The 54,707-nt window shown below is 74.9% G+C and carries 60 protein-coding genes and 2 pseudogenes (1 of these 62 cut by a window edge); 11 read left to right on the top strand and 51 right to left on the bottom strand.

The genetic code is table 11. From position 1 onward, the window contains the following. Positions 1 to 305: 305 nt before the first annotated feature. The 8 genes from dapB to GCU56_RS06795 form a co-directional block, all read right to left on the bottom strand. Positions 306 to 1,112, bottom strand: coding sequence for a 4-hydroxy-tetrahydrodipicolinate reductase (dapB, locus tag GCU56_RS06830; RefSeq protein WP_163480731.1), 807 nt, complete (start codon positions 1,110 to 1,112; stop codon positions 306 to 308). Positions 1,113 to 1,160: 48 nt separating this feature from the next. Further along, entirely contained in the window at positions 1,161 to 1,520 is a 360-nt protein-coding gene (locus tag GCU56_RS06825; protein ID WP_163480730.1) for a VanZ family protein, read from the bottom strand. Beyond that, a complete protein-coding gene (locus GCU56_RS06820; protein WP_163480729.1) occupies positions 1,520 to 2,860 on the bottom strand; it encodes an insulinase family protein in 1,341 nt (446 codons plus the stop codon). Before GCU56_RS06820 ends, GCU56_RS06825 begins: the two co-directional genes overlap by 1 nt. Before the next feature lie 41 nt (positions 2,861 to 2,901). Then, complete coding sequence (locus GCU56_RS06815) at positions 2,902 to 5,184, bottom strand: polyribonucleotide nucleotidyltransferase (RefSeq protein WP_163480728.1); 2,283 nt, start codon at positions 5,182 to 5,184, stop codon at positions 2,902 to 2,904. 245 nt (positions 5,185 to 5,429) lie between these two features. Continuing rightward, positions 5,430 to 5,699 carry a 30S ribosomal protein S15 gene (gene rpsO / locus GCU56_RS06810; protein ID WP_163480727.1) on the bottom strand — a complete coding sequence of 90 codons (270 nt, stop codon included), beginning with the start codon at positions 5,697 to 5,699 and terminating at the stop codon, positions 5,430 to 5,432. A gap of 217 nt (positions 5,700 to 5,916) precedes the next feature. Then, entirely contained in the window at positions 5,917 to 6,915 is a 999-nt protein-coding gene (locus tag GCU56_RS06805; protein ID WP_163480726.1) for a bifunctional riboflavin kinase/FAD synthetase, read from the bottom strand. 5 nt (positions 6,916 to 6,920) lie between these two features. After that, complete coding sequence (locus tag GCU56_RS06800) at positions 6,921 to 8,060, bottom strand: branched-chain amino acid aminotransferase (RefSeq protein ID WP_204331500.1); 1,140 nt, start codon at positions 8,058 to 8,060, stop codon at positions 6,921 to 6,923. A 114-nt stretch (positions 8,061 to 8,174) separates the two neighbouring features. Then, complete coding sequence (locus tag GCU56_RS06795; RefSeq protein ID WP_163480725.1) at positions 8,175 to 8,513, bottom strand: antibiotic biosynthesis monooxygenase family protein; 339 nt, start codon at positions 8,511 to 8,513, stop codon at positions 8,175 to 8,177. 50 nt (positions 8,514 to 8,563) lie between these two features. On the opposite strand from GCU56_RS06795, the gene larB reads away from it, so the two are divergent. Then, on the top strand, positions 8,564 to 9,247 hold the full coding sequence (gene larB / locus GCU56_RS06790; protein WP_163480724.1) for a nickel pincer cofactor biosynthesis protein LarB: 684 nt from the start codon (positions 8,564 to 8,566) through the stop codon (positions 9,245 to 9,247). 11 nt (positions 9,248 to 9,258) lie between these two features. On the opposite strand, the gene larE is transcribed toward larB, so the two are convergent. From larE to rimP, 12 genes and pseudogenes are all read right to left on the bottom strand, one after another. Next, complete coding sequence (gene larE / locus GCU56_RS06785; RefSeq protein WP_163480723.1) at positions 9,259 to 10,089, bottom strand: ATP-dependent sacrificial sulfur transferase LarE; 831 nt, start codon at positions 10,087 to 10,089, stop codon at positions 9,259 to 9,261. A 20-nt stretch (positions 10,090 to 10,109) separates the two neighbouring features. Continuing rightward, positions 10,110 to 11,027 carry a tRNA pseudouridine(55) synthase TruB gene (gene truB / locus GCU56_RS06780; protein WP_163480722.1) on the bottom strand — a complete coding sequence of 306 codons (918 nt, stop codon included), beginning with the start codon at positions 11,025 to 11,027 and terminating at the stop codon, positions 10,110 to 10,112. Continuing rightward, complete coding sequence (locus GCU56_RS06775; RefSeq protein ID WP_163480721.1) at positions 11,024 to 12,307, bottom strand: MATE family efflux transporter; 1,284 nt, start codon at positions 12,305 to 12,307, stop codon at positions 11,024 to 11,026. The genes truB and GCU56_RS06775 overlap by 4 nt, the downstream gene beginning before the upstream one ends. A 121-nt stretch (positions 12,308 to 12,428) precedes the next feature. Beyond that, a complete protein-coding gene (locus GCU56_RS06770; RefSeq protein ID WP_163480720.1) occupies positions 12,429 to 13,466 on the bottom strand; it encodes a DHH family phosphoesterase in 1,038 nt (345 codons plus the stop codon). Further along, the gene (locus tag GCU56_RS06765; RefSeq protein ID WP_163480719.1) at positions 13,463 to 13,708 is read right to left on the bottom strand and encodes a hypothetical protein; all 246 of its coding nucleotides are present in this window, start codon (positions 13,706 to 13,708) and stop codon (positions 13,463 to 13,465) included. Before GCU56_RS06765 ends, GCU56_RS06770 begins: the two co-directional genes overlap by 4 nt. A 73-nt stretch (positions 13,709 to 13,781) precedes the next feature. Beyond that, positions 13,782 to 14,288, bottom strand: a complete 507-nt coding sequence (gene rbfA / locus GCU56_RS06760; RefSeq protein WP_163480718.1) for a 30S ribosome-binding factor RbfA — start codon at positions 14,286 to 14,288, stop codon at positions 13,782 to 13,784. 112 nt (positions 14,289 to 14,400) lie between these two features. Further along, on the bottom strand, positions 14,401 to 14,700 hold the full coding sequence (locus tag GCU56_RS06755) for a DUF503 domain-containing protein (RefSeq protein ID WP_345771688.1): 300 nt from the start codon (positions 14,698 to 14,700) through the stop codon (positions 14,401 to 14,403). Positions 14,701 to 14,800: 100 nt separating this feature from the next. Then, positions 14,801 to 16,636, bottom strand: a complete 1,836-nt coding sequence (gene infB / locus GCU56_RS23810; RefSeq protein WP_239521821.1) for a translation initiation factor IF-2 — start codon at positions 16,634 to 16,636, stop codon at positions 14,801 to 14,803. Between the two features lie 1,065 nt (positions 16,637 to 17,701). Continuing rightward, positions 17,702 to 17,845 (bottom strand): annotated as a pseudogene (locus GCU56_RS23805) (translation initiation factor IF-2 N-terminal domain-containing protein); the annotation flags it as partial. Between the two features lie 95 nt (positions 17,846 to 17,940). Beyond that, positions 17,941 to 18,288, bottom strand: a complete 348-nt coding sequence (locus GCU56_RS25065) for a DUF448 domain-containing protein (RefSeq protein ID WP_163480780.1) — start codon at positions 18,286 to 18,288, stop codon at positions 17,941 to 17,943. A 41-nt stretch (positions 18,289 to 18,329) separates the two neighbouring features. Further along, entirely contained in the window at positions 18,330 to 19,475 is a 1,146-nt protein-coding gene (nusA, locus tag GCU56_RS06740; RefSeq protein WP_163480716.1) for a transcription termination factor NusA, read from the bottom strand. Further along, positions 19,472 to 20,059, bottom strand: coding sequence for a ribosome maturation factor RimP (gene rimP, locus GCU56_RS06735; RefSeq protein ID WP_345771687.1), 588 nt, complete (start codon positions 20,057 to 20,059; stop codon positions 19,472 to 19,474). Before rimP ends, nusA begins: the two co-directional genes overlap by 4 nt. Before the next feature lie 219 nt (positions 20,060 to 20,278). Here rimP and GCU56_RS06730 point away from each other — a divergent pair, with 219 nt between their 5' ends. The 4 genes from GCU56_RS06730 to GCU56_RS06715 all read left to right on the top strand — a co-directional run bounded on the left by GCU56_RS06730 (position 20,279) and on the right by GCU56_RS06715 (position 22,911). Further along, positions 20,279 to 20,770, top strand: a complete 492-nt coding sequence (locus GCU56_RS06730; protein WP_163480714.1) for a hypothetical protein — start codon at positions 20,279 to 20,281, stop codon at positions 20,768 to 20,770. A gap of 24 nt (positions 20,771 to 20,794) precedes the next feature. Further along, entirely contained in the window at positions 20,795 to 21,256 is a 462-nt protein-coding gene (locus tag GCU56_RS06725) for a ferritin-like domain-containing protein (RefSeq protein ID WP_345771686.1), read from the top strand. A 105-nt stretch (positions 21,257 to 21,361) separates the two neighbouring features. After that, complete coding sequence (locus GCU56_RS06720) at positions 21,362 to 22,078, top strand: hemerythrin domain-containing protein (protein ID WP_163480713.1); 717 nt, start codon at positions 21,362 to 21,364, stop codon at positions 22,076 to 22,078. Positions 22,079 to 22,185: 107 nt separating this feature from the next. After that, on the top strand, positions 22,186 to 22,911 hold the full coding sequence (locus tag GCU56_RS06715) for a hemerythrin domain-containing protein (RefSeq protein WP_163480712.1): 726 nt from the start codon (positions 22,186 to 22,188) through the stop codon (positions 22,909 to 22,911). A gap of 25 nt (positions 22,912 to 22,936) precedes the next feature. Here the strand turns inward: GCU56_RS06715 and GCU56_RS06710 are convergent, their stop codons facing one another. From GCU56_RS06710 to dxr, 5 genes are all read right to left on the bottom strand, one after another. Continuing rightward, a complete protein-coding gene (locus GCU56_RS06710) occupies positions 22,937 to 24,835 on the bottom strand; it encodes a penicillin-binding transpeptidase domain-containing protein (RefSeq protein WP_345771685.1) in 1,899 nt (632 codons plus the stop codon). 119 nt (positions 24,836 to 24,954) lie between these two features. After that, a complete protein-coding gene (locus tag GCU56_RS06705; RefSeq protein ID WP_163480711.1) occupies positions 24,955 to 25,806 on the bottom strand; it encodes a GNAT family N-acetyltransferase in 852 nt (283 codons plus the stop codon). A gap of 7 nt (positions 25,807 to 25,813) precedes the next feature. Continuing rightward, positions 25,814 to 26,974, bottom strand: coding sequence for a flavodoxin-dependent (E)-4-hydroxy-3-methylbut-2-enyl-diphosphate synthase (gene ispG, locus GCU56_RS06700; RefSeq protein ID WP_163480710.1), 1,161 nt, complete (start codon positions 26,972 to 26,974; stop codon positions 25,814 to 25,816). A 90-nt stretch (positions 26,975 to 27,064) separates the two neighbouring features. Next, positions 27,065 to 28,381, bottom strand: coding sequence for a M50 family metallopeptidase (locus tag GCU56_RS06695; RefSeq protein WP_440588735.1), 1,317 nt, complete (start codon positions 28,379 to 28,381; stop codon positions 27,065 to 27,067). A 64-nt stretch (positions 28,382 to 28,445) separates the two neighbouring features. Then, on the bottom strand, positions 28,446 to 29,681 hold the full coding sequence (dxr, locus tag GCU56_RS06690; RefSeq protein ID WP_345771684.1) for a 1-deoxy-D-xylulose-5-phosphate reductoisomerase: 1,236 nt from the start codon (positions 29,679 to 29,681) through the stop codon (positions 28,446 to 28,448). Positions 29,682 to 29,772: 91 nt separating this feature from the next. Here dxr and GCU56_RS25060 point away from each other — a divergent pair, with 91 nt between their 5' ends. Beyond that, the gene (locus GCU56_RS25060; protein ID WP_163480709.1) at positions 29,773 to 30,099 is read left to right on the top strand and encodes a DUF2631 domain-containing protein; all 327 of its coding nucleotides are present in this window, start codon (positions 29,773 to 29,775) and stop codon (positions 30,097 to 30,099) included. 40 nt (positions 30,100 to 30,139) lie between these two features. On the opposite strand, the gene GCU56_RS06680 is transcribed toward GCU56_RS25060, so the two are convergent. Next, on the bottom strand, positions 30,140 to 30,844 hold the full coding sequence (locus tag GCU56_RS06680; RefSeq protein WP_163480708.1) for a VIT1/CCC1 transporter family protein: 705 nt from the start codon (positions 30,842 to 30,844) through the stop codon (positions 30,140 to 30,142). Between the two features lie 13 nt (positions 30,845 to 30,857). Continuing rightward, positions 30,858 to 32,042, bottom strand: coding sequence for a 23S rRNA (adenine(2503)-C(2))-methyltransferase RlmN (gene rlmN / locus GCU56_RS06675; protein ID WP_163480707.1), 1,185 nt, complete (start codon positions 32,040 to 32,042; stop codon positions 30,858 to 30,860). Positions 32,043 to 32,074: 32 nt separating this feature from the next. Between rlmN and GCU56_RS06670 the strand changes: the two genes are divergently transcribed. Then, the gene (locus GCU56_RS06670; protein ID WP_163480706.1) at positions 32,075 to 32,707 is read left to right on the top strand and encodes a TrmH family RNA methyltransferase; all 633 of its coding nucleotides are present in this window, start codon (positions 32,075 to 32,077) and stop codon (positions 32,705 to 32,707) included. An 81-nt stretch (positions 32,708 to 32,788) separates the two neighbouring features. Here the strand turns inward: GCU56_RS06670 and GCU56_RS06665 are convergent, their stop codons facing one another. Continuing rightward, positions 32,789 to 33,181 carry a hypothetical protein gene (locus GCU56_RS06665; RefSeq protein WP_163480705.1) on the bottom strand — a complete coding sequence of 131 codons (393 nt, stop codon included), beginning with the start codon at positions 33,179 to 33,181 and terminating at the stop codon, positions 32,789 to 32,791. Between the two features lie 137 nt (positions 33,182 to 33,318). Here GCU56_RS06665 and GCU56_RS23790 point away from each other — a divergent pair, with 137 nt between their 5' ends. Genes GCU56_RS23790 through GCU56_RS06650 form a run of 3 tightly spaced genes read left to right on the top strand, consistent with a single transcriptional unit; the run spans position 33,319 to position 35,917 of the window. Further along, positions 33,319 to 34,464, top strand: a complete 1,146-nt coding sequence (locus GCU56_RS23790; protein WP_163480704.1) for a histidine kinase — start codon at positions 33,319 to 33,321, stop codon at positions 34,462 to 34,464. Next, the gene (locus GCU56_RS06655) at positions 34,461 to 35,123 is read left to right on the top strand and encodes a response regulator (RefSeq protein WP_163480703.1); all 663 of its coding nucleotides are present in this window, start codon (positions 34,461 to 34,463) and stop codon (positions 35,121 to 35,123) included. Before GCU56_RS23790 ends, GCU56_RS06655 begins: the two co-directional genes overlap by 4 nt. 23 nt (positions 35,124 to 35,146) lie before the next feature. Further along, complete coding sequence (locus GCU56_RS06650) at positions 35,147 to 35,917, top strand: polyphosphate kinase 2 family protein (protein WP_163480702.1); 771 nt, start codon at positions 35,147 to 35,149, stop codon at positions 35,915 to 35,917. 2 nt (positions 35,918 to 35,919) lie between these two features. Here the strand turns inward: GCU56_RS06650 and GCU56_RS25055 are convergent, their stop codons facing one another. From GCU56_RS25055 to rpsB, 7 genes and pseudogenes are all read right to left on the bottom strand, one after another. Next, positions 35,920 to 36,381, bottom strand: a complete 462-nt coding sequence (locus tag GCU56_RS25055; protein WP_345771691.1) for a DUF2332 family protein — start codon at positions 36,379 to 36,381, stop codon at positions 35,920 to 35,922. 115 nt (positions 36,382 to 36,496) lie between these two features. Then, positions 36,497 to 36,922: pseudogene (locus tag GCU56_RS25475) on the bottom strand (DUF2332 family protein); the annotation flags it as partial. A gap of 61 nt (positions 36,923 to 36,983) precedes the next feature. Beyond that, positions 36,984 to 37,985, bottom strand: a complete 1,002-nt coding sequence (locus tag GCU56_RS06640) for a phosphatidate cytidylyltransferase (protein WP_163480701.1) — start codon at positions 37,983 to 37,985, stop codon at positions 36,984 to 36,986. A gap of 21 nt (positions 37,986 to 38,006) precedes the next feature. After that, positions 38,007 to 38,564: a ribosome recycling factor gene (frr, locus tag GCU56_RS06635; protein WP_163480700.1), complete on the bottom strand. Its 558-nt coding sequence runs from the start codon at positions 38,562 to 38,564 to the stop codon at positions 38,007 to 38,009. 73 nt (positions 38,565 to 38,637) lie between these two features. Then, the gene (gene pyrH, locus GCU56_RS06630) at positions 38,638 to 39,423 is read right to left on the bottom strand and encodes a UMP kinase (protein ID WP_440588734.1); all 786 of its coding nucleotides are present in this window, start codon (positions 39,421 to 39,423) and stop codon (positions 38,638 to 38,640) included. Positions 39,424 to 39,619: 196 nt separating this feature from the next. Then, on the bottom strand, positions 39,620 to 40,435 hold the full coding sequence (gene tsf, locus GCU56_RS06625; protein ID WP_163480699.1) for a translation elongation factor Ts: 816 nt from the start codon (positions 40,433 to 40,435) through the stop codon (positions 39,620 to 39,622). A 101-nt stretch (positions 40,436 to 40,536) separates the two neighbouring features. Further along, a complete protein-coding gene (gene rpsB, locus GCU56_RS06620; protein ID WP_163480698.1) occupies positions 40,537 to 41,514 on the bottom strand; it encodes a 30S ribosomal protein S2 in 978 nt (325 codons plus the stop codon). A 300-nt stretch (positions 41,515 to 41,814) separates the two neighbouring features. Between rpsB and GCU56_RS06615 the strand changes: the two genes are divergently transcribed. Continuing rightward, positions 41,815 to 42,549, top strand: a complete 735-nt coding sequence (locus tag GCU56_RS06615; protein ID WP_163480697.1) for a peptidoglycan DD-metalloendopeptidase family protein — start codon at positions 41,815 to 41,817, stop codon at positions 42,547 to 42,549. Here GCU56_RS06615 and whiG read toward each other — a convergent pair. The 16 genes from whiG to GCU56_RS06535 all read right to left on the bottom strand — a co-directional run. Continuing rightward, positions 42,440 to 43,240: an RNA polymerase sigma factor WhiG gene (whiG, locus tag GCU56_RS06610; RefSeq protein ID WP_163480696.1), complete on the bottom strand. Its 801-nt coding sequence runs from the start codon at positions 43,238 to 43,240 to the stop codon at positions 42,440 to 42,442. The genes GCU56_RS06615 and whiG overlap by 110 nt on opposite strands. A gap of 115 nt (positions 43,241 to 43,355) precedes the next feature. Continuing rightward, positions 43,356 to 44,291 (bottom strand): tyrosine-type recombinase/integrase, encoded by a 936-nt coding sequence (locus tag GCU56_RS06605; protein ID WP_163480695.1) that lies wholly within the window; start codon positions 44,289 to 44,291, stop codon positions 43,356 to 43,358. A 73-nt stretch (positions 44,292 to 44,364) separates the two neighbouring features. Beyond that, a complete protein-coding gene (gene dprA / locus GCU56_RS06600; protein WP_163480694.1) occupies positions 44,365 to 45,624 on the bottom strand; it encodes a DNA-processing protein DprA in 1,260 nt (419 codons plus the stop codon). Beyond that, positions 45,621 to 47,141 (bottom strand): YifB family Mg chelatase-like AAA ATPase, encoded by a 1,521-nt coding sequence (locus GCU56_RS06595; protein WP_163480693.1) that lies wholly within the window; start codon positions 47,139 to 47,141, stop codon positions 45,621 to 45,623. The genes dprA and GCU56_RS06595 overlap by 4 nt, the downstream gene beginning before the upstream one ends. After that, entirely contained in the window at positions 47,138 to 47,497 is a 360-nt protein-coding gene (locus GCU56_RS06590) for a YraN family protein (RefSeq protein WP_163480692.1), read from the bottom strand. The genes GCU56_RS06595 and GCU56_RS06590 overlap by 4 nt, the downstream gene beginning before the upstream one ends. A 131-nt stretch (positions 47,498 to 47,628) precedes the next feature. Next, a complete protein-coding gene (locus tag GCU56_RS06585; RefSeq protein ID WP_163480691.1) occupies positions 47,629 to 47,949 on the bottom strand; it encodes a DUF2469 domain-containing protein in 321 nt (106 codons plus the stop codon). Further along, on the bottom strand, positions 47,946 to 48,722 hold the full coding sequence (locus GCU56_RS06580) for a ribonuclease HII (RefSeq protein ID WP_163480690.1): 777 nt from the start codon (positions 48,720 to 48,722) through the stop codon (positions 47,946 to 47,948). The genes GCU56_RS06585 and GCU56_RS06580 overlap by 4 nt, the downstream gene beginning before the upstream one ends. A 274-nt stretch (positions 48,723 to 48,996) precedes the next feature. Further along, complete coding sequence (locus GCU56_RS06575) at positions 48,997 to 49,701, bottom strand: response regulator transcription factor (protein WP_345771683.1); 705 nt, start codon at positions 49,699 to 49,701, stop codon at positions 48,997 to 48,999. 261 nt (positions 49,702 to 49,962) lie between these two features. After that, positions 49,963 to 50,976 (bottom strand): signal peptidase I, encoded by a 1,014-nt coding sequence (gene lepB / locus GCU56_RS06570; protein ID WP_163480689.1) that lies wholly within the window; start codon positions 50,974 to 50,976, stop codon positions 49,963 to 49,965. A 67-nt stretch (positions 50,977 to 51,043) separates the two neighbouring features. Beyond that, positions 51,044 to 51,400 (bottom strand): 50S ribosomal protein L19, encoded by a 357-nt coding sequence (gene rplS, locus GCU56_RS06565; RefSeq protein ID WP_163480688.1) that lies wholly within the window; start codon positions 51,398 to 51,400, stop codon positions 51,044 to 51,046. Positions 51,401 to 51,545: 145 nt separating this feature from the next. Next, positions 51,546 to 52,043, bottom strand: coding sequence for an NUDIX domain-containing protein (locus tag GCU56_RS06560; RefSeq protein WP_163480687.1), 498 nt, complete (start codon positions 52,041 to 52,043; stop codon positions 51,546 to 51,548). Next, a complete protein-coding gene (gene trmD, locus GCU56_RS06555; RefSeq protein ID WP_163480686.1) occupies positions 52,040 to 52,777 on the bottom strand; it encodes a tRNA (guanosine(37)-N1)-methyltransferase TrmD in 738 nt (245 codons plus the stop codon). Before trmD ends, GCU56_RS06560 begins: the two co-directional genes overlap by 4 nt. A 3-nt stretch (positions 52,778 to 52,780) precedes the next feature. Then, positions 52,781 to 53,344 (bottom strand): ribosome maturation factor RimM, encoded by a 564-nt coding sequence (rimM, locus tag GCU56_RS06550; RefSeq protein ID WP_163480685.1) that lies wholly within the window; start codon positions 53,342 to 53,344, stop codon positions 52,781 to 52,783. Then, the gene (locus GCU56_RS06545) at positions 53,341 to 53,577 is read right to left on the bottom strand and encodes an RNA-binding protein (RefSeq protein WP_012949998.1); all 237 of its coding nucleotides are present in this window, start codon (positions 53,575 to 53,577) and stop codon (positions 53,341 to 53,343) included. The genes rimM and GCU56_RS06545 overlap by 4 nt, the downstream gene beginning before the upstream one ends. A gap of 3 nt (positions 53,578 to 53,580) precedes the next feature. Beyond that, positions 53,581 to 54,033, bottom strand: a complete 453-nt coding sequence (rpsP, locus tag GCU56_RS06540; RefSeq protein ID WP_163480684.1) for a 30S ribosomal protein S16 — start codon at positions 54,031 to 54,033, stop codon at positions 53,581 to 53,583. 216 nt (positions 54,034 to 54,249) lie between these two features. Next, on the bottom strand, positions 54,250 to 54,707 hold the end of the coding sequence (locus GCU56_RS06535) for a proline--tRNA ligase (RefSeq protein WP_163480683.1). Its footprint extends 1,294 nt past the window's final position; the window shows 458 of its 1,752 coding nt (coding positions 1,295-1,752); the start codon falls outside the window, past its right edge; its stop codon occupies positions 54,250 to 54,252.

Here is a 54,707-nt window from a genome sequence, read left to right as displayed (position 1 = left end):
CGAGTGCAATGCCACGAGGAATTGTTACTTGGCACTGACTTTCGGCACGCTGTTGAGTTCTCAAGGAGCGGACGCGCGAGAACCAGACCCTCTCGGGCTTCGTCCTCGGCGGCTTGTCCCACTCTAGCGCCGGTTCAGGAGTCCTGCACCCCGGGGGGTGCTCTCCGCGGCCCTCCCGGGCCCGTCCGGCGCAAGAAGGACCATACACGCATCCGGGGGGCGGTGTGCAAGCCGGGCGAGGGCGTCCCCGGTCACAGCGGCCGGGCGCCCCCGGAGCCCCCGGCGGGGCCGGACAGGGTGCGCCGTCAGAGCCCCAGGAAGGTCTCGATCCCGACGGTGAGGCCGGGACGGCTGCCGATCTGCCGGACCGCCAGCAACACCCCGGGCATGAAGGAGGCCCGGTCGTAGGAGTCGTGTCGCAGCGTGAGGGTCTCCCCGGGCGCGCCCATCAGGACCTCCTGGTGCGCCACCAGCCCGGTGAGCCGGACGGCGTGCACCGCCACCCCCTCGACGTCGGCACCGCGAGCCCCGGGCAGCGCGTCCAGCGTGGCGTCGGGCGACGGGGGCAGGCCGGCTGCGCGGCGGGCCTCGGCCACCAGCCGTGCGGTCCGGACGGCGGTGCCGGACGGGGCGTCGACCTTGTTCGGGTGGTGCAGCTCGACGATCTCGGTCGAGGGGAAGAAGCGCGCCGCCTCCTGGGCGAACTTCATCAGCAGCAGCGCGCCGATGCCGAAGTTCGGCGCGATGACGACCCCGACGTCCGGCTTGGCCTCGAGCCACGCGGCGACGGTGGCCAGCCGCTCGGCGTCGAACCCGGTGGTCCCGACCACGCAGTGGATGTCGTGGTCGACGCAGAACCGGATGTTGTCCATGACGACGTCGGGCCGGGTGAAGTCCACGACGACCTGGGCCCCGGCGTTCGCGACGTCGAACAGCCAGTCACCCGAGTCGATCATCGCCACCAGCTCGAGGTCCTCGGCGGCGGTGACCGCCTTGACCACCTCGGTGCCCATCCGGCCGCGGGCGCCCAGCACACCCACGCTGGTCCGCGGGGTGTCCGCGACCCGCGGGGTCGGTTCCTGCTGGTCGGCGGAGGGAGGCGGAGGAGTCACCCGGTCAGGTTTCCCGGCCGCCGCCGGGGACGCAACACCGCCCCGGTGTCAGGCGCTGGGCCGCCGGTGCAGGCCGGCCCACAGCAGCAGTCCGGCGACCACGCCCACGACGTCCGCCGCCCAGTCGGCCACCGACCCCGCGCGTTCCAGCGGGGTCAGCGCCTGGACGACCTCGCTGCCCGCGGCGTACAGCACCAGGAGGGCGGCGAGGACGGCCGGCCGCACACCGGCCCAGAGGCCGGTGACCGCGAGCGCGGCGAACAGGGCCAGGTGGACGACCTTGTCGACGCCCGGCGGGGCGGACGGGACGCCGTCCCCCGGGGCGAACAGGACCGCCAGCGACACCAGGACGGCGACGGCGAAGGCACCGCGCGCGAGCGCGCCGTGCACGGCGAGTGCGGGGTGCATCAGAGCCGGTCGAGCTCGGACTCGCGGTAGGGGCCGACGACGGCCAGGCAGGTCTCCCGGGTGAGCAGATCGGCGGCCACGGCGCGGACCTGGTCCTCGTCCACGGCGTCGAGGCGGGCCAGGACGTCGTGCACCGACAGGTACTCGCCGTAGGAGAGCTCGCTCTTGCCGAGCCGGCTCATCCGGGAACCGGTGTCCTCGAGGCCGAGGACCAGGCCGCCCTTCAGCTGACCCCGCCCGCGCGCGACCTCCTCGGTGGTCAGGCCGTCGGCAGCCACCCGGGCGAGCTCCTCGCGGACCAGGCCCAGCACCTCGGGCACCCGCTTGCGGGAGCACCCGGCGTAGACGGAGAACGCCCCGGTGCCGGCGTAGTGGGTCAGCGCCGAGCCGACGCTGTAGACCAGCCCGCGCTTCTCCCGGATCTCCTGGAACAGCCGGGAGCTCATCCCACCGCCGACCGCGGTCTCCAGGACCGCCGCGGCGTAGCGACGCTCGTCGAGCCGGCCCAGGCCGACCGAACCCAGCAGCAGGTGGGTCTGCTCGGTGCGGCGCCGGATGAGCCCGGTCGGGCGCGCCGGTGCCGGGGAGCCGGCCTCGTCGCCCCGGCGCAGCGGCGCGGGGCGCGCGTCGCCGGCCAGCCGGTCGCCGAAGGCGGCGGCCACCAGCTCCAGCACCTGCTGGTGCTGGACCCGGCCGGCCGCGGTGACCACGATCGAGGGGGCGTCGTACCGCCGGCGGTACCAGCCGTCGACGTCCTCGCGGGTCAGGGCCTCGATCGACTCGACCGTGCCCAGCACCGAGCGGCCCAGCGCCGTGCCGCCGAAGAGCGTCTCGGCGAACAGGTCGTGCACCGCGTCGGAGGGCTCGTCGTCGCGCATGGCGATCTCCTCGAGCACCACCGTGCGCTCGGACTCCAGGTCCGCCGCGGTGTTGAGCGCGTCGGTGACGAGGTCACCGAGGAGCGTGACCGCCAGCGGGAGGTCGCTGGCGAGCACGTTCGCGTAGTAGCAGGTGTGCTCCTTGGCGGTGAAGGCGTTCATCTCGCCGCCGACGGCGTCCATGGCCGTCGCGATCTCCAGCGCGTCGCGGGACGTCGTCCCCTTGAACAGCAGGTGCTCGAGGAAGTGCGAGGAGCCGGCCACCGCGTCCGTCTCGTCGCGGGAGCCGACGCCCACCCAGATGCCGACGGTCGCCGACAGCACACCGGGCATCGTCTCGGTGAGGACCCGCAGCCCGCCGGGCAACTCGGTGCGCTCCACCCGGCCGCCGAACTCGTCGACGTCCAGGACCGCGGTCCGCCCGACGGGAAGCGGGACCGGGGCGGACGCCGCAGCGCCCACCCCGGTCCCGGTTCCGCTCGTCGAGCTGGGTCGAGCCGTGCTCACTCCGCCGCGGGGGCGGCGGCGGCCTCGGCCGGGGCCTCCGCAGCGGCGCCGTCGGCGGCGGCCGCCTCGGCCTCGACCGGGACGAGGCTGATCTTGCCGCGGGCGTCGATGTCGGTGATCTCGACCTGCAGCTTGTCGCCGACGTTCACGACGTCCTCGACCTTGCCGATCCGCTTGCCCGCACCCAGCTTGCTGATGTGCACCAGGCCGTCCTTGCCCGGGAGCAGGGAGACGAAGGCGCCGAACGGCGTGGTCTTGACGACCGTGCCGAGGAAGCGCTCGCCGACCTTGGGCATCTGCGGGTTGGCGATGGCGTTGATCCGGTCCACGGCGGCCTGGGCCGAGGGGCCGTCGGAGGCGCCGACGTAGATCGTGCCGTCGTCCTCGATGGTGATGTCGGCGCCGGTCTCGTCCTGGATCGCGTTGATCATCTGGCCCTTGGGGCCGATGACCGCACCGATCTTGTCGACCGGGATGCGCACCGTGGTCACCCGCGGGGCGTACGGGCTCATCTCGTCGGGGCCGTCGATGGCCTCGCCCATGACGTCGAGGATGTGCAGCCGGGCCGCGCGGGCCTGGGTCAGCGCACCGGCGAGGACGTCGGAGGGGATGCCGTCGAGCTTGGTGTCGAGCTGGAGCGCCGTGACGAAGTCCTTGGTGCCGGCGACCTTGAAGTCCATGTCACCGAAGGCGTCCTCGGCCCCGAGGATGTCGGTCAGCGCGACGTACTCGGTCTTGCCGTCGACCTCGTCGGACACCAGGCCCATGGCGATGCCGGCGACCGGGGCCTTCAGCGGCACACCGGCGTTGAGCAGGGCCAGCGTCGAGGCGCAGACCGAGCCCATGGACGTCGAGCCGTTGGAGCCCAGGGCCTCGGAGACCTGCCGGATGGCGTAGGGGAACTCCTCGCGGTCGGGCAGCACCGGCAGCAGCGCCCGCTCGGCCAGCGCGCCGTGGCCTATCTCGCGGCGCTTGGGCGAGCCCACCCGGCCGGTCTCCCCGGTGGAGTACGGCGGGAAGTTGTAGTTGTGCATGTACCGCTTGCGGTTGTCCGGCGAGAGCGTGTCGAGCTGCTGCTCCATGCGGAGCATGTTCAGCGTGGTGACACCCAGGATCTGGGTCTCGCCCCGCTCGAACAGCGCCGAGCCGTGCACCCGCGGGATGACCTCGACCTCGGCCGACAGCGGCCGGATGTCGGTCAGGCCGCGGCCGTCGATGCGGACCTTGTCGCGCAGGATCCGCTGACGGACGACCTTCTTGGTCAGCGCCCGGAAGGCGCCGGAGATCTCCTTCTCGCGGCCCTCGAACTGGCCGGCCAGCGCGGCCTTGACCTCGTCCTTGAGGGCGTCGGTCGCCTCCTCGCGCTCGTGCTTGCCGGCGATCTGCTGCGCCTGCGCGAGCTTGTCGCCCAGGTGGGCCTCGACGGCGGCGTAGACGTCGTCCTGGTAGTCGAGGAAGCGCGGGAACTCGGCGATCGGCTTCGCGGCCTTGTCGGCGAGGGCCGACTGCGCCTCGCACAGCGCCTTGATGAACGGCTTGGCCGCCTCGAGGCCCTGGGCCACGACCTCCTCGGTCGGGGCGGTCGCGCCGCCGGCGACCAGCTCGATCGTCTTCGCGGTCGCCTCGGCCTCGACCATCATGATCGCGACGTCACCGTCGGGGAGCAGCCGGCCGGCCACGACCATGTCGAAGACGGCGTCCTCGAGCTCGGCGTGGGTGGGGAAGCCGACCCACTGGCCGTTGATCAGGGCGACGCGGGTGCCGCCGACCGGGCCGGAGAACGGCAGGCCGGAGAGCTGGGTGGACGCCGAGGCACCGTTGATGGCCAGGACGTCGTAGAGGTGCGAGGGGTCCAGCGACAGGACGGTGATGACGACCTGGACCTCGTTGCGCAGGCCCTTGGCGAACGTCGGGCGCAGCGGGCGGTCGATGAGCCGGCAGGTGAGGATGGCGTCCTCGGACGGCCGGCCCTCGCGGCGGAAGAACGAGCCGGGGATGCGGCCCGCGGCGTACATGCGCTCCTCGACGTCGACCGTCAGCGGGAAGAAGTCGAACTGCTCCTTGGGCTGGCGGCCGGCCGTCGTGGCCGACAGCAGCATGGTGTCGCCCATGGAGACGACGACGGAGCCGGCGGCCTGACGGGCCAGGCGACCGGTCTCGAAGGTCACGCTGCGGCTGCCGAAGCTGCCGTTGTCGATGACCGCGGTGGCCGTGGTGACGCCGTCCTCGGGGTCGAACTCGGCGGCGGTGGTGGTGTTCTGGGTGGTGGGTGCGGACACGGTGTCCTCTTCCTACGTCGCATGCGGCGACGTCCTCTTCGTGGCGCCCGGCGCCGAACTGCGCCCGGGTGACCGGTCTTCGATCGAAGCCCACGGGGAACGCCCCCCTCGGGGAGGGATCGTGCCCGGGGGCCACTACCGAGGACCGACCAGCGTGGGGGTCCGGCTCGGGGGCCGTGGGTCCTCGTGGGGCGGGTGCCGCACGAGAGAGGGGACCGTCCCGGTGGGACGGTCCCCTCGTCGTACTAGCGGCGCAGACCGAGCCGCTCGATGAGCGAGCGGTACCGGTTGATGTCGGTCTTGGCCAGGTAGTTCAGCAGGCGGCGACGACGACCGACCAGCAGGAGCAGGCCCCGCCGGCTGTGGTGGTCGTGCTTGTGCATCTTGAGGTGCTCGGTGAGGTCGCTGATCCGGCGGGTCAGCATCGCGACCTGCACCTCGGGCGAGCCGGTGTCCTTCTCGACCGTGGCGTACTCGGTCATGATCTGCTGCTTGGTGGTGCTGTCGAGCGCCATGGACGGCCTCCTGGGCAGGTCACGTGTGGCCCCCGGTCTGGTTCACGAGGGCAGGCTGCACACACGTCGGGGAACCCCGACGACTGTTCAGGTTACCAGCGGCCGGGACGACGTCCCCGGGTCGTGCCGAGTCGGCCCCGGGGGGACGGCACCTGGCTGGGGCTCCGCCTGGTCCGGGACGGCACGTGGCCGCGGTGCGGTCCGGAGGACCGCGATCTCAGAGCCCGAGGATCGCGCGGGTGTCGGCGACGTCCTGGTCCATCGCCGCCACCAGCTCGTCGACGCCGGAGAAGGTCAGCATCGGGCGCAGCCGCTGGACGAACTCCACGCCCACGTGCTCCCCGTAGAGGTCGCCGTCGAAGTCGAGCAGGAACGCCTCGACCGTGCGCCGGCTGCCCTGGAACGTCGGGTTCGTACCGACCGAGATGGCCGCGGGCGAGCTGCCGAGGGTGGCGCCCGTGCGCGGCTCGCGGATCACCAGGGAGCCGGCGTAGACCCCGTCGGCGGGGACGGCGGTGTACGGCGGTGACTCCACGTTCGCCGTCGGGTAGCCGAGCTCCCGCCCGCGCCGGTCGCCACGGACGACGACGCCCTCGATGCGGTGCGGCCGGCCCAGTGCGCGGGCGGCGGACTCCATGTCACCGGCGGCCACACAGGCGCGGATGTAGGTCGAGGAGATCGTGATCTCGCCGTCGGGCGGGGCGCCGGCTCCGGCGGGGGCGGTGGGCCCGGGCGACGTCGTGACGTGGGCCAGCGGCACCCCCTCGACGGTGAACCCGAAGCGGCGGCCCTCCTGGGTGAGCGTGCCGACGTCCCCGGCCGCCCGGTGGCCGTAGGTGAAGTTCTCCCCCACCACGACCGACGCCGCGTGCAGGTGCTCGACCAGCACGGTGTGGGTGAACGTCTCCGGGGACAGCCGCATGAACTCCGGGGTGAACGGCAGCACGCACATCGCGTCGACGCCGAGCGCGGCCACCAGCTCGGCCTTGCGGTCCAGCGAGGTGAGGATCGCCGGGTGCGAGCCGGGCCGGACCACCTCCGACGGGTGCGGGTCGAAGGTGAGCAGCAGGCAGGGCCGGCCGGCCGCGGCGGCCCGCTGCACCGCGGCGCCGATCAGCGCCTGGTGGCCGCGGTGCACGCCGTCGTACATGCCGACGGTGACCACCGTGCGGCCGAGGTCCCCGGGGGTCGCCTCCAGCGCTCGCCAGCGGAGCACGCGGCTCAGGCGACCTTGTGCAGCCAGCCGTGGGTGTCGGGCACCCGGCCGTGCTGGATGTCGAGCAGGTGCTCGCGCAGCGCCATGGTGACCGGCCCGGGCTCGCCGTTGCCCACGGTGAAGTCGCCGGTGCGCGCCTTGACCTCGCCGACGGGGGTGATGACCGCCGCCGTCCCGCAGGCGAAGGTCTCGGTGACCGTGCCGTCGGCCACGCCGGCCCGCCACTCGTCGACGCTGAACCTCCGCTCGGTGACCCGGTGCCCGCGCTCGCGCGCCACGGTGATCAGCGAGTCGCGGGTGATGCCGGGCAGCAGCGTGCCGGTGAGCTCGGGGGTGACCAGCTCCGCGTCCTCGCCGGTGCCGAGGACGAAGAACAGGTTCATCCCGCCCATCTCCTCGACGTAGCGCTTCTCCACCGCGTCGAGCCACACGACCTGGTCGCAGCCCGCCTCGATCGCCTGCTCCTGGGCCAGCAGGCTGGCCGCGTAGTTGCCGGCGCACTTGACGTCGCCGGTGCCGCCCGGCGCCGCCCGGATGTAGTCCTCGGACAGGTAGACCGACACCGGGTGCACGCCGCGTGGGAAGTACGCGCCGGCCGGGCTGGCGATCACCAGGAACAGGTACTCGTGCGCCGGCCGCACACCGAGGAACGGCTCGGTGGCCAGCTGGTAGGGCCGCACGTAGAGGGTCTGGTCGGGCCCGGTGGGCACCCAGTCGCGGTCGGTGTCGACCAGGGCGTCGACGGCCGCGAGGAACGCCTCCTCCGGCACCGGCGGCATGGCCAGCCGACGAGCGCCGCGGGCGAACCGGGCGGCGTTGGCCTCGGGCCGGAAGGTGGCCACGCTGCCGTCGGGCTGCGCGTAGGCCTTGAGCCCCTCGAAGATCGACTGGGCGTAGTGCAGCGCGGCCGTCGCCGGGTCCATCTGCAGCGGTGCGTACGCGGTCAGCCGGGCGTCGTACCAGCCCTCACCGGCGCGGTACCGCGCGACGAACATCGAGTCGGTGAAGTGCCGGCCGAACCCGGGATCGGCGAGCACCTCGTGCCGTTCGGCCGCAGGCCGCCGCTGCACGTCCTCCACCACGACCGGCACGCCCTCGGTGAACGTCCGGGAGGTCGTGCGGCTGTCGGCGAGCGTGTCGGTCATGGCTCCCACCTGCGGCGTGCGCGGAACGGGGACGGTCGGCGGCCGCCGGGTCCGCCCGCCACCCTAGCGCCGCCCGGCGAGGGGCCGGCGGCACCGCCACCGGCCCCTCCCGGCTCAGACCTGGTTCTCCTGGTTGGCGCGGGGGCCGGCCGACTCGAGCACCTCGTAGCTCCACAGGTGCGCCGACTGGGCGGCCGCGGGCGCCAGGGTGTCCCCGCCCCCGTCGTGGGCCCGGTCGAAGTCCTGGCCGGACTGCCACGACTCGTAGGCCTCCTCGCTGCTCCACCGCGTGTAGACGAGGTACTGGTCGGTGCCCTCCTTGGGGCGCAGCAGCTCGAACCACTCGAAGCCCGGGGTGCTCTCCACCGCGCCCGCCCGGCCACGGAACCGCTCCTCGAAGCGCTCCTGCTTGTCGGGGGGCACGCTGATCGCGTTGATCTTCACGACGCTCATGCGCTCCCCGTTCCCGGCACGACAGCCGGTCAATCCCCCATGCTGACGGCGTGGACGCCCCCCGCACCGCGGATCTCGGTTTCGCCCGCCTCGACCCCGACCGTGCTGCCCGGACCGGGACACCGGAGGTCGTGTACGCCGCGGGGAAGACGCCCGCGGAGACGGTCGCCTGCCTGGCCGGGCTCCTCGACGCGGGCACGGTCCCGGCGTGGGCGACCCGGGTGGACGACGCGACCGCGGCCGCCGTCCTCGCCCGCTGGCCCGGCGCCACCGTCGACCGGCGGGCCCGCTGCGTGGCCGTGGGCGACCTGCCGCCGGCGTCCGGGAGCGTGCTGGTGCTGACCGCGGGGACCTCGGACGGAGCGGTGGCCGCCGAGGTGGCGTTCACCCTGGCCGCCAGCGGGGTCGGCTGCCGGCGGGTGGACGACGTCGGGGTGGCGGGGGTGCACCGCGTCCTCGCCGTGGCGCCGGACCTGCGCGCGGCCGACGCGGTGGTCGTCGTGGCCGGCATGGACGGCGCACTGCCCAGCGTGGTGGCCGGGCTGACCGACCGGCTGGTGGTCGCCGTCCCCACCTCGGTGGGCTACGGCGCCGCGTTCGACGGGCTGGCCGCGCTGCTCACCATGCTGACCGCCTGCGCGCCGGGGGTGCTGGTGGTCAACATCGACAACGGGTTCGGTGCCGGAGTGGCCGCGGCGCGGATCGTGCGGTCGGTCCGGGGGTCCGCCGGATGACCGCGGCCGGCTCAGCGGTAGCGGACCGGGTCCGGCAGCAGCTCGTTCATCGCGCCGGAGCGGAAGCCGCGCGGGTCCAGCTCGACCCGGTCGAACCCGGCCACCGCGGCCAGCACGTCGGGCCGGGCGGCCAGCGCGGGGACGGCGGACGCGTCCACCTCGACGCGAGCGGTGTCGCCGAGGTCGCGCACCCGCAGGTCCCGGACGTCGATGCCGGCACCGGCCAGCGCCGCGCGCAGGTCGGCCTCGGCCCGCTCCACCCGGGCCAGCCGCTGCGCCGACACCGGCACGCCGTAGGCGATCCGGCTGGCCAGGCAGGCGGCGGCCGGCTTCTCCGCGAGCGGCAACCCCCACCGGCGGGCGGCGGCCCGGACGTCGTCCTTGGTGAGGCCGGCGCGGGCCAGCGGCGTCCACGCCCCGCGCTCGGCCGCCGCCCGGATGCCGGGGCGGAAGCCGGCCCGGAGGTCGTCGGCGTTGGTGCCGGTGACGACGTCGGCGATGCCCAGCCCGTCGGCCAGCGGCACGAGGACGGACACGAGCTCGGTCTTGCAGAAGGCGCACCGGTCGCCGGCGTTGGCGCGGTAGCCCGCCCGGGACAGCTCGTCGGTGCGGGGCTGCTCGTGCCGCACGCCCAGCCAGGCGGCGAAGGCGGCGGCCGCCGTCCGCTCGGCGGCGGGCAGGCTCGGGGAGACGGCGGTCGCGGCGACCACCCGGTCGGCACCCAGCGCGCGCACCGCCGCGGCCAGCAGCGTGCCCGAGTCGACCCCGCCGGAGAACGCGACCAGCACCCCGGGCAGCGGGGCGAGCAGGGCGTCGAGGTCGGCCAGGCGGTCGTCGAGCACCTCCGCAGGCTGCCAGCCGCTCAGGCCGGCGGGAAGCCCACGGCGACGCGGGCGACGGTGCCGGCGTCCTCGACCAGGGCGACCAGCCGGTCGTCGCCGGCCACGGCGGCGTGCAACCCGGGGACGCCGGTGGCCGGGATGCGCTGCCCGTGGCCCACCGCGCGCGCCTCCTCGGCGGTGAGCGTCCGCTCGGGGAAGACGAGCCGGGCCGCGGCGGTCAGCCCGAGGACACCGGCTCCCCCACCGGCGGCCAGCGCGGCCGCCGCCTCCTCGACCGGTGCGGCGTCGGCCACCGCGAACGGCCCCGACGCGGTGCGGCGCAGGGCAGTGAGGTGGCCGCCGACGCCCAGGGCGGCTCCCGCGTCGCGGGCGATGGCGCGGACGTAGGTGCCGGCGGTGCAGGCGACCGTGACGTCGACGTCCACCAGGTCGGGGGTGGGCCGGGCGATCCGGTGCACGTCGAGCCGGTGCACGGTCACCGAGCGCGGCTCCAGGACCACCTCCTCGCCGGCCCGGACCCGGTCGTAGGAGCGCCGCCCGGCGACCTTGACCGCACTGACCGACGAGGGCACCTGCTGCAGCGGCCCGGTCTGGGCGGCGAGCGCAGCGGTGACCGCGGCGTCGTCCAGGTGCGCGGCCGAGGCGGTGGCCAGCAGCTCCCCCTCCCGGTCGTCGGTGACCGTGGCCTGCCCGAGCCGGATCGTCGCCGCGTAGGTCTTGTCGTGCCCACCCACGTGGCCCAGCAGGCGGGTGGCCGTGCCGACGCCGAGGACGAGCAGTCCGGTCGCCATCGGGTCGAGGGTGCCGGCGTGGCCGACCCGCCGGACCGACAGCACCCGCCGGGCGCGGGCGACCACGTCGTGCGAGGTGAGCCCGCCGGCCTTGTCGACCAGCAGCAGGCCGGGCGGGACGTCGGCATCGGGTCGTCTGGGGCTCACGCGCCCACCGTTGCAGGCGCGTCCATCCAGCGGTCGCCCGCCACCCGGACGACGACGGCGACCAGCCGCAGCACGATGAAGAGCGTGAGCCCCGTCCACACCCCGGCCAGCCCCCAGCCGAGCGGGACGGCGAGCAGCGACAGCGGGAGGAACCCGGCCAGTGCCGACCCGATCGTCACGGTGCGCAGGTAGCCGACGTCGCCGGCGCCCATCAGCACGCCGTCGAGGGCGAAGACCACCCCCGCGAGCGGCTGCATGCCGGCGAGGAACCACCAGGCGGTGCGGGCCTGGGCGAGGACGGCGGGATCGTCGGTGAACAGCGGGAGCACCGCGGGACGCAGGACCAGCAGCAGGGCGGCGACCAGGACGCCGCTGCCGAGACCCCAGGCGGTGACCCGGCGGGCGGTCGCGCGGGCGTCCCGGCGCCGGCCGGCGCCCAGCGCCTGGCCGACCAGCGTCTGGGCCGCGATCGCGTAGGCGTCCAGGACGAGGGCGAGGAAGAAGAACAGCTGGACGGCGATCTGGTGGGCGCCGAGCTCGGCGGTGCCGGCGCGGGCCACCACGCCGGTCGCGACCAGGAAGGCCAGCTGCAGGACCGCGGCGCGCAGCAGCAGGTCGCGGCCGATGACCAGCTGGGCACGCAGGGCGGCGGCGCGGGGCCGCCACGGCACGCCCTCCCGGAGCAGCGCCCGGACGAACAGCGCCGCCGTCAGCGCCTGACCGACGACGTTGGCGACCGCCGACCCGGCCAGCCCGAGACCCGCCGGGTGCACCAGCAGGGGACACAGCACGAGGCTGGCCAGGCTGCCGGTCAGCACGTAGCGCATCGGCCGGCGCAGCTCCTGCACCCCGCGCAGCCAGCCGTTGCCGGCCAGCGACACCAGGAGCAGCGGGGCACCGAGCCCGGCGATCCGCAGCCAGCCCTCGGCGGCGTCGGCGACGGCCCCTGCGCCACCGGCCAGCACCTGGGTGAGCGGGCCGGCCAGCAGCTGGAAGACCACCAGCACGCCCAGCCCCAGGACCAGCGCGAGCCAGGTGGCCTGGACCCCCTCGGCCACCGCCCCGGCCCGGTCGCCGGCCCCGGCGCGGCGGGCGGCGCGCGCGGTGGTGCCGTAGGCCAGGAAGTTCAGGAGCGCGGCGGCCCAGGCCAGCAGCCCGCCGCCCACGGCCAGCCCACCGAGCGCGACGGTCCCGAGGTTGCCGACGACGCCGGTGTCGACCAGCAGGTACAGCGGCTCGGCCGCCAGCACCACGAGTGCGGGCGCCGCGAGCGCGAGCACCGACGGTCCGCGGCGTGGCGGCCGGAACGGCGCCGAGCCGGAGTCCGGCTCAGCGCCCCGATCGGCCCCGGTGCAGGGACCCACGCCGAGCGTGCGAGGCGTGGGGGGCAGCGAGGTCCTCCTAGGCACCTGGTGTCGGGGGGTGGGCGGGAGCCGACGGTGCGCCCAGTCCCCGGCGGACGGCGCCGATCGTCGTCTCGCGGTCGGCGTACGAGGTGAACCCGGCCGCGGCCCGGTGCCCGCCGCCGCCGAGCGCCATCGCGACCCGGGCGACGTCGGTGGCCCCCCGCGAGCGGAGCGACACCGACCAGGATCCGTCGTCCTGGCCCTTGAGCACGCAGGCCACGTCGGCCTCCTGGGTGGAGCGGACGACGTCGACGAGCGCCTCCAGCTGCTCACCCGGCAGCCCGTGCTCGGCGGCCTCGGCCGTGCTCGACCAGGTCCACACCAGGCCGGCGCCGACCGCCGGCTCCAGCGCGGCGCGGCCGGTGACCACCGACAGGAGGCGCAGCCAGCCGAAGGGGGCGGTGTCGAACAGCCGCTGACTGATCGTCGCGTGGTCGATGCCGGTGGCCAGCAGCCGGGCGGCGAGGTCGTGGGTGTCCGGTCGCGTGTTGCCGAACCGGAACGACCCGGTGTCGGCCGACAGACCGGCGTAGAGGCAGGTGGCCAGCTGCTGGTCCACCGCGACGCCCAGACCGTCGAGCAGGTCGGCGACCAGTGTCACCGTGGCCGGCGCCCCGGGGTCGACCACCCGGACGGTGCCGAAGCCGGGGTTGCTGGCGTGGTGGTCGACGACGACGGACGTGGCCGCGCCGTCCAGCAGCGCCGCGAGCTCACCGAGACGCGCCGGGGAGGCGGCGTCGAGGCTGACGAACACGTCCGGCGACGCCGGCACGGCCGAGGACGGGACCAGCCCGTCGACGCCGGGCAGCCAGGACAGCGAGGCCGGCAGGACGAAGGGGTCGGGGAAGGTCGCCAGCACCCGGGCACCACGCCGCCGCAGCCCCTCGGCGAGGGCCAGCGTGCTGCCCAGCGCGTCGGCGTCGGGTTGCACGTGGCCGGAGAGGACCACCGTGGCCCGGGCGTCCGCCGCCTCGGCGAGGACGGCGGCCGCGGGAGCCGTGAGGTCGCGGCCGCGCGGGAGGGAGATCGTCATGCGCCGGAGCCAGGGTCGGCCACCGGGGGTGCGTTCTCCTCCTCGGTCACGTGCCCGCCGCCGACCGGGATGCCCGGGCCGCCGTCGTCCGGCTCGTCGGAGGTGATGCTCGGGGCGTCGCCGATCTCACCGGTCTTGCCGCCCTGCGTCGGGTCCCCGGACGCCGGCACCGGCTTGCCGCCGAACTCGGAGTGCCCCTGGCCCCCGTCCGCGAGGTGCGGGTCGGGGTCGTTCTCGCTCACGAGTCCTCCTCGCCGGCGCTCGTCGGCCGCGTTCGCGGCACTGCTGTGCTCCTGCGTGAGCTCGCACGCTCGCTCACGAGGCACTCCTCGTCTCGGTGGGCACGTCGGCATCGTCATCGGCAGTCCGGACGCCGTCGGTGTCCTCGTCCTCGTCGGACTCCTCGACCGGACGGCGGTAGGGGTCGGGTTCGCCGGCGTAACTGGCGCCCTCGCGGATCCGGGCCAGCTCCGCGTCGGCGGAGCGCACCCGCTCCAGCGCCTCGTCCAGCTCGCGTGCGGTGTCGGGGACGTGGTCGGCGACGAACGCGAGCGAGGGCACGAACTTGATCCCGGTCTGCTTGCCGACCGTGGAGCGCAGCACGCCGGTGGCGCTGGCCAGGGCTCGTGCCGAGTCGGCGACCTGGGTGTCGTCGCCGAACACGGTGTAGAAGACCGTCGCCTCGCGCAGGTCGCTCGTCACCCGGGCGTCGGTGACGGTGACCATGCCCAGCCGGGGGTCCTTGATCTGGTGCTCGATCGCGGCGGACACGATCTGGCGGATGCGCACCGCCAACTTGCGGGCGCGGGCCGGGTCGGCCATCGGACCTCCTGCGTCGGGGCGTCCGGGGCGGACGCCGGGTGGACAGTGGCTGCGGTCCCCGTGCAGGGCCCCACCGCGAGCGTGCGAGGGGTGGGGGCGACGGGGTCCTCTTTCAATCGGTGTCGGAGAACAGCTGCCGGTGCGTCGAGAGCAGCGTCACCTCCGGTCGCTCGGCCAGCAACCGCTCGCAGGCGTCGAGCACCTCGGCCACCTGACCGGCGTCGGCCGCCACGGTGGCGACCGCGACCTGCCCGCGGCGGTGCAGGTCCTGGTCGCCCACCTCGGCGGCGGCCACCGCGAAGCGACGCCGCAGCTCCGCCACGATCGGCCGCACCACGGCGCGCTTGCCCTTGAGCGAGTGGACGTCGCCCAGCAGCAGGTCGGCGGTGAGCGTGCCCGTGAACACACTCACCGCCTCCCCTACCGCAACGTGCTCTGACGGCCCCGCTGCCGCGGCCCCGTCCCGAGACTCACACCGAGCTGGCGAGGTGTGAGGAGGACGGGGTCCTCTCTCACGTACGCGGGATCTCGCGCATCTCGAAGGTCTGGATCACGTCATCGATCTTGATGTCGTTGAACGACCCCAGACCGATACCGCACTCGTAGCCCTCGCGGACCTCGGTCGCGTCGTCCTTGAAGCGCCGGAGCGACTCGACGGTGAGGTTGTCGGCGACCACGGCACCGTCGCGGACCAGCCGTGCCTTGGAGTTGCGCACGATCGTCCCGCTGCGGACCAGCGAACCGGCGACGTTGCCGATCCTCGGCACCCGGAAGACCTCGCGGACCTCCGCCGTGCCCAGCTGGACCTCCTCGTAGACGGGCTTGAGCATGCCCTTGAGAGCGGCCTCGATCTCGTCGATGGCCTGGTAGATGACCGTGTAGTACCGGACGTCCACACCCTCGCGGTTGGCGAGCTCGGTGGCCTGGCCCTCGGCCCGGACGTTGAAGCCCAGGACGATGACGTCGTCGGCCAGCGCCAGGTCGATGTCGCTCTTGGTGATGCCGCCGACCCCGCGGTGGATGACCCGCAGCGAGATGTCGTCGTCGACCTCGATCTTCATCAGCGCCTCTTCGAGCGCCTCGACGGTGCCCGAGTTGTCGCCCTTGATGATCAGGTTGAGCTGACGGGTCTCCTTGAGCGCGGCGTCGAGGTCCTCGAGGCTGATCCGCTTGCGCATGGAGGCGTTCTGCGCGTTGCGGATGCGGGCCTGGCGGCGGTCGGCGATCTGCCGGGCCACCCGGTCCTCCTCGACGACCAGGAAGGTGTCGCCGGCACGCGGGACGGAGGTCAGGCCGACGACCTGGACCGGCCGCGACGGCAGGGCTTCCTTGAGCTTGTTGCCGTGCTCGTCGAGCAGCGACCGGACGCGGCCGTAGGCGTCGCCGGCCACGATGGAGTCACCCTGGCGCAGCGTGCCGCGCTGGACGAGCACCGTGGCGACGGGGCCGCGGCCCTTGTCCAGCTTGCCCTCGATGACGACACCCTGGGGGTCCTGCTCGGTGTTGGCGCGCAGGTCCAGCGAGGCGTCGGCGGTCAGCAGGATCGCGGTCAGGAGCTCGTCGAGGCCCTGGCGGGTGGTCGCGGAGACGTCGACGAACATCGTGTCGCCGCCGTACTCCTCGGCCACCAGCCCGTACTCGGTGAGCTGCTGACGGATCTTGGCGGGGTTGGCCCCCTCCTTGTCGATCTTGTTGACCGCGACCACGATCGGCACCTCGGCGGCCTGGGCGTGGTTGAGCGCCTCGACCGTCTGCGGCATGACGCCGTCGTCGGCCGCCACGACCAGCACGACGATGTCGGTGACCTTCGCGCCTCGGGCACGCATCGCGGTGAACGACTCGTGACCCGGGGTGTCGATGAAGGTGACCGGGCGCTCGTTGTGCTCGAGCTCGGTGACGATCTGGTAGGCGCCGATGTGCTGGGTGATGCCGCCGGCCTCGCGCGACACGACGTTCGTGTGCCGCAGCGCGTCCAGCAGCTTCGTCTTGCCGTGGTCGACGTGACCCATGACGGTCACCACCGGCGGACGGGACGACCAGTCCTCCTCGTCGCCCTCCTCGTCACCGAAGGTGAGGTCGAAGGTCTCGAGGAGCTCGCGGTCCTCGTCCTCGGGGCTGACGACCTGGATGACCCAGCCGATCTCGGCACCGAGCAGCTGCAACGTCTCGTCGTTGACCGACTGCGTCGCGGTGACCATCTCGCCCAGGTGGAACAGGGCGGTGACCAGCGCGGCGGGCTGGGCGTTGATGCGCTCGGCCAGGTCGGTCAGCGAGGCGCCACGGGGCAGCCGGACGGTCTGCCCGTTGCCGCGGGGCAGCTGGACGCCGCCCATGCTGGGCGCCGCCATGGAGTCGAACTCCTGACGCCGCTGCTTCTTGCTCTTGCGGCCACGGACCGGACCGCGACCACCGGGACGGCCGAAGGCACCGGCGGTACCGGCACCGGAGCCGCCGCGACCGCGACCACGGCCACCGCCGCCGCCACCACCACGGAAGCCACCGCCGGCCGGAGCACCGCCACCGCCACCGGGGGCGCCGCCACCGCCGCCGGGACGGAAGCCACCGCCACCGCCGCCGGGACCGCCACCGGGGCGGCCACGGGCCGCACCGCCGGGACCGCCGCCCGGACGACCGCCCGCGGCCGGCCGCGGCGGCATCATGCCGGGGCTCGGACGCTGCGGCATCATGCCGGGGTTGGGCCGGGGACCGCCGGGGCCGGCGGCCGGACGCGGACCACCCGCGCCGGGACCGGGCCGGGGACCGCCGGGGCCGGTGGCCGGACGCGGACCACCCGCACCGGCACCCGGGCGGGGAGCGCCGGGGCCGGGGCGCGGACCCGCGCCGGGGCCGGCCGGACGGGGCGCGCCGCCGGCCGGAGCCGGGCGAGGAGCGCTGCTGAAGGGGTTGTTGCCCGGCCGCGGAGCCGGACGGGGACCGGGACGCGGACCGGCACCGGGACCACCCGGACGGGGCGCGCCCGGAGCGGAGCCGCCGGCCGCAGCCGGACGAGGTGCCGCCGGACCCGGACGCGGACCGCTGGGAGCCGCGGGGGGCTGCTGCGTGGGCGCGCCGGCCGCGGGGGCCTGCGGAGCCGCCGGCGGCAGCGGCGCAGCCGGGGTCTGGGGAGCGGCCGGGGCGGTGGGTGCGCTGGCCGCCGGGGCCTGCGGAGCCGGAGCCGCCGGACGCGGGCCGGGCATGGGAGCACCCGGGCGGACGCCGGGACGCGGGCCGGGTGCCGGCGCGCCGGGGGCGCGCGTGACCGGGGCCTGCGGAGCCGGGGCGGACGGAGCCGGGGACGGCGCGGCGGCGGCCGGGGCCTGCGGAGCAGGTGCCGGGGCGCTGGGGCGGGCGGCCGGGGCGCTGGGGCGGGCGGCCGGAGCGGGAGCGCCGTTGCCGACGGCTCCGAGGGCCTCCCGCAGCCGCCGGGCCACGGGGGCCTCGACGGTGGACGAGGCGGACTTCACGAACTCGCCCTGCTCCTTGAGCTTGGCGAGCACGGTCTTGCTGTCGACACCGAACTCCTTGGCGAGTTCGTGTACGCGGGCTTTGCCTGGCACGGGTCTCCTCTTGGTGAGGCCGGCGGCTTGCCCGCTCGACCTCGACGTCAGTAGTGCATGGATCGGCTTGTCATCGTGGGGACTTCACGGCTTGCTCATCCGACGACGTCCTGCTCTCGACGTGCGGACCGGCCGGGTGCCGATCCGTCTGTGTTGGTGCGGTCTGTCGTTCGTTCGTGGTCGCCCGCCCCGGCCCGGTCCGCGGGCACCGGGGACGGCGTACCGAGGACGTGGACCTGGAGCGGACCGGCCTCCACCGGGCCGCTGCTGCGCAGTGCCCGGGCGAAGGCCCGGCGTCGCTCTGCTGCGCGCAGGCACTCCGGGGTGGGGTGCAGTGACGCACCCCGGCCGGGGAGTGTCCGTCGTGGATCAGGGACGACTTCGGAGCCCCGGACGACGACACGCAGCAGGTCGGTGACCGGAGCGCGTTTCCGGCAGCCCACACAGGTGCGCACCGGGATCGACGTTTCGGCCACCCTGCACTCTAGCGCGCGGCGGGCCCCGGGTGTTCCGCGCTCCGGGAAGAGCCCACCCGCCCGGGACGCGGACCACTCCCGGGACCCCCCGGACGGCCGCGCGCAGCGCCGGTCGCGGCCGGCGGCCCACCGGAGCGCAGCGGCGCCCGGCCGACCCCGGGCGACGGGACGTCGTCGTCGGGCTGGGCGTCGCTGCGGATGTCGATCCGGCAGCCGGTCAGCCGGGCGGCCAGCCGCGCGTTCTGGCCCTCCTTGCCGATCGCCAGGGACAGCTGGTAGTCGGGGACGACGACGCGCACGGCCTTCGCCTGCGGATCGACGACCCGTGCGCTGCTCACCCGGGCCGGGCTCAGCGCCGAGGCGACGAAGGTCGCCGGGTCGTCCGACCAGTCGACGATGTCGATCTTCTCGCCGTGCAGCTCGCTCATGACGTTGCGCACCCGCTGCCCCATCGGGCCGATGCAGGAGCCCTTGGCGTTGAGGCCGGGCACCTTGGTCCGGACGGCGATCTTCGACCGGTGACCCGCCTCGCGTGCCACCGCCACGATCTCGACGCTGCCGTCGGCGATCTCGGGCACCTCGAGGGCGAACAGCTTGCGGACCAGGCTCGGATGGGTGCGCGAGACGGTGACCTGCGGCCCCCGGAAGGTGCGGGCCACCGACACCACGTACGCCTTGAGCCGGCTGCCGTGCGGATAGCTCTCGCCGGGCACCTGCTCGGTCGGCGGCAGCACCGCCTCCACCTTGCCGATGTCGATGAGCACGGTGCCCTGCAGGTTGCGGCGGTCGTGCGCCTGCACGATGCCGCTGACGATGTCGCCCTCCTTGCCGGCGTACTCGCCGAAGGTCTGCTCGTGCTCGGCGTCACGCAGCCGCTGGACGATGACCTGCTTGGCGGTGCTGGCCGCGATCCGGCCGAAGTCCGAGGGGGTGTCGTCCCACTCGCGGACGACGTCCCCGTCCGGACCCAGCTCCTGGGCCAGCACGGCGACCTCGCCGCTCTTGCGGTCGACGTGCACCCGCACGTGCTTGGCCGCGCCGTCGGCGTGCCGGTAGGCGGTCACCAGCGCCGACTCGATCGCCTCGATCACCGTGTCGGCCGGGATGCCCTTCTCCCGCTCGACCGCCTTGAGGGCGGTCACGTCGATGTTCACTGTCCTCCTCCGTCGTCGTCGTCGGCGAGATCCGGCTGCTCGTCCGCCTCGGCGTCCGGCTCGGGCTCGGGCCGGCCGAACTCCACCTGCACCCGGCCCGCGCCGAGCTCCGACCACGGCACCTGACGGGTGGTGGGCGGGCGCTTGCGGGCACCGGGCTTGCCCTTGGCCTCCACGGCGAGGGTCACCCCGGTGTCGTCGACCGCCAGCACGCGGGCGGTCACCTGCTCGACGTCCTTCGCCGGTCCGACGTCGACGCTGACCAGCCGGCCGGCGTTGCGCCGCCAGTGCCGGGGCTCGGTGAGCGGGCGGTCGACACCGGGGCTGGTCACCTCGAGCACGTACGGCGCCCGGCCGAGGTCGCCGTCGTTGGCGTCCAGCGCCGCGGACACCGCCCGGCTCACCTCGGCGATGTCGTCGAGGGTGATGCCCGTGTCGCGGTCGACGACGACGCGGACGACGCTGCGGCGCCCGGCCGGGGTGACGACCAGCTCCTCCAGGTCGTACCCGGCGGCGTCCACGACGGGGGCGATCCAGCCGGCCAGCCGGGTGGCGACGGGGTCGGTGCGGGAAGCGGCGGACACGGGGCTCCCTCCCTCTCCTCGGCTCGGTCGGCGCACGCAGGGGGACATCCCGCCTGGTCCCACGGCTCCCGCGGGACGACGGCGGACGCGCGGCCGGCCCGGTACCGGGCAAGAGGTCAGGCTACCGCTGACCGGCCGGGCCCGAGACCCGGTGCCCGGGAGGGGACCCACCGCCGGTGCTGCCGCCCCGGGCGCCACCGGGCTGAGAGGATGGCGGTGATGGCCCCCTCCCCCGCACCCGCTCCTCGCGGCTTCTCCCGCCGTGCCCTCCTGGCGGCCACCGGCGGGCTGGCGCTGCTCGCCACCGGCTGCACCGGCGGCTCCCCGGGCGACGCCGCGGTCAGCACCGAGGAGGCCGACCAGCTGGCCGGTCAGGTGGCCGTCCAGGAGGCCGTGGTGGCCGCGTACGCCGCAGCCGCGGCGGCCGACGCGGAGCTCGGTGCCACGGTCGCCGACCTCGCCCGCCAGGCCGGCGAGCAGCTCGACCGGCTGCGGGCGGCGGCACCGGCGGTCGGCTCGTCGTCCGCCCCGGCGTCCTCCCCGGCCGCTGCGGCGCCTGCCGGCGGGGACGTGCGTGGCTGGCTGCGCGGGCAGGTGGCGGCCGCCGCCGGCGCGCACGCGGACGCGTGCGTGGACCAGTCGGGCCCGCGTGCGGCGCTGCTGGGGTCGCTGGCCGCCGGGCTGCGCGGGCACGAGGCGGCGCTGGCATGAGCCGATCGCGGAGGGGGACGGCCGGTGGCTGAGGAGGACGGCACCGGCGCGGGTGCCGAGGACACCGCACTGGGCGAGGCGATGGCGGCCGAGCACGCTGCGGTCTGGGGCTACGGCACCGTGGGTGCGGCGCTGCCGGCGGACTCGCGCGCCCAGGCCGCGGCCGCCGAGACCGCGCACCGCGACGTCCGGGACCGGCTGGCCGAGCTGCTGCAGAGCCGGGGCGTCGAGCCGGTGCCGGCCGAGGGGGGCTACGCGCTGCCCTTCCCCGTCCTGTCCCCCGTCGACGCCGCCGGGCTCGCCGTCGTCCTGGAGGAGGGCACCGCCGCGGCATGGGTGCGGGTGCTGGACCAGGCCGGTCAGTCCGTCGTCCGTGAACTGGCCGCCGGTGAGCTGGCCGCCGCCGAGGTGCGCGCGGTCGGCTGGCGCACCGCCGCCGGCCGCACGCCGGTCACGACGGCGTTCCCCGGCCTCCCCGGGGCCTGAGCGGCGGGACGTCGGGCCCTGGTGGGCGCCGGGGCGCGGCACCAGACTGCGCCTGCACCGGCGCAGCCGTGCGCCGGCGTCCCGACTCCCCCGGAGCACCCGGCCATGAGCACGACTTCCGCGTCTCCCCGCCCGCAGGTGACCCTCCCCGGTCAGGTGCACACCGCCGACGGGCCGCTGGACATGAGCGGCATGTACGTCATGCACCACGCCTTCCGCCGTGACCTCGACGCCTTCGTCGCGGCCGTGGCCCGCACGCCGGTCGCCGACGGGCCGACCTGGCGGGCGCTGTCCGCCCGGTGGGAGCGGTTCCGGGTGATGCTGCACGAGCACCACACCATCGAGGACACCACCCTGTGGCCCCCGCTGCTGCGGCACGTCGCCTCCGTCGACGGAGCCCGCGCGACGCTCGAGGCGATGCAGGCGGAGCACACCACCATCGACCCCGCCCTGGCGCGGTGCGGCGAGCTGTTCGCCGCGATGGCCGCCCGGCCGGACGACGCGACCCGGGAACGGCTGGCCGCGCAGCTCGCCACGGTGCGCGACGACCTGACGCGGCACCTGGCGCACGAGGAGACCGACGCCCTGCCGCTGCTCCAGGCGCACCTGCCCGAGGCCGAGTGGGCGGCCTCCGAGCGGGCCGCCCAGAAGTCCTTCGGCCTGCGGGACGTGGCGTTCCTCGTGCCCTGGGCGGCCACCGGGCTCACGCCGGAGGCCCGCGACCGCGCCTTCGCCACCGCCGGCCCGACGTTCCGCCTGGCCTACCGGCTGACCCGCCGCCGCCACGCCCGGCGGGAGGCCCTCGCCTTCCGGCACGCCTGAGCACCGGGCCACCAGTCGCTCGCAAGCCCGCTGCAAGGCACCGCCGTCAGGGTGGCGGTGCCGCAGCGAGAGACGCCCGGCTCCCCGTCCCGCAGGAGAGACCCGCGATGAGCACCACCTCCGCCACCCGCCCCCGCCGCCAGCTGTGCCTGCCCGGTCAGTCCGCGACCGCGGAGGGGCCGCTCGACCTCAGCGGCATGTACCTCGCCCACCACGCCTTCCGCCGGGACCTCGCCCGGTTCGCCGCCGCCGCGAGCGCGACGCCGGTGTCCGACGCGGAGGCGTGGCGGGCGCTGGCCGTCCGGTGGCAGCGCTTCAGCTCCGTGCTGCACCACCACCACACCACCGAGGACGCCGTGCTCTGGCCGCAGCTTCTCGAGCTGGTGGACGCCGCCGGGAACGCCTCCGCCCGGGCGACCCTGGAGGCCATGGAGGCCGAGCACGACCGGATCGACCCGCTGCTGGCCGCCTGCGCCGCCGGCTTCGAGGCGATGGCCCACACCCCCGACGACGCGACCCGGGACCGGCTGGCCGGCACGGCCGCGGAGACCCGTGACTGCCTGGCCGCGCACCTCGTCCACGAGGAGACGGAGGCGCTGCCACTGGCGCAGCGGCACCTCTCCGAGGCCGGCTGGCAGCGGGTCGAGAAGGCCGCGGGCGAGGGCGGGAGCCTCGCCGACCTGTTCTTCCTGGTGCCATGGGCGGCCGCCGGCCTCGGCGGCGAGGACCTGGAGCGGGCGCTGACGGTCTTCGGCCGGCCCTTCCGCGTGCTGCTGTGGGTCACCCGGGGCCGGTTCGAGCGCTCGGAGCAGATCGCCTTCCGCCACGCCTGAGGGGCGGAGCCCCTGGGGTCGGCCGTCAGCCCACCGCGCCGAGGAAGGCGTCGGTCACGCCCACGGCCACGCTGCTGGACTGCCCGCCCTCGACGAGGACGGCGAACGCGAGGTCTCCCTGGGCGCCGCCCAGCCGGTAGCCCATGAACCAGCCGTGCGCGTCGGGCGGGGTGTTGCTGCCGTACTCCGCGGTGCCGGTCTTGCCGTAGACCTCGCCGCGGTCGGCCAGCGCCGTGGCGGTCCCGGACAGGACCACCTCGCGCATCATGGGGCGCAGCGCGTCCAGCACGGCGGCGTCCGGGCCGGCGGGGGTGGGACCGGCCGGCTCGGCGCCCGCGACCTCCACCGGGACCACGGGGGTGCCGCCGGCCACGCCCGCGGCCACCAGGGCCATCTGCGCCGGGCTCATCAGCACCTGTCCCTGGCCGATGGCGTCGGCCGCCTTGGTCGTCCCGGTGCTGTCGGCCGGCACGCTGCCGCTGAACACGTCGACCGGCAGCTGCCAGTCGGTGCCGACCCCGTACGCCGCGGCCGCCGCCGACAGCGCGTCGTCGGGCAGCTGCAGCGCCTGCTGCATGAACGTGGTGTTGCACGACTGCGCGAACGCCTCGGTGAACGGCACGGTGCCGAGGTCGAACTGGTCCTGGTTCTCGAACTCGCGGCCCTCCACGACGAACGTCCCCGGGCAGGGCACCGGCGTCTGCGGGGTCAGGCTGCCGGCGGTCAGGAGCGCGGTCGCGGTGATCGTCTTCATGCTCGACCCGGGCGGGTACTGGCCTCCCAGGGCGTTGCCCGCGGCGGCGGCCTCGTTCGACGACACGGCGAGGATCTCGCCCGTTCCCGGCCGGACGACGACGAGGTGCGTGGGGAGTGGCTGACCGGCGACGGCGGCATCGGCGGCGTTCTGCACCGCCGGGACCAGCGGCGTCTGCGCCGGCGTCCCCGGTACCGGGGCGACCGCGTCGAGCTCCCGCCCGGCGTCCCCGGTGGCCTCGTCGGTGCTGGCCACCGACACGGTGAAGCCGGCGGTCCCGGTGAGCTGCGCCTGCAGGGCCCGCTGCAGGCCCGACAGCCCCAGTTCGTCACCCGCGGCGTAGGCGGGGACGCCGTCCTCGGCGGTCTCCTCCAGCACCTCGGCCGTCGCGGGGCCGACCCGGCCCAGCAGCGCCGAGCCGAACCGGGCGGTGGGGGCCAGCAGCCGGGTGTCGGTCGGGAACACGGCGCCGGGCAGGTCGAAGACCTGGGCCCGGATGGCCTCGAAGTCCGGCCGGCGCAACGTGATCACCGGGACGAACTGCCCCGGCGGCGCGGCCTGCACGTCGGAGGTGATCTGCTCGGCGGCGATCCCGGTGGCCGACGACAGCGCCGCGGCCAGCGCCGGGAGGTCGGTGACCTGCCCGGGGTCGACGCCCACGTTGACGACCTCGGTCGGGGTGAACAGCGGCGCCCCCGAGGCGTCGGTGATCGGCGCCCGCTCCGGCAGCACCCGCTCGAGCACCAGGTGCTGCCCCTCCCCCAGCTCCGGGTGCACGAGGGTGGGCTCGGCGACGACGTCCCACCCCTCCTCGGCCTCCTGCAGCCGCAGGGTGGCCGGATAGCTCCACTCGGGCGCCGCGGTGAGGTCCCAGGTCGCCGTCCAGTCGACGGTGGCGGTGCCGTCCTCGACGGCGACCTCGCCCACCTCGGCGGTCAGGGCCGCGTCGGGCAGGTCGGCGGCGGCCTGGTCCAGCAGCGCGCCCGCCACCGCAGGGTCGGTGGTGGCGCCGGCGGCGGCCTCGGTGTCCCCGGCCGACCAGTCCTCGAGGAACGCCTCGGCGGCGGAGCGGACGTCGTCCTCCGCGTTGCCCGAGCAGCCGGCCAGCACCGGCAGCGCCAGCAGTGCGACCGTGGTTCCCAGGACCGTCCCCCGACGAGTACGCAGCACGGTCGACAGCGTTCCAGAGACCACTGCCGAACCCCGGGAGGCGGGCCCCCGGGCGCCCGCCGGCCCCGTCCAGAGCCTCGCCGCGGGCTCGCGAGCGGTGAGGAGGACGGGGCCCTCCTTCAGAAGAGGACGCTGGCGAACCGCCCGACCTCGGTGAACCCGACCCGCGCGTAGGAGGCGCGGGCCGCGGCGTTGAAGTCGTTCACGTAGAGGCTGACCACCGGCGCGATCGCGGCCCGGGCGTACTCGACGACGGCCGCCATGCCGGCGGTGCCGATGCCCTTCCCGCGGTGCGCCGGGGCGACCCAGACCCCCTGCACCTGGCAGACGCTGCGCGACACCGCGCCGATCTCGGCCTTGAACAGCACCTCGCCGTGCTCGATCCACGCCAGCGACTGCCCGGCACGGACCAGGTCGGCGACCCGGGCGCGATAACCCGCGCCGCCGTCCACCCGGAGCGGGCTGACGCCGACCTCCTCGGTGAACATGGCCACCGCCGCCGGCAGCAGCGTGTCGATCTCCGCCGGGCGCACCGGCCGCACCCGTGGCTCGGGGGGCACCGACGGTGGTCCCTCCATGGCCAGCAGCGGCTGCCGCGGCCGGTGGTCGCGGGCCGGTCCCCAGGCCGGCGCCAGCAACTGCCACAGGGGGTCGACGGCGGCCGCCGGACCCACGATGGTCGAGCAGCGCCGGCCGGCCCGGCGGGCCCGCTCCGCGAAGGCGGCGGCCGCCGTCCGCTCGGCGCCCGGCGCGGCGAACGGGATGAGGTTGGCGCCGGCCAGGCACACCGCCTCGAGCGAGCGGCCGGTCCCCAGCCCCCACAACGGTGCGCCCAGGGCCCGGGCGCCCGTGCCGGCGGCCTCGACCCGGCCGGCGATCACGCACGCGGCGACCGGGTCGGTGGCGAGCAGGCGGCGGACGGCCGGCTCGTCGCCCTCGTCGAGGACCCGGGCCGTCGGCGTACGGAGCACCGGCGGGTCAGCTGACGCTGACGACAGGGGCCCCGGAGGGGGTCCCGGCCGCGGTCTGCTCCGCCGCGATGCGCATGGCCTCCTCGATGAGGGTCTCGACGATCTGCGACTCGGGCACGGTCTTGACGACCTCGCCCTTGACGAAGATCTGGCCCTTGCCGTTGCCGGAGGCGACGCCGAGGTCGGCCTCCCGGGCCTCGCCGGGACCGTTGACGACGCAGCCCATGACGGCGACGCGGAGCGGGACCTCCATGCCCTCCAGCCCGGCGGTGACCTCGTCGGCCAGCTTGTAGACGTCGACCTGCGCGCGCCCGCACGAGGGGCAGCTGACGATCTCCAGGCCGCGCTGCCGCAGGTTCAGCGACTCCAGGATCTGGGTGCCGACCTTGACCTCCTCCACCGGCGGCGCCGAGAGGGAGACGCGGATGGTGTCGCCGATGCCCTGGGAGAGCAGAGCGCCGAACGCGACGGCGGACTTGATCGTGCCCTGGAACGCCGGGCCCGCCTCGGTGACGCCGAGGTGGAGCGGGTAGTCGCACTGCGCGGCGAGCAGCTCGTACGCGCGGACCATGACGACCGGGTCGTTGTGCTTGACCGAGATCTTGATGTCGCGGAAGTCGTGCTCCTCGAACAGGGAGCACTCCCAGAGGGCGGACTCGACGAGGGCCTCCGGGGTCGCCTTGCCGTACTTCGCCAGCAGGCGCTTGTCCAGGGAGCCGGCGTTGACGCCGATGCGGATCGGGGTGCCCGCGTACTTCGCTGCCCGGGCGATCTCGCCCACCTTGTCGTCGAACTTCTTGATGTTGCCCGGGTTGACCCGGACGGCGGCGCAGCCCGCCTCGATCGCGGCGAAGACGTACCGCGGCTGGAAGTGGATGTCGGCGATCACCGGGATCTGCGACTTCTTCGCGATGATCGGCAGCGCCTCGGCGTCATCCGTGTCGGGCACGGCCACCCGGACGATCTGGCAGCCGGAGGCGGTCAGCTCGGCGATCTGCTGGAGGGTCGCGTTGATGTCGGCGGTCTTCGTCGTGCACATCGACTGGACGCTGACCGGGAAGTCGCTGCCCACCCCCACGCCTCCGACGTCGAGCTGCCGGGTCTTCCGGCGCGGTGCCAGGACGGGCGGAGGCGCTGCGGGCATGCCGAGACCGACGGGGATGGCCATGGCGTCCAGTATCGCCCGCTCAGGAGGGCGCTGCCGCCGGCCCGCCTGTGACCCACGCCCCCCGGTCGGCGGACCGGGGGGCGTGGGAGGTCACTGGATGGTGATCGGGTTGACGATGTCGGCGACGAGCAGGAGCCCGGACAGCGCGATGAACAACCCGGCCACCACGTAGGCCACCGGCATGAGCCGGGCGATGTCGAACGGGCCGGGGTCGGGGCGACCGCGGAGCCGGGCGACGACCGACCGCGCCTTCTCGTACAGCGCCCCGGCGACGTGGCCGCCGTCGAGCGGGTACATCGGCAGCAGGTTGAACAGGAACAGCACCAGGTTGACGCTGGCCAGCAGGCTGAGGAAGAAGCTGATCTTCTCCGTCCCGGTCAGCTGCGGCAGGGCGAAGACCTCGCCGGAGATGCGGCCGACGCCGACCACCCCGATCGGGCCGTTCGCGTCGCGCTCCTCCCCCAGGAAGGCGGCGCGGAACAGCTGCGGGATCCGCTCCGGGATCTCGACCAGCCGTTCCACGGACCGGACGACGACGGTGCCGAAGTAGGCGGGCACCTCGGTGACCGACTGCCGGACGTAGGGCTGGGTGGGGCTGATGCCCACGTACCCGACGCTGATCGTCTGCTCGCCCTCGGGGTCGGCGTACACCGTGTTCTCGATGGGGGTGACGGTGAGGTCGGTCCGCGACCCGTCCCGCTCGACGGTGAACACCACCGGGGTGTCCGCGCTGCCCCGGATGGCCGTCTGCACCTGCGACCAGCCGACCTCGGTCTCCTGCGAGATCGCCTGCCCGTCGATGGCGACGATCGTGTCGCCCGGCAGCAGGCCGGCCTTGTTGGCGGGGCTGGCCTCGGGCAGCGCGCACCCGGGGGTGCCGAGCTCGCAGATGCTGCCGGCGTCCGGCCCGCTGGTGGTGATCGGGACGGTGCAGGCGTCCTCGCGGGTGGCCGTCTCCGCGCCGGCGGGCAGGACGCAGTCGGGGACCCGGGACAGCGTCGTCGAGGTCTCGGGGACGCCGAAGGCGGTGAGCACGATCGTGAAGAAGAGGACCGCCAGGACCAGGTTGTGGAACGGCCCGGCGAACATGACGATGACCCGCTGCCACCAGGGCTTGGCGTAGAACACCCGGCCGGCGTCGCTGGGCAGGACGTCGTTGAGTGCCTGACCGCGGACCTCGGCGATGAAGCTGCGCATGCGGGTCGCGCGCTTGCTCTCGCCCTCCTCGGCCGGCGGGATCATCCCGACGATGCGGATGTACCCGCCGAGCGGGACGGCCTTGATGCCGAACTCGGTCTCGCCTCGGCGCCGCGACCAGATCGTCGGGCCGAACCCGACCATGAACTGGGGCACCCGCATGCCGAACCTGCGCGCCCAGAAGAAGTGGCCGGCCTCGTGGAAGCCGATGCTGAACAGCAGGCCGATCGCGAAGGCGACGATCCCGAGGACGGTCAGGAGGAACCCGCTCAGTTCAGCCTCCGTCGATGGCGGCGCGGGCGTGCTGCCGGGCCCACCGCTCAGCGGCCAGGACGTCGTCCACGCAGGTGGGGGCGCCGAGGTCCGGCGCGTCGTCGAGGGTACGCGCGACGAGGTCGACGATGCCCCGGAACGGCAGCCGACCCGCCACGAAGGCCGCGACGGCCTCCTCGTTCGCCGCGTTGTACAGCGCCGGGACGACGCCCCCGGCCTCGCCGGCGGACCGGGCCAGCCGCACCGCGGGGAAGGCCTCGGCGTCCAGGGGCGCGAACTCCCAGGTGCTCGCGGTCGTCCAGTCCAGCGCCGGCTGCACGTGCGGCAGCCGGTCCGGCCAGGCCAGCGCCAGGGCGATGGGCAGCCGCATGTCCGGGGGGCTGGCCTGGGCGATGGTGGCCCCGTCGGCGAAGGTCACCATCGAGTGCACGATCGACTGCGGGTGCACCACGACGTCGATGTCGGCGTAGGGGACGCCGAAGAGCAGGTGCGCCTCGATGAGCTCGAGGCCCTTGTTGACGAGGGTCGCGGAGTTGATCGTCACGACGGGGCCCATGTCCCAGGTGGGATGGGCGAGGGCCTGCTCGACGGTGACGCCGTCGAGCTCGGCGGCCGTGCGGCCACGGAACGGGCCGCCGCTGGCCGTCAGCACGAGCCGGGCCACCTCTCCCCGCGCCCCACCGCGCAGGCACTGGGCCAGGGCCGAGTGCTCCGAGTCGACCGGGACCAGCTGGCCGGGGGCGGCAGCGGCGGTGACCAGGTCCCCGCCGGCGACGAGGGACTCCTTGTTGGCCAGCGCGACGGTGCGCCCGGCCGCGAGCGCGGCCAGCGTGGGCCCCAGGCCGATGGACCCGGTGATGCCGTTGAGGACGACGTCGGCCGGCCGCGTCGCGAGCTCCTCGGCCGCGCGGGGACCGGCCAGGATCTCCGGCAGGGCGTACTCCCCCGTCGCCCAGCCCCGGGTGGAGGCGGCGGCGTAGAAGGCCAACTGGAGGTCCTGCGCGGCCGTGGCGCGGGCGACCGCGACCGTCCGGACGCCGAGGGACAGCGCCTGCTCGGCGAGCAGGCCGATGTCGCCGCCGCCGGCCGCCAGCCCGGTGACCCGGAGCCGGTCCGGGTTCTGCTGGGCCACGGCGATCGCCTGCCGGCCGATCGACCCGGTGGAGCCCAGCACGGTCACCTCGCGCGCCTGTCCGCTCACGGTGCCCACCGTTCGCTCCCGCGCCTGTCCGCTCACGTCGGCATCCTCCCCGACGCCCCAGCCCACCGGCGCGCCGCCCGGCCCACCTCAGCCGGTGCCACCGCCCGCGGGCTGGCAGGATGACCGCGTGAGCGAGCAGACCCACCGCGACCGGATCACGACCGACCACCCCGCGACCGAACGGGTCAACCAGCCCGGGCGCGAGGAGGCCGTCGTCCGCGCCGACGCCACCCCCGTCGAGCACGAGCGGCCCGAGGAGTGGGGCTGGCACGGCGAGACCGGCCGCTTCGGCCGCGTGGCCTCCTGGGTGGCCATCCTCTTCCTGCTCGCCTATCTCGTGGGCAACCACGAGGGCCGCATGGAGGACTACTGGCTGGTCGCCATCGTGGCGCTGATGATCCTGCTCAAGGTCTACGACTACTTCCGGCGGAAGAACGCCTGGCGCAGCCGCTGACGGACCTCTCGCGGCCCCCGGGCGGGCCGCGGGACAGGGCCTACGCGACCGCGGCGCCGATGGCCGATCCGATCCCGAGGGTGATCCCGGCTGCCGCCGCCCCGAACAGGAGCTGACGGAGCGCGGCGTACCACCACGGTCGCGGTGTGAAGCGCGAGGACAGCGCACCGGCGACGACCAGACCCGCCGCTCCGCACAGCAGCGCCACCGGCAGCAGCGAGACACCGAGCAGGTAGGGCAGCAGCGGCACGACCGCGCCGAGCGAGAACGTCAGGAACGAGGAGACCGCCGCCGTCCACGGCGAGGGCTTGTCCTCCGGGTTCAGCCCGAGTTCGGCGACCACGTGCAGGCGGAGCGCGACGTCGGGGTCCCGGTGCAACTGGACGGCGACCCGCTGCGACAGCTCGGGATCGACACCGCGCACGCGCAGCATCTCCACCAGCTCGGCCAGCTCACCGCGCGGGTTGCGCGCCAGCTCCCGGCGTTCCTTCGCCACCTCGAGGTCGAGCTGCTCGTTCTGCGTGGTGACCGAGGTGTACTCACCCAGCGCCATGGAGATCGCGCCGGCCACCAGGCTGGCCACGCCGGCGAGCACGATCGCCGAAGCCGCCGCGCCCCCGCCGCCGACGCCGGCGACCAGCGCGGTGTTGGTGACCAGGCCGTCCATCGCCCCGAAGACGGCGGCGCGCAGCCAGCCGCCGGAGACGTCGGCGTGGGTGTGCTCGTGCGCCTCGGCCTCGCTCACCGAGCGGCCAGGGTCACGCCTCGTCCTGGTCGGCCTCGCCGCCCAGGGGCACCGGGGGTTCCACCGACGGCACCGGCACCGCCACGCTCGGGACGCCCTCCACCCGGTCGGCCGCCGCGAGCTGGCCGCAGGCGCCGTCGATGTCCTGCCCGCGGGTGTCGCGGACCGTCGTCGGCACGCCCGCGGCGCGCAGCCGGGCCACGAACTCCCGCTGGGCCGGCAGCGGACTGGCGTCCCAGGGGCTGCCCGGCGTCGGGTTCAGCGGGATGAGGTTGACGTGCGCCCGGTGGCCGGCCAGCAGCCGGCCGAGGCGGTCGGCCCGCTCGGGCTGGTCGTTGACGTCGCGGATGAGCGCGTACTCGACCGAGTACCGGCGGCCGGTGCGCTCGGCGTAGGCGTCGGCCGCGGCCACCACCTCGCCCACCTTCCACCGGGTGTTGATCGGCACGAGGGTGTCGCGCAGCTCGTCGTCGGGCGCGTGCAGGCTCACCGCGAGGGTGACGTTGAGCCCCTCCTCGGTGAGCCGCCGGATCGCCGGCACCACGCCGACCGTCGACACCGTGATCGAGCGCTGGGACAGCCCCAGGCCGTGCGGGGCGGCGCCGACCAGGGCGTCGAGCGTCTTGCGCACCCGGGCGTAGTTGGCCAGCGGCTCGCCCATCCCCATGAACACGACGTTGGAGAGCCGGCCGGGCCCGCCGGGGATCTCGCCGTCCGCCATGGCCGCGGCCGCCGCGACGGCCTGCCCGATGATCTCGGCCGCCGACAGGTTCCGGGTGAGCCCGCTCTGCCCGGTCGCGCAGAACGGGCAGGCCATCCCGCAGCCGGCCTGGCTGGAGATGCAGACCGTGGCACGGTCGGGGTAGCGCATGAGGACGCTCTCGACCAGCGCGCCGTCGTGCAGCCGCCACAGGGTCTTGCGGGTCCGCCCGCCGTCGGCGCTCTGGTGACGGACCGGCGTGAGCAGCCCCGGCAGCAACGCCCCGGCGAGCTCCGCACGGGTCGCGGCCGGCAGGTCGGTCATCTGCGCGGGGTCACTGACCCCCCGGTAGAAGTGCCGGGCCAGCTGGTCGGCACGGAACGCCGGCTGACCCAGCTCGGTGACCGCCGCGCGGGCCTCCTCGCGGGTGAGGTCGGCGAGGTGGCGCGGCGGCTTGTCCCGGCGGGGGGCGTCGAAGACGAGGGGCAGGGCAGTCATGGCGTCCCCATGCTCCCACTAGCCTGCCTCCGGTGACCGACGCCGAGAGGGAACTCACCCCGGCGCTCGACACCGTGGGTGTGGGGCCGTGGCAGGGGCCGTGGCCCGACGACCCCCGCTACGACCCCGAGCTGCTGGCCGACGGCGACCGGCGCAACGTCGTCGACGAGTACCGCTACTGGACCGTCGAGGCGATCGTGGCCGACCTCGACCGCCGCCGGCACCCCTTCCACGTCGCCATCGAGAACTGGCGGCACGACCTCAACATCGGGACGGTGGTCCGGACGGCGAACGCCTTCCTGGCCGAGGCGGTGCACGTCGTCGGGAAGAAGCGCTGGAACCGCCGGGGGGCGATGGTCACCGACCGCTACCAGCACGTTCGGCACCACCCCGACGTGGCCGCCCTGGCCGCCTGGGCGCGCGGCGAGGGTCTGCCGCTGCTGGCCGTCGACAACCTCCCCGGCGCCCGCCCGCTGGAGACCGAACGCCTCCCCCGCGCCTGCGTGCTGCTGTTCGGCCAGGAGGGCAGCGGGCTGACCGAGCAGGCGCGGGCGGCGGCGGACGGCGTGCTGTCGATCGCCCAGTTCGGCTCGACCCGGTCGATCAACGCGGGCGTGGCCGCGGGCATCGCCATGCACGCCTGGATCCGGGAGCACGGGAGGTGAGACGGGCGTGGCGGGGCGTCCTCGTGCAGTGCGGTGCTGCAGCGGCGGCGACGCGGGAGGTCGGCCGGCATCGCCCCCACCTCAGCGACGGGTCCGGACGGCGGCCAGGAGGGCGAGGAGCAGCAGGTCGACCGCCATGAACCCGACGGCCTCCGGCTCGTCGTAGGCGAGGAGCTTCACGCCGCTGAACACGATGTCCACCACGAGCACGCCGGCGAGGACCGCGAGCGCCCGGCCGCCGCCGCTGCCCAGCCGGACCGCGGCCACCAGGAAGGACACCGCCAGCGCGGTCGACCACGCCACGACGAGCCAGTCGACGGCGCCCTGCGGGTCCCCGCCGGCCTCGGCGGAGGCGACGAAGGTGAAGTAGGCGGTGCCGGCGAGCTTCACGGCACCGAACAGACCGAGCACGCCACGGGCCACGGTGAGGGCGACGGGGGTGCGGGCCGGGGTGCGGACGGCGGTGGTGGTCATGCGTTCCTCCTGCGGTCGAGACCTGACGGCCGGGGACGCTAGGGAGCGGCCGGCGCGACGGCATCGACCCGGAGGCGGTTCGTCGATCAGCCCCAGGGCTGATGGCGACGGGCCGGATCGGCCCTACCCTTCGCGTCGTGGCTCCGTCGCCGCACCGTCCGACCCGGCCGCCGCGGGGTGACGTCGTCCTCGCCGCGGTCGTCCTCGCCGCGTCCCTGGTCCAGGTCGCGGTCGCGCCGATCGCCGGCCCGGTCGTGTCCGTGCTCGTCGCCGTCGGCTCGGCCGTCCCGCTGGCCTGGCGGCGGGTCCTGCCCTCGACCGCGGCGCTCGTCCTCGTCGCCGTCTGGCTGGTGCCCACCCCCGAGGGCTTCCTGCTGCTCGGGTACGCGATCGCCGGCCTGCTCTTCTACTCCGTCGGTGCCCACGTCGACGAGCTCTGGCGGGTCCTGCTCCTCACCGGCGCGGGCGTCGTCGTCGGCGTGGTGATGACGCTGCTCGGACCGGAGGCGCCGCCCACCGCCATCGGCTCCGCGCTGGTCGTCGCGGGGCCGGCCGCCGCCGGCCGGCTGGTCGCCCACCAGCGCGCGCAGACCGAGCGGCTGCGCACCCTCACCGCCGAGCTGGTGCACGAGCGGGCCGCCGCCGAGCGGGCCGCCGCGGCCGAGGAGCGGACCCGCATCGCCCGCGAGCTGCACGACGTCATCGGGCACGAGGTCACCGTGATCGCGCTGCAGGCGGACGCTGCCGCAGCCGCCCTGGCGAAGGCGCCGGAGCGGGCCGCCGCGCCGGTGGCGGCGATCCGGTCGGCCGCCGCAGAGACCCTCGCCGAGATGCGCCGCGTGGTCGGGCTGCTGCGCGGCCCGGCGGACGACGGCACCGAGGACCTGCGGCCGCAGCCGGGCCTGGCCGACCTGGCCGCGCTCGCCGACGCGGCGCGAGCGGCCGGCACCCCCGTCGAGCTGTGCTTCCGGCCTCCCGCGGGGCACCCGCCGCAGAGCCTCCAGGTCACCGTCTACCGGGTGGTGCAGGAGGCGATCACCAACGCGCAGCGGCACGCACCCGGCTCGTCGGTGCGGATCCGGGTGGCCGCCGACGGCGACGTCCTCTGCATCGAGGTGTCGAGCTCCGGTGGCCGCCGGGGTGGTCCGCCCGGCGGCGGGCACGGCCTCGTCGGCATGCGGGAGCGGGTGCGCCTGCACGGGGGCCGGCTGGTGGCCGAGCCGACGGCCGACGGGTTCGCCGTGAGCGCGCGGCTGCCGCTGGTCCTCCAGGGGGCGCCGTGACCTCCGTCGTCCTCGTCGACGACCAGGCGCTGGTCCGCGACGGCCTGCGGCTGATCCTCGAACTCGCCGGCGTCGACGTCGTGGGCGAGGCCGCCGACGGCGCCCAGGGGGTCGCGCTGGTCGTGGACCGGCAGCCCGACGTCGTCCTCATGGACCTGCGGATGCCGGTCATGGACGGCGTCGAGGCCACCCGTCGCATCGTCGAGTCCGGCGTCGGCACGCGGGTCGTCGTCCTCACCACGTTCGAGGGCGAGGAGCACGCCTACCGGGCGCTGCGGGTGGGGGCGGCCGGTTACCTGCTCAAGGACGCCGGCGGCGCCCGGCTGGTCGCGGCGGTCGAGGCGGCCGCGGCCGGGGAGATGCCGCTCGCGCCGGCCGTCGTCGCACGTCTCGTCTCCTCGTTCGTGAGCCGGCCACCCGCGTCGGCGCCGCTCCCCGGCCGGCTGGCGTCGCTCAGCGACCGCGAGCGCGACGTGCTCGCGCTCATCGGGGCCGGGCGCTCGAACGGCGAGATCGCCGCGGAGCTGTTCATCTCACTGGCCACGGTGAAGAGCCACGTGCGGCACATCCTGGCCAAGCTGGACCTGCGCGACCGCGCCCGGGCGATCGTGCTCGCCCACGAGTGCGGCCTGGTGGCGGGCGAGACCGCGCCGCGCTGACCAGCTCCTGTCAGGCTGCACGCATGAGCCGTCTCGCCGAGGTCGACCTCTCCGCGCGCCTGCCGAAGTCCGATGCCAAGAAGCAGCTGGCCGAGGCCCAGCAGCGCCTGGTGCACCTGCGGCTGCTGCTCGGCGGGCAGCTGGGCACCGGCGAGCTCGGCCCGCCGCTGTGCGTCCTCTTCGAGGGCTGGGACGCCTCGGGCAAGGGCGGGGCCATCAAGCGTCTGGTGGACGAGATCGACCCCCGGCACGTCCGGGTCGCCCAGTTCGCCGCACCCACCCACGACGAGAAGCGGCACCACTTCCTGTGGCGGTTCTGGCCGGTGCTCCCGGGCTGGGGCGGCATGGCCGTCCTCGACCGCACCTGGTACGGCCGGGTGCTGGTCGAACGGGTCGAGGGCTTCGCCACCGACGACCAGTGGCAGCGGGCCTACGCCGAGATCGTGGACCTCGAGACCACGTTGGCCGCCGAGGGCATGATCGTGGTCAAGTTCTGGATGCACGTCTCCCCCGAGGAGCAGCTGCGCCGGTTCGAGTCCCGTCGCGACGACCCCTACCGGGCGTGGAAGCTGACCGACGAGGACTGGCGCAACCGCGAGAAGCGGGCGGCGTACGAGACCGCCGTCGAGGAGATGCTCGACCGCACCGACCACCCCGGCGGGCGCTGGCACGTCGTGGCCGGAGACGACAAGCGGACGGCGCGGGTGGCCGTGGTGCGCACGGTCTGCGAGGCGATCGAGTCGGCGCTGGCGGCGGCCGGCATCGATCCGGACCCACCCGGCACGGGCTCCTGAGCTCAGCGGACGACCAGCCCGCGCGCGTCGGGCAGCCAGTCGATCCGTCCGCCGTGCGGAGCGGTGCCGGCCAGTGCGCGGCCGTCGAGCGAGAGCCCGAACCGGGCCCGCCCCACCGGGGGGAGTGCGGCATCGATGTCCGGGAGCACGCCGCGCCCCTCCTGGGCGATCCAGCGGACCGGCAGGGACCGCACCTGGCGGACGAAGGCCTCCCGGTCGGCGCGGCGCAGGTAGAGCAGCACCGCGGTGTGGAAGACCACGACCGTGCAGCCGGAGGGTGCCAGCGAGACCGCCTCGGGCAGGAGGTCGTTGAGGTCCCCGGCCAGCATGCGGGCCGGCTCGCGGGTGGCCACCTCCGCGGCGGCGTCCAGCCGGGCCAGCCGATCGGCGGCCTGCGGACCGGGCCACACGAGCGCGCGCAGCCACGCCCGGTCGCCGTCGTCGGCCGGGTCCAGGGGGTGCAGGTCGACGCCGATGCGGGCGACGACGTCCGGCAGCTCCCGCGGGACGGGGCCCCGAGGTGACGCAGCTGAGGTGGACGGCGGCGCGTGGGCCGACCGGGACGCCGTCGTAGTCGTAGCTGTAGCGGTCGGGGTACAGGCACAGGCCGGCCGACGCGCCGACCTCGACCAGCGCCAGCGGACCCGGGATCGCGGCGAGGACCGGCAGCAGGGCGGTGCACCGCGCGGGCTCGTTGGTCTGGGTGGCGCGGGCGAGCATCGTGGCCCGGAGCCGGTCGGCGTCCGCCAGCACCCGGCGGCGCAGCTCGGCGGCGTCCGCCGGGGTCCCCCCGAGGAACTGCAGCGCGGCGAGCAGCAGGTTCGGTTGCCGCTTGCCGGCCGGCAGGTCGGCCAGGAACCGCAGGACGTCGTCGTCGGCGGCGACGGCCCTCGCCAGCTCGGCGTAGCGCGGCGAGGCCTCGGCCGCCTCGTCGTCGGCGAAGGCGCGGTACCCGCGGGCGATGCGCGCCGTCGCGTCGCCGGGCGCAGGGGGCCGGGAGCTCACGACGGCCAGGATCGCAGTGCGGTCCACCCGGGACGGCGTCCGGCGGGCGGGACCTCCCCGCTCAGGCCGGCGCGACCCAGGCCAGCAGCAGGTAGGCGACCGCCGCCGAGGGCAGCAGGGAGTCCAGCCGGTCCATGATGCCGCCGTGACCGGGCAGCAGGTCGCCCATGTCCTTGATGCCCAGGTCGCGCTTGATCAGCGACTCCCCCAGGTCGCCGACCGTCGCGGTCACCGCCAGCGCGGCGCCGAACAGCACGCCGCCCCACCAGGGCCCGTCGAGGGCGAGCGTGACGATCGGCGTGGCCACCAGCACGCAGGCCAGCACCGATCCGGCCATGCCCTCCCACGACTTCTTCGGGCTCACCGACGGCGCCAGCGGGTGCTTGCCGAACAGCACGCCCGCGGTGAACCCGCCGACGTCGTTGCCCACCACGGTGGCGATGAACGCCAGCACCCGGGCCGCGCCGTCGTCGGGCACCAGCAGGAGGACGGCGAACCCGGCCAGCAGCGGCACGTAGACGGTGACCAGGACGCCGGCGGAGGCGTCCCGCAGGTAGTCCGCCGGCCCGTCCGCCAGTCGCCACAGCAGGACGCCGAGGACGGTGAGGAGGAAGCCGACCAGCAGGCCGGAGGGGCCGCGCGTCCAGGCCAGGCCGAGCATCGCCAGGCCACCGGCGAGCACCGGCACCAGGGGCGGGCGGGCCCCGCCGGTCTCCAGGGCACGGGTGAGCTCGACGATCGCCACCAGGATCGCGGCGGTCACCACGAGCAGGAACGCCGGCCGCCACACCAGCAGCGAGACCAGGATGATCGAGCCCAGGGCCGCGCCGACGCCGACGGCGGCCACCATGTCCCGCCCGGCCCGGCCGGCCGGCTTCTCGGCGCCCGGGACCAGCGTGGGGCCGATCGACTCGGTGGTGGGCGTGGGCGCCGGCGGCTCGATCGCCGGCTCGGCCGCGGGCAGCTCGGTGGTCTGCACGTCGGTGGCCGGCCGTCCCGGGGCCTGCGGTGCCGGGCGCTGCCCGACCCTCGGGATCGGCCCGGTGTCGGGGTCGGTTGTCATGAGCGGGAGGCGATCGGCGGCTCAGACCTCGAGCAGCTCGGCCTCCTTGTGCTTGACCGCCTCGTCGATGGCGTGCACGTGCTGGGAGGTGAGGTCGTCGAGCTCCTTCTCCGCCCGGCGGACGTCGTCCTCGCCGGCCTCGCCGTCCTTCGCGATGCGGTCGAGCTCCTCCTTGGACCGGCGGCGGACGTTGCGGATGGCGACCTTCGCGTCCTCGCCCTTGCTGCGGGCCACCTTGACCAGGTCCCGGCGCCGCTCCTCGGTCAGCTGCGGGAACACCACGCGGATGATCGAGCCGTCGTTGGTCGGGTTGACGCCCAGGTCGCTGTCCCGGATCGCCTTCTCGATCGCCTGGAGCTGGCTGGTGTCGTAGGGCTTGATGACGGCCATCCGCGCCTCGGGGACGGTGATCGAGGACATCTGCGGCACCGGCGTCGGCGCGCCGTAGTAGTCGACGAGGACCTTGCTGAACATCGACGGCGCTGCCCGTCCGGTGCGCACCGACCCGAGGTCCTCCCGTGCGACCGACAGGGCCTTGTCCATCCGCTCCTCGGCGTCGAGCAGGGTGTCGTCGATCACGGGTCTCTCCTCCTGGGGCGGCGGGGTCCCCCGCCGCCGGTGTCGCGGATCTGCAGGCCGGTCGAGCCCCGGCTCAGGCCGGGTCGCTGATCAGCGTCCCGATCCTCTCACCTGCCACCGCGCGGGCGATGTTGCCGTCGCGCAGCAGGTTGAAGACCACGATCGGCATGCGGTTGTCCATGCTCAGGCTGATGGCGGTCGCATCGGCGACCTTGAGCTGCTTGGCCAGCACGGTGGCGTAGTCGAGGTCGTCGTACATGACGGCGTCCGGGTTGGTCCGTGGGTCGTCGTCGTAGACGCCGTCGACGCCGTTCTTCCCCATGAGCAGCACCTGGCACTCGATCTCCAGGGCCCGCTGGGCGGCCACCGTGTCGGTGGAGAAGTAGGGCATCCCGGCGCCGGCGCCGAAGATGACCAGCCGGCCCTTCTCCAGGTGCCGGATGGCCTTGCGGGGGATGTAGGGCTCGGCGACCTGGCCCATGGTGATCGCCGACTGCACGCGGGTCTCGAGCCCGGCCTTCTCGCAGAAGTCCTGCAGGGCCAGGCAGTTCATGACCGTGCCGAGCATGCCCATGTAGTCGGCCTTGGTGCGGTCCATCCCGGCCTGGGACAGTTCGGCGCCCCGGAAGAAGTTGCCGCCGCCCATGACGACGGCCACCTGGGCGCCCTTGCCGACGACCTCGGCCAGCTGGGTGGCGATGCCCTTCACGATGCCGGCGTCCACGCCGACCTTGCCGCCGCCGAAGGTCTCCCCCGACAGCTTGAGCAGCACCCGCTTGTAGCCGGCCCCGTCAGCCGGCTGGAACGCCGTGGGAGCGGACAGCGGCACGGCGGCTTCCGTCGCGGTGGTGTCGGTCAAGGTCGATCCCCTCGCTGGGTGGCGTCCTGGTGATCCTGCCGCATCCCCGCGCGGTCGTCCCGCGCGGGCGGGTGGTCGGACATGCCACCGGCCCCGTCCCGGTGGGGGACGGGGCCGGAGGTGAGCTGATGGAACGGCTCCTTCGCAGGGCCCCACCCCGAGCTCGCGAGGGGTGGGGGGCGAAGGGGTCCTTCGTCTACTGCTGGCCGACCTCGAAGCGCGCGAACCGCTCCACGGTCAGGCCGGCGTCGTCGACGATCTGCTTGACCGTGCGCTTGGGCTCGGTGATCGACGGCTGCTCGAGCAGGACGAAGTCCTTGTAGTAGGCGTTGACCCGCCCCTCGACGATCCGCACGATCGCCTGCTCGGGCTTGCCCTCCTCCTTGGCCGTCTGCTCGGCGACCCGGCGCTCGGTCTCGACCGTCTCGGCCGGGACCTCGTCGCGGGTGAGGAAGCGCGGACGCGCGGCGGCGATGTGCATCGCCAGGCTGCGCGCGGCCTCCTCGGTGCCGCCGCTGTACTGCACCGCGACGCCGATGGCCGGGGGCAGGTCGGTGGCTCGCTTGTGCAGGTACGTCGCGACGTCGCCCTCGAACGCGGCGAACCGGCTGAGCACGAGCTTCTCGCCGATGCGGGCGGACTCGCCCTCGACCAGCGCGGCGACGGTCTGGCCGTCGACCTCGGTGGCCAGCAGCGCCGAGGCGTCGGCCGGTCGCGTCTGGAGCGCGATGTCGAGCAGGCGCTCGGCGAGCTTGACGAAGTCGGCGTTCTTGGCGACGAAGTCGGTCTCGCAGTCGAGCTCGAGCAGCGCGCCGTCCCTGCTGACGACGATGCCGTTGGTCGTAGAGCGCTCGAGGCGCTTGCCGACGTCCTTGGCGCCCTTGACCCGCAGGAACTCGACGGCCTTGTCGTAGTCGCCGTCGGCCTCGGTCAGGGCCTTCTTGCAGTCCATCATCCCGGCGCCGGTCGCGTCGCGGAGACGCTTGACGTCGGCAGCGGTGAAGTCAGCCATGTCACTTCCTCTGTGGTTTGTGTGGTGCAGAACGTGGCGCGGCCCCGTCCAGAGGCTCGCCCCGGGCGTGCGAGGGGCGAGCCTCTGGACGAGGTCCTCGTTCAGCCGTTCTGGGCGCCCTGGGTGCCGGTGGACGTGTCGCCCGTGGCGGGGACGCCCTCGACCGGGGCGATCTCGTCGGCGGTGACCGTGGGCGGCTCGGCGGGGGTCTCCGGCAGCGGGGTCGCTGCAGCCGCTGGCGCCTCGGCGACGGGGGGCACGTCGGCGTCGGCAGCCGGAGCCGCGGCGGCGTCCCCACCGGTCAGGAGCTCGCGCTCCCAGTCGGCCAGGGGCTCGGCCTCGCCGATGACCGGCGCCGCGCCGTCCTCGCGGCCGGCGTTGGCCTGCGCGGCCGAGCGGGCCATGAGGCCCTCGGCGACGGCGTCGGCGATCACCCGGGTGAGCAGGGCGGCGCTGCGGATGGCGTCGTCGTTGCCCGGGATCTTGTAGTCGACCTCGTCGGGGTCGCAGTTGGTGTCGAGGATCGCCACCACCGGGATGTTGAGCTTGCGCGCCTCACCGACGGCGATGTGCTCCTTCTTGGTGTCCACGATCCAGACGGCGCTGGGCACCTTCTGCATGTCGCGGATGCCACCGAGGCTGCGCTCGAGCTTGGCCTTCTCGCGGGAGAGGACCAGCTGCTCCTTCTTGGACAGGCTGACCAGCACGCCGGTCTGCTCCATGTCCTCGAGCTCCTTGAGCCGCTGGAGCCTCTTGTGCACGGTCTGGAAGTTGGTGAGCATGCCGCCCAGCCAGCGCTGGTTGACGTAGGGCATGCCCACGCGCTGCGCCTGCTCGGCGACGACCTCCTGCGCCTGGCGCTTGGTGCCGACGAAGAGGATCGAGCCGCCGTGGGCGACGGTCTGCTTCACGAACTCGTAGGCCGAGTCGATGTACCCGAGCGTCTGCTGCAGGTCGATGATGTAGATGCCGTTGCGCTCGGTGAAGATGAAGCGCTTCATCTTCGGGTTCCAGCGACGGGTCTGGTGCCCGAAGTGGACGCCGCTGTCGAGCAGCTGCTTCATGCTGACGACTGCCATGGTCGCCTCTCTGTGCGCGCGCGGCCGCTGGCGGCCGCGCTCCTCGGTTGTCGCGGGGCACCGGGTGGTGCACCGCCCTGGCGTCCGGTGCGCCACACCACCCCGCGGCTGTCCGCGGGGACCGAGGTGGCGACTGCCCCGCCGGTGGCGGGATGAGGACGCGCGAAGTCGACCCGTCCGCAGACGGACCGCATCGATCAGCATACGCCCCGCCGGGACCGGTCCTCCCCCGCGTCCGGAGCCGTCCACAGCCCGCTCGGGCGGGGTCCTGCGTTAGCTCGGCGGCGGCAGGGTGGGCCCGTGCGCGCCCGCCTGCTCCCCGCCCTCCTGGTGGCGGGCCTCCTGCTCGGGCCGGGGGCCGCGGCCGCCGCGCCGGGCGACCCGGTGCCGGCCGCTGTGGCCGGCCTGTGGTCGCGGCCTCTGGAGGGCGCGGTGACCCGGCCGTTCGATCCCCCACCCGACCGCTACGGCGCAGGCCACCGCGGCGTGGACCTGGCCGGGACGCCCGGTGCGCCGGTGCTCGCGGCGGGGGACGGCGTCGTCGCCTTCGCCGGCATGGTGGCCGGCCGGCCGGTGGTCAGCATCGACCACCCGGGCGGCCTCCGGACGACGTACGAGCCGGTCGAGGCGGCCCTGGGCGCGGGCCGGCCGGTGGCCGGGGGCGCCCCGATCGGCACGCTCGCCGCCGGGCACAGCGGGTGCCCGGTGGCCGCCTGCCTGCACTGGGGACTGCGCTCGGGAGAGGTCTACCTCGACCCGCTGGCACTGCTGCGGCCGGCGGAGGTGCGGCTGCTGCCCCTGGGCTGGCCCCCCACCCGGCCGAGCGGGCTCCCCCGGCGACCAGGCCGCACGGCCCCGGGCGCGTCCTCCCCCGGCAGCCGGGCCGCACGGCTCCCAGCTCGTCCCCCGGCGCTCCGGGGTGCCGTCAGGCGATGTCGGCGAGCTTGGTCCGCAGGTGCAGCACGGCCTTCGTGTGCAGCTGGCAGATGCGGCTCTCGGTCACGCCGAGCACCCGGCCGATGTCGGCGAGGGTGAGCCCCTCGAAGTAGTAGAGGCTGACGACGACCTTCTCCCGCTCGGGCAGCTGCTCGACCGCGCGGGCCAGCAGCTGCCGGGCCTCGCCGTGCTCGGCCATGGCCTGGGGGTCCAGCGCGGTGGTGTCCTGGAGCGTGTCGACCAGCCGCGGGGCGCCTCCGTCGTCGTCGGACAGCAGCTCGTCCAGGGCGACCACGTTGACCAGGGAGAGCTGGCCGAGGAACTTGCGGACGTCCTCGACGTCCATGTCCATCTCGTCGGCGACCTCCTCCTCGGTGGGGCTGCGCTGCAGCCGGCTCTCGAGGGCGGCCACGGTGCGCTCGAACTGGCGGGCCTTCATCCGCACCGACCGCGGGATCCAGTCGGTGCTGCGCAGCTCGTCGATGATCGCGCCGCGGATGCGCGCCATCGCGTAGCTCTCGAACTTCACCTCGCGGGAGGGCTGGTAGCGCGTGATGGCGTCGATCAGCCCGAAGGTGCCGTAGGAGACCAGGTCGGCCTGCTCGACGTGGGCGGGCAGGCCGCTGCCGACCCGGCCGGCGACGTACTTCACCAGGGGGGCGTAGTGCAGGATCAACCGGTCGCGGAGGGCGGGGCTCCGGTCGGCGACGTAGCCGGCCCAGAGCTCGGCGAGCGCTGCGTCCGCGTCGTCGTGGGCCTCGTCGAGCCGGTGGATGGTGGCCTCGGGCACGATCTGCGCTCCCGACTGTCGGAGACCCGCGGGCGGGGTCTCGGGATGGGCACGGCGGTGACGGGCGATTCGGTCGCGCGCACGGCAACTGTGTCAGACACCGGCGGCAGTCCGGTCAGGCGCGCGGGTGGGCCTGGGCATGGACGGCACGCAGCCGCTCGACCGTCACGTGGGTGTAGATCTGGGTGGTGGCGAGGCTGGCGTGGCCCAGCAGCTCCTGGACCGAGCGTAGGTCGGCGCCGCCTTCGAGGACGTGCGTGGCCGCGGAGTGTCGCAGCCCGTGCGGGCCGATGTCCGGGGCTCCGGGCGTGGCGGACACGGCCGCGTGCACGGTGCGCCGCGCCTCGCGCGGGTCCAGCCGGCGGCCGCGCAGCCCCAGCAGCAGGGCGGGACCGGAGTCGGGGGTGGCCAGGGCCGGGCGGCCGCGGGTGAGCCAGGCGTCGAGGGCCCGCTCGGCCGGCGCCCCGTAGGGGACACTGCGCTCCTTGCGGCCCTTGCCGAGCACCCGCAACAGGCGGCGGCCGCGGTCGACGTCGTCCACGTCCAGGCCGACGAGCTCGCTGACGCGGATCCCGCTGGCGTAGAGCAGCTCGAGCACGACCGCGTCCCGCAGCCCCACCGGCTTCTCGGCGCCGGCGGCGGACTCGACGACGGCCCGCGCCTGGTCGGGCGCCAGGACGGCGGGCAGGGGCCGGTGGGCCTTGGGGCTGACCAGCCGCAGCCCGACGTCCTCCGCCGTGTGGCCGGCCCGCCGCAGCCAGCCGGTGAAGGAGCGGGCCGCAGCGGCGCGCCGGGCGGTGGTGGCCCGGCCCGCGCCCCGGGTGCGGCCCTGGGCCAGCCAGCTGCGCAACGTGGCGAGGTCGAGGTCGTCCACCCGCACGCCGCCCCGCCGGGCCAGGTGGTCGAGCAACCACACGGCGTCCGCGAGGTATCCGCGGACGGTGTGCTCGGAGAGATCGCGTTCCCCGCGCAGGTGGTCCTCGTAGCCGGCCAGCGCCTCGGACAGCGGCGGCGGCAGCGCCGTCCGCGCGTCGGCGGTCCGATCGGTCACCCGGGAACCGTCCGATGCCGCCCGGCGGGGGTCAAGCCGCCGCGCCGACCCGTCCTCCGCCCTGCCCCTCCGCTCACGGGGCCACCGGCGGTCCGGGTGCAGGAGCGAGCCGCCAGCCCGTGGTGGTCATCTGGACCAGCTCGGCCAGCTCCAGCGCCGGGAGGACCCTGAGCACCTCCAGGACGTCGCAGCCTGCCGTGGCGGCCAGCCGCTCGGGGCTGACGCCGATCCGCACCGGACAGGCGTCCAGGACCCGGCAGGCGATGTCGGAGAGGCCGTCGCGGGGGCTGGTCGGCCGCTTCACGGCATCGGCGAGGTCCTCCCCCAGCCGGCCGACCGCCTCCACGACGTGGGCGGCGTCGGCCACCAGGACGGCGTCCAGATCGGGGTCGCGCAGCAGCTCGTGGCAACCGACGGACATCGCGGAGGTGACCGGGCCGGGGACGACGAGGACCTGGCGGCCCAGCCGCTGCGCCCGCCGCGCCGTCGCCTGTGCACCGGACCGCGCGGCGGCCTCCACGACGACGGTGCCCCGGGTGAGCGCGGCGATCAGGCGGTTGCGGACGAGGAAGCGGTGCTTGTGCGGAGCCGCGCCCGGAGGCCACTCGCTGATCAGCAGCCCGTCCTCGGCGATGCGGTGGAAGAGCGCGCCGTGGGCGGCCGGATAGGGCCGGTCGACCCCGCACGCCAGCACCGCGATCGTCGGTCCGCCGGCGGCGAGCGCGCCGCGGTGCGCGGCGGCGTCGATCCCGAACGCACCACCCGAGACCACGGTCCATCCCCGCTGGCCCAGCCGGTGGCCGAGCTCCCCCGCCACGTGCTCGCCGTAGGCGGTCGAGGCGCGGGCGCCGACGACGGCCACCGACCGGTCGGCGAGCGCGTCCAACCGCGCGGGCCCGCGCACCCAGAGGGCGACCGGGGGCACCAGCGCGGTGGTCCGCGGTGAGTGGGCCCGGGGGTCGGCCGGTTCCCCTGCGGTCGTGAGGACCAGGCCGTGCAGGGCGAGGGCTGGCCACTCGTCATCCTCCGGGACGAGGAGGCGGGCACCGCAGCGCTGCGCCCGCAGGAGGTCGGCGGCGGTGGCGTCCTCCTCGACCCGCGCACCCACGAGGGCACGGACGGCGTCGGGCGCGCGACCGGCCCGGAGCTGCCGCACTGCCTGGACCGGGCCGGCGTCCTCCACGAAGCGCCAGAACGCGACGCTCCCCGGCTCGGCTGCGCGGCTGAGCCAGGCACGGGCGCGTCGCACGGCCGGTGCCGGCCCGCCCACGGTGGCCAGGGGGGCGTCGAGCCCCTCCTCGATGTCCTCGTCGAGGGTGGTCGCCGGGCTCATGCCGCGGTCCGCTGCAGCCGCATGCCGAGCGCCTCGGCCACGTCGTCGGCGTCCGGGACGGAGCGACCGCCCAGGTCGGCCATCGTCCACGCCACCCGCAGCACCCGGTCGTAGCCGCGGACCGAGAGCACGCCCCGCTCCAGCGCGCGCTCCACCAGCCGCAGTGCCGGGCGGGGCGGCGACCACCGCTCGCGCAGCATCCGGCCGGGCACCTGGCTGTTCACCGCGAGGCCGACGACACCGAGCCGGTCGGCGGCGGCGGAGCGGGCCCGCAGCACGCGATCGGCGACCACCGTCGTCGGCTCGGGCGCCGTGCCCGCCCCCAGCCACACCGCGCGGGTGACGGCGGGGAGGTCGACCCGCAGGTCGATGCGGTCCAGCAGCGGCCCGGACAGTCGCGACCGGTACCGCCGCCGTTCGAGCGCGCTGCAGGTGCACGCCGCGTCCCCCGCGGCGGTCGCGCAGGGACACGGGTTGGCCGCCAGCACCAGCTGGGCCCGGCACGGGAAGGTCGCCGAGCCGCTGGCCCGCGAGATCGTCACCTGTCCGCGTTCCAGGGGCTGACGCAGGGTGTCCAGCACGACCCTCGGGAACTCCGGGGCCTCGTCGAGGAACAGCACCCCGCGGTGCGCCCGGCACAGGGCACCCGGGCGGATGAGCCCCGAGCCGCCGCCGACGAGCGCGGCCATCGTCGCCGAGTGGTGCGGCGACTCGAAGGTCGGGCGGGTCACCAGCGGGGCATCGGGTGGGAGCGTCCCGGCGACCGAGTGGATGGCGGTGACCTCGAGCGCGGCCTGCTCGTCCAGCGCCGGCAGCAGGCCGGGCAGCCGCTCGGCGAGCATGGTCTTGCCCGCGCCGGGCGGCCCGGTGAGGAACAGGTGGTGTCCTCCCGCCGCGGCCACCTCCACTGCGCGGCGGCCGACGGCCTGGCCGACCACGTCGCCGAGGTCCGGGCCCGGGGAGGCCGGCGGCAGCGGCCGCCGGCCGTGCCGGGGCAGCACCGCCCGGCCGGTCAGGTGCGCCACCACCTCCCCGAGGGTGGCGGCCGCGAGCACCTCCACGCTCTCGACCAGGGCCGCCTCGTCGGCGTTGCCCGCCGGCACGACGACGCACCGGTGCCCGGCCCGGGCGGCGGCCAGCACCGCCGGCAGGACCCCGCGGACGGCGCGGACCGAGCCGTCCAGGGCCAGTTCGCCCAGCAGCACCAGCCGGCCGACCTGCTCCGCCGGCAGCGCGCCGTCGGCGGCCAGCACGGCGGCGGCCAGCGCCAGGTCGAAGCCGCTGCCCTGCTTGGGCATCGACGCCGGCGACAGGCCGATGGTGATCCGCCGCAGGGGCCACCGGCCGCCGGCGTTGACCACGGCGGCCCGGACCCGGTCCACCGACTGGCGCACCACCGCGTCGGGGAGCCCGACCAGCACCACACCGGGGACGCCGGAGGACATGTCGACCTCGACGTCCACCATCGCCCCGTGCACCCCGGCCAGGCCGACCGACCACGTGCGCGCCAGCGTCACGAGAACGCCGCCCGCAGGTGCGTCACCACGGCCGGGCCCACCGGCTGCACCAGCACGCCCACGACGTCGAAGCGCAGGTCCGGGGCGTGCTCCTCGTGGGCGGCCAGCCAGCGCTGGGCCAGCGTCCTGAGCCGGCGCTGCTTGACCCGGCCGACGGCCTCCACCGGATGGCCGAAGCCGACCGCGCGCCGGGTCTTCACCTCGCAGAAGACCAGCGCCTGTCCCTCGCGGGCGACGATGTCGAGTTCACCGTCGCGACAGCGCCAGTTGCGGTCCAGGACGCGCAGCCCGCGGTCGGTGAGGTAGGCGGCGGCGATGCGCTCGCCGTGGGCCCCGAGTTCCGATGTGGTTGGCACCGCTCGACCCTCGGGGAGGAGAAGCGCCGCCCACCAGGCCCTCGCCGGGTCTGTGGACAGCAGCGGACCTGTGGACGCTCAGCCGCCCGGGCGCCCCGGGAGCCGGCACCCTGCCGGAGGTGGGACGGAGATCAGGGGAGCCGGGGCCCCTCGGGCAGCTCGAGGTCGGGCTTGTCCAGCTCCTCGACGTTGACGTCCTTGAAGGTCAGCACCCGCACGTTGCGCACGAACCGGGCCGGCCGGTACATGTCCCAGACCCAGGCGTCGGAGAGCTTCAGCTCGAAGTAGACCTCACCGCCGGCCTCACGGACCTGGAGGTCGACGGAGTTGGCGAGGTAGAAGCGCCGCTCGGTCTCCACCACGTAGGTGAACTGCCGGACGATGTCCCGGTACTCGCGATAGAGCTGGAGCTCCATCTCGGTCTCGTACTTCTCCAGGTCCTCGGTGCTCATCGCGGCTCTCCGGACACAGGGCACATGGACCCATCATCGACCATGCCGGCGGAGCCGGTCAGCTGGGATGTCCGCTCGGCGTGTGCAGCGCGGGCGCGGGCGACGTTGACGAAGCGCAGCCGGTGCTCCTGGCACGGGCCGTGACGGTCCAGCGCGGCGCTGTGGGCGTCGGTGATGTAGCCCTTGTGGACGGCGAAGTCGTACTCCGGCCACCGCTCGTGCAGGTCGAGCATGATCCGGTCCCGGGTCACCTTGGCCAGCACCGAGGCGGCCGCCACGCAGGCCGCGACACGGTCGCCCTTCCAGACGGCCAAGGTGGGCCGGGCCAGCCCCGGCACGGGGAACCCGTCGGTGAGGACGTAGTCGGCCCCGGGCTCCAGGGTGCACACGGCCCGGCGCAGCGCCTCGATGTTCGTGACGTGCATGCCCCGAGCGTCGAGGTCGGCGACCGGGATGACGACGACCGACCAGGCCACCGCCCGGTCGACCACCTCCGCGTACACCCGGTCGCGACTGGCCGGCGTGAGCAACTTGGAGTCCGCGAGCCCGGGGACACGGCCGCGACGCCCGGGGGGCAGTACGCAGGCGGCCGCGACGAGGGGACCGGCACAGGCGCCGCGTCCGGCCTCGTCGGCCCCGGCGACAGCGGCGAAGCCGCGTCTCCGCAACGACCGCTCCATGTCCCACAGGGCGTCGGGGCGGTCGTCGTCGAGGGGCACCCGCCGGACGCGGACGGCCCGCTCGGCGGGGGCTGGAGCGGAACGGAGGGCCATCGGGATCCGACAGTACGACGGTGTGCTGACCGGTCGGCGACGACCCGGTGCCCGCCGGTGCCCGCCGCCGCGGCGGCTCCGCGGGAGCCCGCTCGACGGACGCCACGGGCCGGTCCCCGGGGGCAGAGGGGACCGGCCCGTGATCCGGTGGCCGGCGAGCGGCCCGGTCGGCGCCCGGTGCGGACCGCCGAGGAGGCGGACGGTCCGGACCGGGCGCACCGGGCTCTGCCGAGGACGGCAGACGGCCCCGACGGAGCCCGGTGGTGGGGGTGGATCAGATCTCGGCGGCCGCGAGGCTGTGCGCGCCGCAGGTGCAGCCGGGGTTGCGAGAGGAGAGCACCAGGGAGACCGCGTGCGCCCGGTCGCGGGCCCCCAGCTTGCGCAGGATGGCTTTGACGTGGGACTTGACGGTGTCCTCGCTGATGAACAGGTTCCGGCCGATCTGGCGGTTGGACTGCCCCTGGATCAGCTCGTCGAGAACGTCGGACTCGCGGCGGGTGAGCGGCACCTCCGGAGCGAACGGCTTGGCTGCCGGCGTGGCCGAGGGCTCGACGCGGCGGATCTGCGGGTCGACCACCGTGCGCCCGGCCCGGGCGGCGAGGATCGACCAGCCGAGCAGGGTCGGCGAGGTGTTGATCATCAGGTAGCCGCGGACGCCGGCGGCCAGGGCCTCGTTCACCACGGCGGGGTCCTCGGAGGTGCCCAGGGCGACGATGGTGACGCGGGGGTACCGGCGCCGCAGGTCACGGCAGGCGTTGAGGGTGGCGGCACGGCCGGAGCCCAGCTCGACCACGACCGCGTCGGGGCGGGCGGTCTCGACCAGGGTGAGCGCCCGGCGCAGCTCCCCCGGGCTGCCGACCGACTGCATGCCGGCCGTCTCGTTGATCATGCTGACCAGGCCCCGACGCAGGACGGGGGCGTCGGCGAGGATGAGGACGCGGGTGACGCCGCGGGCACTGCTCGCCATGGGGGTGGTCACAGCTGACTCCATTCACACGTTCGGGGAACTTCTCACGATCTCCATCGGACGGGTGAGACAGCTGCTTGACCCATTTCCGACAATTTGTCCGAACAATTCCAGAACGGGGCTCCGATGCATTCGTCGTCCCACGCGTAACGGTTCCGACGATGGGATGCCATTCATGTCGACATGGCGACGCCATTCCCTGGAGTGGCCGGGAGACGACTCGACCCGCACGCCCGGCGGATCGGGCGGTGCGGGTCGAGGGGTGCGCAGTGATCAGTCGCGGCGGCGGGGTGGTCGATCGCCGCGGTGGCGTCGCAGCGAGCGGGCGGTCCGCCGTCTCCGGCGCCAGGCGGTCAGCGGGACCGCACCGGCCAGCCCGAGGGCGTAGGGAGCGGCCAGCGCGCCGGCTCCGGTGTCGGCCACCGCCACACCCCCGGTCTCGGGCAGCGCCGCGGCGGCCTCGAGTCCCTGGATGTCGGGCGAGCCCAGCGTGCCGAGGCGGTCCAGCGGCCACACGATCAGCGCGGCCTTGCCGATCACGTCGTCCACCCCGATCGTGCCGGAGTACTTGTCGCCCATGTGCTGCTTGGAGTCGGCCGAGGCGGACCGGTGGTCGCCCATCACCCACAGCCGGTCCTCGGGGACCGTGACCGGCCCGAAGGCCCGGGTCTCGATCGGGGTGTTCTCGAAGATGTAGGGCTCGTCGAGCGGCTGACCGTCGACCATGACGCGGCCCTCGGGGTCACAGCACTGGACGGTCTGACCCGCGGTCGCGATCACGCGCTTGACGAAGTCGTCCTCGCTGGGGGGCGCCACCCCCACCGCGCGCCCCAGCCACAGCAGGGCGCCGGAGAACCAGTTGCTCGGCTCGGCCACGTCCACCTCCGGCGACCAGGTGTCGGGCCCCTCGAACACCACGATGTCGCCGGGTCCCGGCTCGCCGAACCAGTAGGGCACCTTGTTGACCAGGACCCGGTCACCCGTGCATCCAGGGCAGCCGTGCAGCGTCTGCTCCATCGAGCCCGACGGGATGAAGAAGGCCTGCACGAGGAAGGTCTTCACCAGCAGAGCGAGCACGAAGGCCACCAGCAGCAGCACCGGGAGCTCCCTGAGCAGCGAGCCCTTCTTCTCGTCCTCCTGGCGTTCGCGCCGGCGGCGGTGCCGCGACACCGGGTCGATCCGCCCCGTGTCGTCGGCGGTCTCCTCGCCGGCGGGCTCCCTCGCCGCGCGGGGTTCCTCGCCCCCTGGGACGACGTCGGCGGGCCTCCCGGGCCGGTCGCTGCTCATCGGGAGCCAGCGTACGGCCGCGGAGGACCCGCCGCGGTCAGGCCGGTCGAGCCGGCCGGGGAGCGTGTCAGCGAGACACGTTCTCGCGCTTCTCCTTGATCTTGGCGGCCTTGCCGCGCAGCTCGCGGAGGTAGTAGAGCTTGGCGCGGCGGACGTCACCGCGGGTGACGACCTCGATCTTCTCGACCACGGGGGTGTGCACCGGGAAGGTGCGCTCGACGCCGACGCCGAAGCTCACCTTGCGGACGGTGAAGGTCTCGCGGATGCCGCCACCCTGGCGGCGGATGACCGCGCCCTGGAAGACCTGGATGCGCGAGCGGTTGCCTTCGATGACGCGCACGTGCACCTTGACGGTGTCGCCCGGGCGGAACGCGGGGATGTCGTCGCGCAGCGAGTCGGCGTCGAGTACGTCCAGGGTGTTCATCGCGGCAGTCCTCAGTCTCAGCAGTGGCTCGTTCACGGTCCGGACAGCGGAAGTCCCCGGCTGTCCGTTCCGGGGGGCTGCGCTCCGCGAGCAGCTCCCGTCGAGGGGCCGGCGGTCCGCAGCAGCTCCCTACTGTGCCACAAGTTCACTCGACGAAGCGCGGCGGCCCCGTCCACGGGCCGTGCAGCAGGTCCGCGAGCAGGACCGGCAGCTCGCGTGGCGCGAGCGGGACCGGGCTGGTCGCCAGCTCGTCCGCGCTCCACCACCGGTGCGGCTCGTCCCCCAGGACCTCCAGCTCCGTCCGGCCGCGCGGATCCACCTCGTGGACGACGTCGCGCAGCACGAAGAAGGTCTCGCGGGAGTCGACGTCCACCCCGCCGAAGACCCCGACGTGCCGCCGGAACCACACCGGCCCCTCCAGGGACGCCGGGTCCGCGACCAGCCCGACCTCCTCGGCGAGCTCCCGGACGGCGGCCTGGCGGACGCTCTCCCCCGGCTCCACCCCTCCGCCGGGGGTGTACCAGAACAGCACGTCACCGGGCGGCACCGCCGGGTCGGTGAGCCGGGCGCCGAGCAGCAGCACGCGGCCGGCCGGGTCGAGGACGACGATCCGGGCCGTGGGCCGCACGATCGCGCCGGTCACGGGGCGGTGGGGCCCAACGCCGCGCGGTCGGCGGGCGTGAGTGTGTCGCCGGGCAGGGCGGCCAGCAGGTCGGGCCGGCGGGCCGCCGTCCGCCGCAGGGACTCCGCCCGCCGCCAGCGGGCGATGGCGGCGTGGTCCCCGGAGAGCAGCACCGGTGGGACGTCGCGACCCCGCCACGACGCCGGGCGGGTGTAGCTGGGCCCCTCGAGCAGCCCGTCGGCGTGCGAGTCGTACTCGACCGACTCCCGGTTGCCCACGACGCCGGGCAGCAGCCGGGTGACCGCCTCGACCATCACGAGCACCGCCGATTCGCCGCCGGCCAGCACGTAGTCGCCGATCGACACCTCGGAGACGGGCCCGGCGTCGGCGGCCCAGTCGGCCACCCGCTGGTCGATGCCCTCGTAGCGGCCGCAGGCGAAGACCAGTCCGGGCTCGGTGGCCCACGCGGCGGCCATCGCCTGGGTGAACGGCTGACCGGCCGGGGTGGGCACGACCAGGCGGGTGCCCGGTGGGCGGACGGCGTCGAGGGCACGTCCCCACGGCTCCGGCCGCATCACCATGCCCGGTCCGCCGCCGTACGGGGCGTCGTCGACCGTGCGGTGCACGTCGTCGGTCCACTGGCGCAGGTCGTGGACGCCGATGGTGACCAGGCCGCGCTCGGCGGCCTTGCCCAGCAGCGACTGCCCCAGCGGGGCGAGGTACTCCGGGAAGATCGTGACGACGTCGATGCGCACCGGTCAGAGCTCCAGCAGGCCCTCGGGCGGGTCCACGACGAGGAACCCGCCGGCGACGTCGACGCTGGTCACGATGGCGGAGACGAAGGGCACCAGCGCCTCTCCACCCGCCCCACGGCGGAGGACGAGCAGGTCCTGCGCCTCGTGCCGGACGGCGGTCACCTCGCCCACGACGGTGCCGTCGGGCAGCCGCGCGGTGAGGCCGACCAGCTGGTGGTCGTAGAAGGAGTCGGGGTCCTCGATCTCGGGGAGGTCCGCGACCGGGACCAGCAGCAGGGTGTTGCGCAGCGCGTCGACGGCCTCGCGGGTGCCGTAGACCTCTCCGGTCGGACCGGCCAGCTGCAGCAGCAGGGTGCCGCTGTGCCAGCGCTTGTCGACGACGGTCAACGGACCGCGCTCCGGCGGATCGGTGACGAGCGCCTCCCCCGGGGCGAACCGGAGGTCGGGGTCGTCGGTGCGCACCTCGACGGTGGCGAGACCCCGGACACCGTGGGGCCGGCCGATGCGGCCGACCACCACGGTGTCCGGGGAGGGTTCGCGCGGGGCGCGGGGCGAGCTGGTGCTCAACGCCCGTCGGTGTCGACGACGTCGACCCGCAGGCCACGCCCCCCGACACCGGTCATCACGGTGCGCAGCGCCTTGGCAGTGCGCCCGCCGCGGCCGATGACCTTGCCGAGGTCGTCGGGGTGCACCCGGACCTCGAGGGTCTTGCCGCGGCGGTTGCTCAGCAGGTCGACCGTCACGTCCTCGGGATGGTCCACGATGCCCTTGACCAGGTGCTCGAGCGCCTCTTCGAGCACGTCTTACTCGGCGGGCGTCGCGGTGCCGGCCTCGGCCGGCGCCGTGTCCTCGGCAGCCGCCTTGGGTGCGGCGGCCTTCTTCTTCGCGGTGGTCGCGCCGGCAGCCGGCTCGTCGCCACCGGAGTTGCGGACGGCCTCCTCGTAGAGGGCCTTCTTGTCCGGCTTGGGGGCCGCGACCTTCATGGGCGGCGGGGCGGGCTCGCCCTTGAACTTCTGCCAGTCACCGGTCACCCGGAAGATGGCGGCGACGGCCTCGGTCGGCTGGGCGCCGACGCCGAGCCAGTACTGCGCCCGCTCGGTGTCGACCTCGATGAAGGACGGGTCCTCCTTCGGGTGGTACTTGCCGATCGTCTCGATCGAGCGGCCGTCCCGCTTGGTGCGGGCGTCGGCGACGACGATGCGGTAGTACGGCGCGCGCATCTTGCCCAGGCGCATGAGCTTGATCTTGGTGGCCACGGTGGGTGGTGTGCTCCTCGAACGCTTTCGTCGGTTGCCCGCCGGACGGACGCGTGGGGGTACGCCGGGGCGGAGCGAGGGACACGGCCGGCAACGGTGAGAGGGCCGCAGACCGCCGTGTTCGACGGTCCATGATGCCAGACGCGCGGAGGTGCCGCCCTGGCCCCTCTGCAGGGTCGCGCCGCGGGGTGCGAGTGGCGGGGGCAGAGGGGTCCTTCAGCGGCCCCGGACGGCGGACAGCACGCGGGCGCCGACCTCGGCGACCGGTACCTCCTCGCGCTCCCCCGTCCTCCGGTCGCGGACCTCGATCACGCCCTGGGCCAGGCCACGGCCGACCGTCACGATCGTCGGCATGCCGAGCAGCTCGGCGTCCTTGAACTTCACCCCGGGCGACACCTTCGGCCGGTCGTCGTAGAGCACCGTCAGTCCGGCGGCGACCAGCTCGTTCGCCAGCGCCTCGGCGGCCTCGAACACGGCGGCGTCCTTGCCGGTCGCGACGACGTGCACGTCGGCGGGCGCCACCTCGCGCGGCCAGACCAGGCCGAGCTCGTCGTGCGTCGACTCCGCGATCGCGGCGACGGCGCGGGACACCCCGACCCCGTAGGAGCCCATGGTCACCGTGACCAGCTTGCCGTTCTCGTCGAGCACCTTGAGGTCGAGCGCCTCGGCGTACT

Source organism: Geodermatophilus sabuli (assembly GCF_010686765.1).
In the GTDB taxonomy this organism is placed as follows: Bacteria; Actinomycetota; Actinomycetes; order Mycobacteriales; family Geodermatophilaceae; genus Geodermatophilus; species Geodermatophilus sabuli_A.
The sequence above is the reverse complement of the archived record's forward strand: the minus strand, read 5'-3'. Positions and strand labels throughout refer to the sequence as shown.

Bases quoted from the DNA above. Each gene is read 5' to 3' on its own strand.
- infB (WP_239521821.1), bottom strand. From the start codon at position 16,636: ATGGCGGCGCCCAGCATGGGCGGCGTCCAGCTGCCCCGCGGCAACGGG.
- GCU56_RS06585 (WP_163480691.1), bottom strand. From the start codon at position 47,949: ATGAGCACCGAGGACCTGGAGAAGTACGAGACCGAGATGGAGCTCCAG.
- rlmN (WP_163480707.1), bottom strand. From the start codon at position 32,042: ATGACTGCCCTGCCCCTCGTCTTCGACGCCCCCCGCCGGGACAAGCCG.
- rpsB (WP_163480698.1), bottom strand. From the start codon at position 41,514: ATGGCAGTCGTCAGCATGAAGCAGCTGCTCGACAGCGGCGTCCACTTC.
- lepB (WP_163480689.1), bottom strand. From the start codon at position 50,976: ATGAGCAGCGACCGGCCCGGGAGGCCCGCCGACGTCGTCCCAGGGGGC.
- GCU56_RS06665 (WP_163480705.1), bottom strand. From the start codon at position 33,181: ATGACCACCACCGCCGTCCGCACCCCGGCCCGCACCCCCGTCGCCCTC.
- ispG (WP_163480710.1), bottom strand. From the start codon at position 26,974: ATGGCCATCCCCGTCGGTCTCGGCATGCCCGCAGCGCCTCCGCCCGTC.
- GCU56_RS06650 (WP_163480702.1), top strand. From the start codon at position 35,147: ATGAGCCGTCTCGCCGAGGTCGACCTCTCCGCGCGCCTGCCGAAGTCC.
- rbfA (WP_163480718.1), bottom strand. From the start codon at position 14,288: ATGGCCGACCCGGCCCGCGCCCGCAAGTTGGCGGTGCGCATCCGCCAG.
- GCU56_RS06580 (WP_163480690.1), bottom strand. From the start codon at position 48,722: ATGGCCCTCCGTTCCGCTCCAGCCCCCGCCGAGCGGGCCGTCCGCGTC.
- rplS (WP_163480688.1), bottom strand. From the start codon at position 51,400: ATGAACACCCTGGACGTACTCGACGCCGACTCGCTGCGCGACGACATC.
- GCU56_RS06730 (WP_163480714.1), top strand. From the start codon at position 20,279: ATGGCCCCCTCCCCCGCACCCGCTCCTCGCGGCTTCTCCCGCCGTGCC.
- tsf (WP_163480699.1), bottom strand. From the start codon at position 40,435: ATGGCTGACTTCACCGCTGCCGACGTCAAGCGTCTCCGCGACGCGACC.
- dprA (WP_163480694.1), bottom strand. From the start codon at position 45,624: ATGAGCCCGGCGACCACCCTCGACGAGGACATCGAGGAGGGGCTCGAC.
- GCU56_RS06770 (WP_163480720.1), bottom strand. From the start codon at position 13,466: ATGACGATCTCCCTCCCGCGCGGCCGCGACCTCACGGCTCCCGCGGCC.
- GCU56_RS06640 (WP_163480701.1), bottom strand. From the start codon at position 37,985: ATGACAACCGACCCCGACACCGGGCCGATCCCGAGGGTCGGGCAGCGC.
- GCU56_RS06825 (WP_163480730.1), bottom strand. From the start codon at position 1,520: ATGCACCCCGCACTCGCCGTGCACGGCGCGCTCGCGCGCGGTGCCTTC.
- rpsO (WP_163480727.1), bottom strand. From the start codon at position 5,699: ATGGCGCTCGACAGCACCACCAAGCAGCAGATCATGACCGAGTACGCC.
- GCU56_RS06720 (WP_163480713.1), top strand. From the start codon at position 21,362: ATGAGCACGACTTCCGCGTCTCCCCGCCCGCAGGTGACCCTCCCCGGT.
- GCU56_RS06715 (WP_163480712.1), top strand. From the start codon at position 22,186: ATGAGCACCACCTCCGCCACCCGCCCCCGCCGCCAGCTGTGCCTGCCC.
- GCU56_RS06800 (WP_204331500.1), bottom strand. From the start codon at position 8,060: ATGACCGACACGCTCGCCGACAGCCGCACGACCTCCCGGACGTTCACC.
- GCU56_RS06795 (WP_163480725.1), bottom strand. From the start codon at position 8,513: ATGAGCGTCGTGAAGATCAACGCGATCAGCGTGCCCCCCGACAAGCAG.